The 57,671-nt window shown below is 35.6% G+C and carries 34 protein-coding genes (1 of these 34 running past the window's edge); 24 read left to right on the forward strand and 10 right to left on the reverse strand.

What is annotated here, in order from left to right; translation table 11 throughout:
* Positions 1 to 96 precede the first annotated feature (96 nt).
* The 7 genes from fucP to BUE10_RS18215 all read right to left on the reverse strand — a co-directional run bounded on the left by fucP (position 97) and on the right by BUE10_RS18215 (position 8,048).
* Positions 97 to 1,395 (reverse strand): L-fucose:H+ symporter permease, encoded by a 1,299-nt coding sequence (gene fucP, locus BUE10_RS18185; protein ID WP_073487409.1) that lies wholly within the window; start codon positions 1,393 to 1,395, stop codon positions 97 to 99.
* 158 nt (positions 1,396 to 1,553) lie between these two features.
* A complete protein-coding gene (locus BUE10_RS18190) occupies positions 1,554 to 1,994 on the reverse strand; it encodes a MaoC/PaaZ C-terminal domain-containing protein (RefSeq protein ID WP_073487411.1) in 441 nt (146 codons plus the stop codon).
* A gap of 198 nt (positions 1,995 to 2,192) precedes the next feature.
* On the reverse strand, positions 2,193 to 3,260 hold the full coding sequence (locus BUE10_RS18195) for a Gfo/Idh/MocA family oxidoreductase (protein ID WP_073487413.1): 1,068 nt from the start codon (positions 3,258 to 3,260) through the stop codon (positions 2,193 to 2,195).
* Positions 3,261 to 3,341: 81 nt separating this feature from the next.
* Positions 3,342 to 4,568, reverse strand: a complete 1,227-nt coding sequence (locus BUE10_RS18200; RefSeq protein WP_073487414.1) for an ABC transporter substrate-binding protein — start codon at positions 4,566 to 4,568, stop codon at positions 3,342 to 3,344.
* Positions 4,569 to 4,570: 2 nt separating this feature from the next.
* On the reverse strand, positions 4,571 to 5,707 hold the full coding sequence (locus BUE10_RS18205) for a CaiB/BaiF CoA transferase family protein (RefSeq protein WP_073487416.1): 1,137 nt from the start codon (positions 5,705 to 5,707) through the stop codon (positions 4,571 to 4,573).
* A 53-nt stretch (positions 5,708 to 5,760) separates the two neighbouring features.
* Positions 5,761 to 6,903 (reverse strand): CaiB/BaiF CoA transferase family protein, encoded by a 1,143-nt coding sequence (locus BUE10_RS18210; RefSeq protein WP_073487418.1) that lies wholly within the window; start codon positions 6,901 to 6,903, stop codon positions 5,761 to 5,763.
* Positions 6,900 to 8,048 carry an ABC transporter substrate-binding protein gene (locus BUE10_RS18215; RefSeq protein WP_073487420.1) on the reverse strand — a complete coding sequence of 383 codons (1,149 nt, stop codon included), beginning with the start codon at positions 8,046 to 8,048 and terminating at the stop codon, positions 6,900 to 6,902. Before BUE10_RS18215 ends, BUE10_RS18210 begins: the two co-directional genes overlap by 4 nt.
* Before the next feature lie 323 nt (positions 8,049 to 8,371).
* Between BUE10_RS18215 and BUE10_RS18220 the strand changes: the two genes are divergently transcribed.
* From BUE10_RS18220 to BUE10_RS18240, 5 genes are all read left to right on the forward strand, one after another.
* Positions 8,372 to 9,136 carry an SDR family NAD(P)-dependent oxidoreductase gene (locus BUE10_RS18220; protein WP_073487422.1) on the forward strand — a complete coding sequence of 255 codons (765 nt, stop codon included), beginning with the start codon at positions 8,372 to 8,374 and terminating at the stop codon, positions 9,134 to 9,136.
* A 171-nt stretch (positions 9,137 to 9,307) separates the two neighbouring features.
* Positions 9,308 to 10,162: a fumarylacetoacetate hydrolase family protein gene (locus tag BUE10_RS18225; RefSeq protein ID WP_073487423.1), complete on the forward strand. Its 855-nt coding sequence runs from the start codon at positions 9,308 to 9,310 to the stop codon at positions 10,160 to 10,162.
* 18 nt (positions 10,163 to 10,180) lie between these two features.
* Positions 10,181 to 11,194, forward strand: coding sequence for a zinc-binding alcohol dehydrogenase family protein (locus BUE10_RS18230; protein ID WP_073487425.1), 1,014 nt, complete (start codon positions 10,181 to 10,183; stop codon positions 11,192 to 11,194).
* An 80-nt stretch (positions 11,195 to 11,274) separates the two neighbouring features.
* Positions 11,275 to 12,072: an SDR family oxidoreductase gene (locus BUE10_RS18235; RefSeq protein ID WP_073487427.1), complete on the forward strand. Its 798-nt coding sequence runs from the start codon at positions 11,275 to 11,277 to the stop codon at positions 12,070 to 12,072.
* Between the two features lie 6 nt (positions 12,073 to 12,078).
* Positions 12,079 to 12,915, forward strand: a complete 837-nt coding sequence (locus tag BUE10_RS18240; RefSeq protein WP_073487429.1) for an amidohydrolase family protein — start codon at positions 12,079 to 12,081, stop codon at positions 12,913 to 12,915.
* Between the two features lie 312 nt (positions 12,916 to 13,227).
* On the opposite strand, the gene pelA is transcribed toward BUE10_RS18240, so the two are convergent.
* Both pelA and BUE10_RS18250 read right to left on the reverse strand, forming a co-directional pair.
* Positions 13,228 to 14,418 carry a pectate lyase gene (gene pelA / locus BUE10_RS18245; RefSeq protein WP_073487430.1) on the reverse strand — a complete coding sequence of 397 codons (1,191 nt, stop codon included), beginning with the start codon at positions 14,416 to 14,418 and terminating at the stop codon, positions 13,228 to 13,230.
* A gap of 14 nt (positions 14,419 to 14,432) precedes the next feature.
* Positions 14,433 to 16,112: a glycoside hydrolase family 28 protein gene (locus BUE10_RS18250; RefSeq protein WP_073487432.1), complete on the reverse strand. Its 1,680-nt coding sequence runs from the start codon at positions 16,110 to 16,112 to the stop codon at positions 14,433 to 14,435.
* Positions 16,113 to 16,534: 422 nt separating this feature from the next.
* Between BUE10_RS18250 and BUE10_RS18255 the strand changes: the two genes are divergently transcribed.
* The 3 genes from BUE10_RS18255 to BUE10_RS18265 all read left to right on the forward strand — a co-directional run bounded on the left by BUE10_RS18255 (position 16,535) and on the right by BUE10_RS18265 (position 21,866).
* A complete protein-coding gene (locus BUE10_RS18255; RefSeq protein WP_073487433.1) occupies positions 16,535 to 19,048 on the forward strand; it encodes a right-handed parallel beta-helix repeat-containing protein in 2,514 nt (837 codons plus the stop codon).
* Between the two features lie 176 nt (positions 19,049 to 19,224).
* Positions 19,225 to 20,289 carry a Gfo/Idh/MocA family protein gene (locus BUE10_RS18260; RefSeq protein ID WP_073487435.1) on the forward strand — a complete coding sequence of 355 codons (1,065 nt, stop codon included), beginning with the start codon at positions 19,225 to 19,227 and terminating at the stop codon, positions 20,287 to 20,289.
* The gene (locus BUE10_RS18265; protein WP_073487437.1) at positions 20,286 to 21,866 is read left to right on the forward strand and encodes a sodium:solute symporter; all 1,581 of its coding nucleotides are present in this window, start codon (positions 20,286 to 20,288) and stop codon (positions 21,864 to 21,866) included. Before BUE10_RS18260 ends, BUE10_RS18265 begins: the two co-directional genes overlap by 4 nt.
* A 335-nt stretch (positions 21,867 to 22,201) precedes the next feature.
* Here BUE10_RS18265 and BUE10_RS18270 read toward each other — a convergent pair whose 3' ends face one another.
* The gene (locus tag BUE10_RS18270; protein ID WP_073487439.1) at positions 22,202 to 23,413 is read right to left on the reverse strand and encodes an MFS transporter; all 1,212 of its coding nucleotides are present in this window, start codon (positions 23,411 to 23,413) and stop codon (positions 22,202 to 22,204) included.
* A 128-nt stretch (positions 23,414 to 23,541) separates the two neighbouring features.
* On the opposite strand from BUE10_RS18270, the gene BUE10_RS18275 reads away from it, so the two are divergent.
* The 16 genes from BUE10_RS18275 to BUE10_RS18350 all read left to right on the forward strand — a co-directional run.
* Entirely contained in the window at positions 23,542 to 24,333 is a 792-nt protein-coding gene (locus tag BUE10_RS18275; RefSeq protein WP_083598165.1) for an AraC family transcriptional regulator, read from the forward strand.
* A gap of 360 nt (positions 24,334 to 24,693) precedes the next feature.
* Positions 24,694 to 26,880 carry an alpha-L-rhamnosidase-related protein gene (locus BUE10_RS18280; RefSeq protein ID WP_073487443.1) on the forward strand — a complete coding sequence of 729 codons (2,187 nt, stop codon included), beginning with the start codon at positions 24,694 to 24,696 and terminating at the stop codon, positions 26,878 to 26,880.
* Positions 26,881 to 27,011: 131 nt separating this feature from the next.
* Positions 27,012 to 28,688, forward strand: coding sequence for a glycoside hydrolase family protein (locus BUE10_RS18285; RefSeq protein ID WP_073487445.1), 1,677 nt, complete (start codon positions 27,012 to 27,014; stop codon positions 28,686 to 28,688).
* 140 nt (positions 28,689 to 28,828) lie between these two features.
* A complete protein-coding gene (locus BUE10_RS18290; protein ID WP_073487447.1) occupies positions 28,829 to 29,950 on the forward strand; it encodes a glycoside hydrolase family protein in 1,122 nt (373 codons plus the stop codon).
* Positions 29,951 to 30,192: 242 nt separating this feature from the next.
* Positions 30,193 to 33,534, forward strand: a complete 3,342-nt coding sequence (locus BUE10_RS18295) for a glycoside hydrolase family 2 TIM barrel-domain containing protein (protein WP_234984764.1) — start codon at positions 30,193 to 30,195, stop codon at positions 33,532 to 33,534.
* A 281-nt stretch (positions 33,535 to 33,815) separates the two neighbouring features.
* Positions 33,816 to 37,268: a glycosyl hydrolase gene (locus BUE10_RS18300; protein ID WP_083598167.1), complete on the forward strand. Its 3,453-nt coding sequence runs from the start codon at positions 33,816 to 33,818 to the stop codon at positions 37,266 to 37,268.
* 294 nt (positions 37,269 to 37,562) lie between these two features.
* Positions 37,563 to 38,987 (forward strand): sialate O-acetylesterase, encoded by a 1,425-nt coding sequence (locus BUE10_RS18305; protein WP_073487448.1) that lies wholly within the window; start codon positions 37,563 to 37,565, stop codon positions 38,985 to 38,987.
* Between the two features lie 108 nt (positions 38,988 to 39,095).
* Positions 39,096 to 41,429: a DUF5703 domain-containing protein gene (locus BUE10_RS18310; RefSeq protein WP_073487450.1), complete on the forward strand. Its 2,334-nt coding sequence runs from the start codon at positions 39,096 to 39,098 to the stop codon at positions 41,427 to 41,429.
* Positions 41,430 to 41,445: 16 nt separating this feature from the next.
* Complete coding sequence (locus BUE10_RS18315) at positions 41,446 to 43,905, forward strand: pectate lyase family protein (protein ID WP_073487452.1); 2,460 nt, start codon at positions 41,446 to 41,448, stop codon at positions 43,903 to 43,905.
* Between the two features lie 176 nt (positions 43,906 to 44,081).
* Positions 44,082 to 46,097 carry an aceric acid hydrolase gene (locus tag BUE10_RS18320; protein WP_073487454.1) on the forward strand — a complete coding sequence of 672 codons (2,016 nt, stop codon included), beginning with the start codon at positions 44,082 to 44,084 and terminating at the stop codon, positions 46,095 to 46,097.
* A 288-nt stretch (positions 46,098 to 46,385) separates the two neighbouring features.
* Positions 46,386 to 47,372, forward strand: coding sequence for a pectinesterase family protein (locus BUE10_RS18325; RefSeq protein ID WP_073487456.1), 987 nt, complete (start codon positions 46,386 to 46,388; stop codon positions 47,370 to 47,372).
* 623 nt (positions 47,373 to 47,995) lie between these two features.
* On the forward strand, positions 47,996 to 51,364 hold the full coding sequence (locus BUE10_RS18330) for a SusC/RagA family TonB-linked outer membrane protein (RefSeq protein WP_073487458.1): 3,369 nt from the start codon (positions 47,996 to 47,998) through the stop codon (positions 51,362 to 51,364).
* Positions 51,365 to 51,381: 17 nt separating this feature from the next.
* Positions 51,382 to 53,349, forward strand: a complete 1,968-nt coding sequence (locus BUE10_RS18335) for a RagB/SusD family nutrient uptake outer membrane protein (protein ID WP_073487460.1) — start codon at positions 51,382 to 51,384, stop codon at positions 53,347 to 53,349.
* Between the two features lie 138 nt (positions 53,350 to 53,487).
* The gene (locus BUE10_RS18340) at positions 53,488 to 55,197 is read left to right on the forward strand and encodes a polysaccharide lyase (protein ID WP_073487966.1); all 1,710 of its coding nucleotides are present in this window, start codon (positions 53,488 to 53,490) and stop codon (positions 55,195 to 55,197) included.
* A 72-nt stretch (positions 55,198 to 55,269) separates the two neighbouring features.
* On the forward strand, positions 55,270 to 55,944 hold the full coding sequence (locus BUE10_RS18345; protein WP_073487462.1) for a DUF3826 domain-containing protein: 675 nt from the start codon (positions 55,270 to 55,272) through the stop codon (positions 55,942 to 55,944).
* A gap of 140 nt (positions 55,945 to 56,084) precedes the next feature.
* Positions 56,085 to 57,671 carry the 5' portion of a polysaccharide lyase gene (locus tag BUE10_RS18350; RefSeq protein ID WP_073487464.1) on the forward strand. Its footprint extends 120 nt past the window's final position, so only the first 1,587 of its 1,707 coding nucleotides appear in the window; the start codon lies at positions 56,085 to 56,087; the stop codon falls past the right edge of the window.

Raw genomic sequence — 57,671 nt, forward strand, 5'->3', positions numbered from 1 at the left:
AAATCTAAAATCTAAAATCTAAAATCTAAAATCTAAAATCTAAAATCTAAAATCTAAAATCTAAAATCTAAAATCTAAAATCTAAAATCTAAAATATTACTTCAAGGCTTTCACTTTGTGTCCATATATTCCAAAAGATAAAATGATAACAAAACAAAGTAGGGGAATAATATATCCAGACTGAATATCATCATGTTTAATGTCAATTAATGTACCCATTCCGTATGGAAGAATTGCTCCGCCTACAATTGACATTACAAGCCATGAAGAACCTGTTTCGGTATTTGATTTTAAACCAACTAATCCCAAAGAAAAAATAGTTGGAAACATAATCGACATAAAAAATCCGATACCGCCAAGTGCATAAATAACTACAATTCCCGTTCCGTAAATAGCTAATAAGCAAAGTATAATACTGGCACCACAGTAAATAGAAAGTAAAACATAATCTTTTACAAACTTCAGAAAGAAAGTTCCTATAAAACGTCCCGCCATAAACAAGAAACCGTAGACACCAAGATAATATCCTGCCGTTTTTTCGTCTAAATGTGCACCTTGTTGTGCAATTCTAATAAAGAAACTCGTAATACAAACCTGCGCGCCAACATAAAAGAACTGCGCTACAACTGCCCAGCTTAAATGACGGAATTTTAAAACAGAGAAAAATCCAGGTTTAATTTCAGCTTCGGTATGTTGTGGTTTCATTGATGGCAAATGCATAAAGTAGAATATAATCGCTACTAAAACCAATACACTTCCTAAAATGATATATGGCATTTTTACAGCCGCCGCTTCCCCTAATAAATAAGATGCCTTTTCAGTTTCAGGCATTGCGGCCATTTGTGCCGGAGTATGATTTTTTCCTGATAAAATAAATAACGAACCCACAATTGGAGCCACCATTGCCGCTAATCCGTTGAAAGAAGCTGCCAAATTTAATCTTTTAGAAGAAGATTCAGCAGGGCCTAAAATCGCAGCGTACGGATTAGCACTCGTTTCTAAAATCGTTAATCCGCATCCAATTACAAACAAAGCGAATAGAAATAATTCATAAGTTCTGGTATTTGCAGCAGGCACAAATAAAAATGCTCCCGCAGCGAAAACCAATAATCCGGTAATGATGCTGTTTTTGTAACCAAATCGTTTAATAAGCATTCCTGCTGGAATTGCCATTATAAAATACGCGAAAAACACTGAGGTATCAATCAATGTCGATTGGCGGTTGTTTAATTCACACGCCTTTTTTAAATGCGGAATTAAAATAGAATCCAGGTTGTGTGCCATTCCCCAAAGGAAAAATAAGCTGGTAATTAAAATAAATGGCAGAAGATAGTTTGTTTTTCCGCCTTCTGTCGGCACTTCGTGAAGATCGCCTGTTTGGTTTGTTACTTGCATTTGTTAGATAGTTTTTTTTAAGGTTCAAAGTGACAGAGTGACAAAGGTTCAAAGGTTTTTCTGTAGAGGCGCACTGCAGTGCGTCTATTCTAAAGGTACTGAGAGGAGAAAAAACCTCTGTCCCTTTGGCACTTTGAACCTTTGTACCTCAAAAAGGATTATTTCTTTTTGACTAAAAGAAGATGATCACATACCAAAACCACTTCACCTCTTTGGTTAATGATTTCGACATGTTCTGTTACGGTTCCCATTTCTGGATTTTTTGCTTCGCCTTTTTCGGAAATTGTGATTTCAGAATGGATTGTATCGCCAATATGAACCGGTTTTACAAATCGCATTTTGTCGTATCCTCTTGAAAAAGCTTCAGGGTTTATTTCTGATGCCGTCAAGCCGATACCGATTGCAAAAACCATAGTTCCATGCGCAATACGCTGTCCGAATGGCTGTGTTTTGCACCATTCTTCATCCATGTGATGCGGGAAAAAATCTCCCGTATGCCCCGCATGAACCACAAAATCGGTTTCTGTAATAGTTCTGCCTAATGTAACTCTTTTATCGTTAAGCTGATAGTCTTCGAAAAAGGTTGATTTGAAATACATAATGTTGTTTTTTATTTCACCATATAAGTGATGTAAGATAATTTAAGCAGTGCGTTGAATTTAAGAGCGTTATAGGTCATAAAAGCTATGCGCAAAATGATTTAAATGAACTTATATTTCTTATATGGTTTTAAATTATTTATTGTTTGTACACAAAGTGATTAAATGAACTTATATCACTTATATGGTTTGAAAATTTTATAGTTCACTGAGGGAAATACCTCCATTGTTATTACTGATGTAGCAGGCTTCAACGACTTTCATGGTGTCTAAAACGTCCTGAACGCTTGCCAGTAGTTTCGAATCTGAACCTTCTTTAAAGCGCATTAGATTCGACATTGTCCCGATGAAAGCTTCTGGAAACCAAGAACCTTCAAGGTTGATTTTTTTCCATTCATATTGACCTTTTTCGTCCTCAATTGCATATTCAAAAATGTCAGGAAGTCCGTCAGGGTAATTCATTAATAATCCCATTTTTGCTTTAATGGCGCCTTTTGTGCCTTCCCATTTTATGTAGCTTTCTTCGTGATTTGGGCCAAAATGATGATCGTGATTCGTATTGATCACCACATGTTTATCTTCGTCATAATCTAAAATAATAGTAGAACGGCTCGATGATAATTTTTTAAGCGGATGTTTGGCTGTTTTCGCCATCACACTTTTCGGATTTCCCATAAAAGACCGAATGCAATCGATATAGTGAACACTATGAAAAAGAATTTCTAATCGAGGATGTTCCTTAATCAGCGGAAACAATTCCCACGGTGTATTTACGGTTACTTTAAACTCAAAATCGTATAAATCGCCAAGCAGTCCTTCGTTAATTAAATATCTCGCAGCACTGACAAAAGGGGAGAATCGAAGCTGAAAATTGATAGCAGCAACAAGGTTTTTTCTTTCGCATACTGCTGCAATCTCTCTTGCCTGAGTCAAATCATTTCCCATTGGTTTCTGAATCAAAACTGCTGCTCCATTAGGCAATTGCTCTAATATTTCGATATATTGATCCGGTAAAACGGTAATATCGTAAACCGCATTTGACGGTGCATTTTTAACCGCATTGGCAACATTTTCAAAAACATGCTGAATCTCAAATTCTTTGGCTAGATCATGCGCTTTTGCAATCGTTCTGTTGGTAATGCCAAAAACTGTAAAACCAGCCATTCTATAAGCGGGTAAGTGCGCATCTTTTACAATCCCGCTTGCACCGATAATGATAATGGGCTGTTTGGTTTCGGGCAGTAAAGGTTTATATGGGATATTCATTTTGTTAACTATTTTAGTTCAGTTAGTGGTGCAAACTTTGTCAAAGTTTTAAACTTTGACAAAGTTGACTACAACACGTAATCAGTTCGTTAATTTTTCAATATTTTGCTGTGTTTGTTCTAAAAGAGTTTTCGACGAAATACCCGTTTCTATCGCTTTTAAAACCATTTTATCAATCAATTCTGCTACTTTTGGCCAAATTGGAGTTTGTGGTAAAGTCAAAGCATTTTCATGCAGCATTTCCAGTTTATGATAATACGGAATCGTTTTATTGATTTCGGTATCATTCCATGTTGATTTTCTGCATCCAATTCCACCTTCGGTTGTCAATAATTTATCGCTTTCTGCTGTTGTAGCAAATCGTAAAAAATCATAGGCGAGTGCTTTATTTTTACTTCCAATGCCAATGGTGTATAGCCAATACACATTTAATGAAGCCGTTTTGTGGTTTTCATTGTGCGGTAATTCGGTAATATCGACTTTGCCTTTTACTTTCGATTCTTCAATTATTTCACACATCGAAGCAAATCCAAACCAGTTAATTGCCATTGCAGCTTGTCCTTCGGCGAAAGCCATTCCTGCTTCAACGGAACCAAAATTTTTCGAACCCGGATGAACGGCATTTGTATCGTTAACGATTTTTTTATAATAATCTAAAGCTTCAATGGCTTGACTATGATTGATATTTATTTTGTTTTGAGGATTTAAAAGAGAGCCGCCGCGCGTCCATAACTGCAGGCAGAAATCGAAAACCATATTATGACCGTCAGGATAATTGGCAAAAACACAGCCATATAAATTGCTTTCAGGTCTATTAAAAAAAGCAGCAATTTGGGTGAATTGCTCCCAAGTTTTTGGAGGGAACAATTCGTAACCAAATTGTTTCTTAAAGTTTTCTTTTTCAGTTAAATCTTCAAATAAATCTTTTCTATAAATCAGACATTCCGGGCCGTCGTGAAACGGAAGTCCGTAAGTTCCGCCATTAATCTGCTGCAGGTTTAACAACGATTGATGCCAGCCTTCAGGATAATCCTGCGGCGGGTTTTGATTGATAAAAGAAGTTAAATCCAGAACCGCTCTTTCATTGGCAGCATCAAAAATCCAATCGGTATTTAAGTGCGCTATGTCCCATTTTCCGTTTTTTAAGCCTTTATTAACGATGGTTTCTTCATAAAGATCGTGCAGTTCCAGCGGAATCATTTCAACCTCGATCTGTATATTGTTTTTCAGACAAAAACCATCCCACAGCTTTTGCAGCGTACTTTCAAAAGGAGAAAATTTTCTAACAGCGATTCTAAATTTGTCCATACTTATGCTATAAATTCTTTTATAATTCGCTCGTTATCTTGTCCTAATTTTGGAGAACCTTTACCAGATGTAAAATATTCACCGTCAATTTTTATAGGACATCTTGTAGTTTTATACGAATAGCCGTCAAGCATTTCAACTTGCTGTGTAAACTCCAAAACTTTAAAACCGTCTTCTTTGAAAAGCTGTTCGTAGTTTAAAACTCCTGCACACCAAATATCAGCCGGTTCTAAAATATCCAGCCAAAACTGTGTTTCCTGCGTCAATAGGTGAGAAGCCAGAATATTTTTGATCTCATCCCTAAGCGTAAATTTATTCTCCGGAAATTGTAATAATTTATCACATTTTAGCAATGAAGCCAAAACCGGAATCGATCCCATTGCCAAAGCCAGATAACCGTTTTTAGTTTGATAAATTCCGTATGGCGCGCCTAAATAAGCGTGCGCATTATTAGTTTTAGTTCTCACTGGCAATTCTCCGCCATCATTAAAGAAAGTGGTGATCGTTTCAAACTGAAAATCAAAAGCCGATTCGAGCATGCTTACCTGAACCGTTCCGCCTATATTTTGTGCTGCTTTTCGATATAAAGCTGCTAAAATTCCCTGTGCTAAATGTGCGCCCGCAAGCATATCTACAATCGATAATCCCATTGGTACCGGGCCGTCTTCCTGATTACCGCTCAGCCAGGTTAAAGCCGTTAAAGATTGTAACAACAAATCCTGTCCGGGTAAATCTTTAAGTTCAGGATGATTTCCAAAACCAGAAATCGAACCATAAACCACCGTTGGATTAATCGCTTTTACATCATCATAACTTAAACCAATGCGTTCCATAACGTCCGGTCTGAAATTATGAATGACCACATCGGCTTTAGCCAATAATTTTTTTAATTTTTGAAGCTCTTCCGGTTGTTTAAAATCAATGGCAAACGATTCTTTATTTCTGTTTATGGTATGAAAAACAGACGATTCGCCGTTCATGATTAAGTCAGAAGTATATAAGGTTCTGCAAATATCACCAGTTCCCGGTTTTTCAATTTTTATAACGCGCGCGCCCAAATCGGCCAAGCGAAGACTCGCCGATGGACCCGAAAGAAACTGACTAAAATCTACAATTATATAATCTTCTAAAGGTTTCATTTTTTTGTTTATTTGTTGAATCGTTTATTTGTTTAATCGTTATTGAATACGATTCAGCGAATAAATTCTTCTTCTATTGCTAAATTATCTTCGCCCACTTTTGGAGCTGCTTTTGTACTGCTTAAAATTTTACCATCAAGCTGAATGGGGCTTCGGGTTGTAACTAAAGTTTCTCCGTCTGAATTTTTTACGGTTTGTTTTAAGTGTAATTCATGTACAAAAGGCTGTTGGTTTAATGTTTCATAATTGAGAACTTTTCCTGCCCAAATGCCTTGTTTTTGAAGTAATTCTAACCAATAATCTGCTTTTTGTTCGGCTAATTTATTGGCTAAAAGGACTCTGATTTCATCTCTTTTTTCAAACCAAAGAGGTTTGTCAGCATATTGATTTAAATCGACTCCAAGCGTATTTCCTATAAAAATTAAATCGCCCATTGCCAGCGAAATATAATCGTCTTGTGTTTTGTAAACTCCGTAAGGCGCACTTAAAAAAGCATGCGCGCTTCCTTTAATATCGCCTCGTTCCGGTTGTTGTCCGCCATCGTTTAAGAAAGAAGTAATGGCTTCAAACTGAACATCTAAAATAGATTCCAGTAAACTTACTTCTACCAAAACACCTTTTCCGGTTTTGGCTCTTTTCAATAATGCGACTAAAATTCCCTGTACGAAATGATTTCCGCACATTAAATCGGCGACAGCCAAACCAAACGGAACAGGTCCCTGACTTTTTCGTCCGCTCAGCCAGCTTAAACCCGAAAGTGACTGCAAAAGCAAATCCTGTCCCGGTTTTTTTGCCCAAGGGCCTTTATCGCCGTAACCTGTTATCGTTCCGTATATAATCTTCGGATTTATGGTAAGCGTTGTAAGATAATCTAACCCGATTTTTTCCATTACGCCCGGTCTGAAATTATGTGTCATAATATCAGCCTTTTCGATTAGTTTTTTAATTAAAACCAAATCATCTGGATTTTTTAAATCGGCTGTAAAAGATTCTTTGTTTCTGTTAATCGTATGAAACAAAAGACTGCTGTCGTCAACAAAAAGATCTTTAATACTTAATTGTCGGCAGGCTTCACCTTTTATAGGACGCTCGATTTTAATAACTCTCGCGCCTAAATCGGCTAATTTTAATCCGGCAGAAGGACCCGCCAAAAACTGGCAGAACTCTAATACAATTAATCCTTCTAATGGTTTCATGAATGTTGCAATTTTAAGGATTTAGCATAAAGTGCATTCAATGCATCTAAAACCAGTTCTTCGTCACCGCCATTTATTAAATAATCACGAACTACATCGCCGCCATGATCCTGAAAATACATATGTCCAGAATATCTTGGTCGTAGAAAAGCCCTTTCTAAAGCGGGTAAAGTATTTTTGAAATAATTGTTAGTTATAGAATTGATTCGGTCGTTTTTCCAGGCTTGTAAATGTCCCGGCTGGCCTCCGTTATCGGCAAAAATATTCTGCTGAACTTGTGATGAACCCGTAAATTCAGCATAACGAATTGCTTCCGGAATGTGTTTGCTGAAAGAAGAAACAGCCAATCCTGTTCCGCCCAAAGAGCTTATCATAGGCGCATTATTCAGTTTAACCAAATCATAAAAATGAAGCAGGTTTTTGCTGTATCCTGCTCTTGAATAATTAGAATATCCGTAAGCAAAAGGGCAGTAAGCAATTTCATCTGAATTTACCATTGCCTCGTAAACCTGAATTGGATTTCGGTTAAAGTTGGCCGGATCAATTAATTGCGCCAATTCGCGAAACATCTGCAAAGCTTTTTTTCCTGTTTCTATAGAAATTACTTTTTCTTCAGACTGAAAAGGAGCTTCGCTTAAACTACAGCAAAACATATAAAAACTCATTAAAACATCAACCGGAATTCCGGCAAATGCCACTAAACCTTTTTTGGCTAAAGCCAATAAATCGTCGTATGTCTGAGGAACTTCAAGTCCCTTTTTTTCTAGAATATCCAAACGTGCCGCAGCAACGGGAGTCGCAGCATCAATTGGCAAAGCCCATAATTTATTGCTGAAAACATAGCTTCCGTATGACTTTCCTACGGTATTTATTTCCTGATCTTTGATGTAATCGGCAGAGAGATAATCAGAGAGTGGGAGGATAGCATTAGTATGTGCTCCAAAACCTGTCCAAGGATGATCGATAACCAATAAATCAAATCGTTTTGCTAAATCTTCGATAGAAGCATCTGCAAATTCTTGTAAACTTCTTTTCTCCCAGGTAATTTCGATATCCGGATTTAACTCGGTAAAGCGTTGTGCCGTTGCAACCATTGGTAATAAACCTCTAGTATGATTCCACGTTATGCCTTTTAATACTGTCATTTTTCTTGGATTATGTATTTGGAAAATAATAAATGTAAAAAATACAATTACAAAATTAGGAATTAGATTGAATTGAGCAAGAAAATGTAACTTTTTACATTGATTTTTTTATCAAAAGTTTTGAACTAGACATATTTTTTTACAAAGCAAATAAAAATTGTTATAATTTTTTAAAGAATGATCATTTTATTATATTAGTAGAAAAATAAAATGCAAAATTATATTTAATCGATTACATTTGTAATTGTGTATTTTACATTTGTTAAATTAGGTACACTATTGGTTCCATTAATCAAGATTCTTAAATATTAAATTATAATAAAATGTTTTCATTACAAAGTAAAAAAGCAGTCATAACAGGAGGCGGAAGCGGAATAGGAAGAGCAATTGCGGTCTTGTTTGCCAAACAGGGAGCAGAAGTTCATATTATTGATTTATCTATTGAAAGTGCGCAGGATGCTGTTGACGAAATTAAAAACGCAGGAGGAAATGTGTTTTCGTATGCGTGTAATGTTTCCAGTCAAGCTGATGTTAAAGCGACTTTCGAAAAAATTGGAAATATCAATATCTTAATTAATAATGCCGGAATCGCGAATGTTGGAAAAGTTGACACGACTTCTGAAGCTGATTTTGATCGTGTAATGGATGTAAACGTAAAAGGAGTTTACAACTGCTTGTTTGCGGCGATTCCACAATTCCGACTTTCAAATGGCGGTGTAATTTTAAACATGGCATCAATTGCGGCATGGGTTGGAATCTCAGACCGATTTGCTTACTCAACAGCAAAAGGAGCTGTAATGGCGATGACTTTATCAGTAGCAAGAGATTATTTAAGTGAAAATATCAGATGTAATTCTATTTCTCCGGCAAGGGTTCACACGCCTTTTGTAGACGGATTCATCTCTAAAAACTACGCCGGAAAAGAAGAAGAAATGTTCGAAAAACTTTCTAAATCACAGCCAATAGGCCGTATGGGAAAACCAGACGAAATCGCCGCTCTGGCATTATACTTATGCAGCGAAGAAGCCGGATTCATTACCGGATGCGATTATCCAATCGACGGAGGATTTATTAAACTGAATAATTAATTTTGAGTTGTTAAGATAATAAGATGCTAAGTTTTTTATCAGCTTAGAATTTTACGACTCGTTAGACCTGACAGGTTTTTAAAACCTGTCAGGTCTAAAATAAAACCTTAGAACCTTAGCATCTCAGCACCTTAGAAACTTTTAAAAAAATAACCTAAAAATAAGAATACAATGAAATTAATACGTTTTGGAGAAATCGGAAAAGAAAAACCAGGAGTTTTAATTAATGAAAAAAGATATGATGTTTCTTCTATCGTTTCAGACTTTAACGAAAGCTTTTTTGAAGATAATGGTTTAGAAAAATTGCAAAAAGCATTAGAAAGCGACCCAACTTTACCAGAAGTTGATGCGAGTGTACGTTTGGGATCTCCGGTTGCGAGACCTTCAAAGATAATTTGTATTGGATTAAATTATGTGGATCACTGTAAAGAAACTGGTGCTCCAATTCCAACAGAACCAATTATCTTTTTTAAATCAACGACTTCTTTATGCGGTCCTGACGATGATGTAATTATCCCAAAAAATAGTGTAAAAACTGACTGGGAAGTGGAATTAGCATTTGTTGTAGGTAAAAAAGCAAGTTATGTTGATGAAGCAGAAGCTTTAGACTACGTTGCGGGTTATGCATTATTGAATGATTACAGCGAAAGAGAATTTCAAATTGAGCGTGGCGGACAATGGGCAAAAGGAAAAGGCTGCGATACATTTGCGCCTCTTGGACCATTTTTGGCTACGAAAGATGAAGTAAAAGATGTTGATAATTTATCGATGTGGCTGAGCGTAAATGGCAAAAAATACCAAGACAGCAACACGCTAAATCTGGTTTTCAAAATTCCTTATTTACTACATTATTTAAGTCAGTTTATGACTTTGCTTCCGGGCGATATCATTAGTACAGGAACGCCTCCGGGAGTTGGTTTGGGTATTAAACCAGATCCAATTTACTTAAAAGCAGGCGATGTTGTTGAACTTGGAATTGAAGGTTTAGGTACAAGCAAGCAGATCGCAGTTGCATATAAAAAGTAATCTAAAACAAAATCAAAGATGAAATTTATTGTATGCGAAAAGCCGCAGGAATTTAAATTAAAAGAAAAAGAAATTCCGGAACCAAAAGACGGTGAAGTTCTCTTAAAAATAAAAAGAATTGGAATCTGCGGAACTGATATTCATGCTTTTGGCGGAACGCAGCCGTATTTTGAATATCCCAGAATTTTGGGACACGAATTGGCTGCAGAATATGTAAAAGGAAATGCAGTAGGTTTTAAACCGGGCGATAAAGTAACTTTTATTCCGTATTTCAACTGCGGAACTTGTGTTGCGTGCCGAAACGGGTTGACAAACTGCTGTGTAAATATTAAAGTTTTTGGAGTTCATATTGATGGCGGAATGGCTGAATATGTTTCGATTCCGGAACAGTATTTACTTCACGGTCAGGGATTAGATTATGATGAACTGGCTTTGGTTGAACCTTTGGCAATTGCAGCGCACGGAGTACGAAGAGCTGCTGTTAAGGCAGCTGATACGGTTTTGGTAATGGGAGCAGGGCCAATTGGAATTGGACTGATTCAGTTTGCTAAAATTGCCGGAGCAAAAGTGATCGTAATGGATATCAACGATTATAGATTAAACTTCTGTAAAACCGAATTAAAAGCCGATGAAACTATCAATCCGTTAAACGATGATGTAGCAGCGAAACTGATTGAATTGACAAACGGTGATATGGCAAATGTGGTAATTGATGCTACAGGAAACCAAAAAGTGATGAACAGTGCTTTCAATTATATTTCGCATGGCGGAAGATTTGTTTTAGTCGGCCTTCAAAAAGGAGAATTGAGTTTCAGTCATCCTGATTTCCATAAAAGAGAATCTACTTTAATGAGCAGCAGAAACGCGACTATTGAAGACTTCGAATATGTAATGAAATGTTTGAAAGAAGGCAAAATTGATCCAAAAAAATACATTACGCACAGAACAAATTTCTCTGAAATGATTACTGATTTTGGACAATTAATTGACCCGAAAAATAATGTAATCAAGGCGTTAATTGAGATAGAATAACAAATATCCATAGTCTAGGAAACCCGACAGGTTTTTAAAACCTGTCAGGTTTAATTAGCTAACCTTAATAACCACAAAAAATGGATTTAAATTTAAAAAATAAGATTGTTGTCGTTTCCGGTTCGGCTGGAAAAGAAGGCAGTATTGGGGAAACAATTATTAATCGAATTGCAGATGAAGGTGCGATTCCGGTTTTAGTTGACAGAAATGCAAGAGGTTTCGCTTACGCGGAAGCTTTCCAAAAAAGAGGAATAGATTCTTTATTTGTGCAGACTGATGTAACTGATCCTGTTGAAATCGAAAATGCAGTCAAAACAATCGTAGCAAAATACGGAAGAATCGATGCTGTTATCAATAATGTTGGAGTTAATGACGGCGCAGGTTTAGATGCTTCTTACGAAGAATTTATGGATTCTTTAAAACTGAATGTAGTAAGTTACTTTTTGCTGGTTAAATACGCGCTTCCGCACTTAAAAGAATCAAAAGGAAATATCCTGAATATTGGTTCTAAAGTTGCTCTAACAGGGCAGGGAGGAACTTCTGGTTACGCTGCTGCAAAAGGCGGGGTTTTAGGACTTACAAGAGAATGGGCAGTAGATTTAATTCAATTCGGAATTCGTTCGAATGCCATTATTATTGCTGAAAGTTATACTCCTGCATACGAAGACTGGATTAAAACATTGGCAGATGGAGAAACCGTTTTAAAGAAAATTAATAAAAGCATTCCGTTTGAAGGCAGAATGACCAAAACAGAAGAAATTGCAGATACAGCACTTTTTATTATTTCGGACCGTTCATCACATACTACTGGACAATTTGTTTTTGTTGATGGCGGTTATGTGCATTTAGATCGTGCTTTAATCAACGATGTAAACTAATTCAGAATGAATAACCGAATTGATTCTCACCAGCATTTTTGGAAATTTGATCCTGTTAGAGACAGCTGGATTGATGAAAGTATGTCAAAAATTCAAAGAGATTTTCTGCCGGAAAATTTATTGCCATTGCTTACAGAAAACAAGTTTTCGGGTTGCGTAGCGGTTCAGGCAAGTCAGTCTGAAGACGAAACCAATTTCCTTGTAGATTTGGCTTCAAAAAATGATTTTATAAAAGGAATTGTAGGCTGGGTTGATCTTTGTACAGATAATATATCGGAACGGTTACGTCATTTTTCTTCGAATAAAACAATTAAAGGATTCCGTCATGTTGTACAAGGCGAAGCCGATGATTTTATGTTTAGAGAAGATTTCCGTAACGGAATTTCGGCTTTAAAAGAATTTGATTTTACGTATGATATTCTGATTTTTCATCGTCAATTACCGGCTGCGATAAGTTTGGTAAGAGACTTTCCAAACCAAAAGTTTGTAATTGATCATATTGCAAAACCTGATATTAAATCAGGAAACATTGATTCGTGGAAAAAAGGAATTGAAGAAATCGCAAAATACGACAATGTATGGTGCAAAATCTCAGGAATGGTCACAGAAGCCGATTGGAAAAACTGGAAATCAGAAGATTTAAAACCGTATTTAGATGTAATTTTTGAAAATTTCGCGACAGATAAAATATTGTATGGCTCAGATTGGCCAGTTCTAAATGTAGCTTCTGATTATAATGAGGTTGTAAAAACTTTAGAAGATTATATTTCGAAGTTTTCTATCAAAGATCAAAATAAGATTTGGTCTGAAAATGCGGTTTCGTTTTATAATTTGAATCAATAATTTTTAGCCACAGATTAAAAGGATTAAAAAAAATCTGTGAAAATCCTTTTAATCTGTGGCTAAATATTTTCTGTAAAATTTGTAAATTTTTGCTTGTAAACTTGTCAAACATAGCCCGTGGTTTCAACCACGGGGGCATAATATTGTCACGCTTCGTATTGTATTCCCGTGGTTGAAACCACTGAGGATAGGATAGAATTAAATTAGATGTCGTATGTCATTGCGAGGAACGAAGCAATCACATTTGCTATATCCAGCTTGTCGAATATTTTAGTGAGATTGCTTCGTTCCTCAATGACCAAGCGTTGTGTTTTATTGTTTCAAAACATCATTTCCAGAATCCCATTTCTTCTGCCAGGCTGGATATTTCTTCAAAACCTTTTCCGGTTTATCCGTATACCACGCATAACCGCTTCTGCGCTCTCGGCTTACTTCTGCTAAAGAATATAAAAACTGACTGTCTCTATCGCAGAATAAAGGTTTATGAGTTCCTAATTCGTAATATCTCGTCCAGATTGGCGGTGCTGTAGAATCGGTTACAATGCGCACATCGTTGGTGATTTTTTTGTATTTAGATTCCATTTCCGGAGCTTTAAAACTTTCAACTCTGGTATTGTATATTTTAGAATCCTGAAACCATTTTACAGCACTTTGCACCGAGTTGATTATCTTTTCATTCGGATTCTCGATTGCCATTAAAAACAGAACAACATCAACACTTTCTGCATTACAGATACTTGGCGGTTCAAACTTTCTTGCCCACGCTGGTAAAAGGGTAATTTCATCATGCTGCTGACACCAGGCCGTTAGTTTTCCGTCGTCTTTAATCTGCATTTTTAAAATACAGTCAATTCCTTTTTCGTAAGAAGCCGTTACTTTTTTTCTAGTTTTAGGATCAATAAATGCAAAATCAGCATCGTTGTTTACGATCTTTTTCAAAAGATTTATAATACCCATATAAGCACCGTCATTAAATGTAATATGTCGGCTGTAACCTTTTTCTAAAGGAAAATATTGAGGCCAGCCTCCGTTATTGTATTGCGCTTCCAAAATAAAATCAATTCCTTTTAACGCACCGTCTTTATATTTTGCCTCTTTAGTCAAAGTGTAAAACTGAGCCAGATAATTGACATGCGTGTAAGTTGTTTCATTGTCAAAAGTAGTATGCAGAATCGGTTTGGTTTTAATAATCGTATTAATTTGCTTTGGAGTCAGAATAGCTTTCATATCGTAATTCTTTGGCCATCCGCCATTATTACGCTGAAAATACAGGATATTATCAGCAATTTTAGCGTAATCCGTTTCTGCATATTGTGGCTGATTCGGAACCGGATTTACGATATTGGTCGCATCTTTAATGTGATACCAATGATTGGTTCCATCTGTAAAAGGTTTTGTACTGATTTCTGATTTTTCCTCTTTGTTAGTTTGTGCATTCGAATGTAGAAACGAAAAAGCACACAGACTTAAAACAACTGCTTTTGAGCTATTGATAAAATTCATTTTTGAAATTGGAATTAAAATTTCACAGCTCCTTTTGGAACATCATTTCCAAGCGTCGTTGTTTTAGAAAAATCTAGATTTTTAGAAGAAATCAATTCGATATTAGCGTTTCCTTCACCATTGATATTTACAGCTTTTGGAGAAGTAGAATTGAACTCAACATCTCTTAAAGACATATTTTTTGCATTGTAAATTTCGAATATAGTACTGTCTTTAATATCTAGTTTTGCATTGCTGATTTTGATTCCGTTGGCATCAATAATCGAAAATCCTTTTTCTGCCGTAACTGTTAAGTTTGAGATTTCGATATTTTCTAAATTCATTTCCGGAAGACCTTGTAAAAACACCGCTTGCTGTGCGCCTTTAATCGTAATGTTTTTGATGGAAATATTTTTAAATTGAGGCGTTTTTTCGTTTACCGGAATTGCTTTTGTGCTAACTGTATTTCCGCCTTCGGCCAGAGTTTCGGCGATCGATTTTCCTCCATAATATAAATCAAATGAAATTGCCTGAGACGGAATATCAGTCATAAAAATATCTGAGATATAAATATTTTCTACTATACCGCCGCGTCCGCGAGTACTTTTAAAACGCAATCCAACGTCAGTTCCCGTAAAAGTACAGTTTGATACATGCAGGTTTTTTACACCGCCAGACATTTCGCTTCCAACCGTTACACCGCCGTGTCCGTGATATACAATGTTGTTTCTTACTATAATATTTTCGCACGGAATACCTCTTTCACGTCCATCTTTATCTTTTCCTGATTTAATGCAGATGGCATCATCACCAACATCAAAACTTGAATTTTCGATCAAAACATTTTTACAAGATTCAACATCAAGTCCGTCGCCATTTTGAGAATACCAAGGATTACGAACCGTTACATTACGTACAATTAACTCATCAACCATTAATGGATGAATATTCCACGCAGGGGAATTTTGAAAAACAGGTCCGTCAAACAAAACTCTTTTGCTATTTTGAATGCTTACTAAAACTGGGCGAAGAAAATCGTGAATAGCTTCAAAATCTTCTTTAGTTTTTAAATCAGGACGAACGTTTTGATCAGCACCTTTTGAACCTTTTAAATATTGTTCAGACGGATACCAGCTGTCTTTTTTCTCATTTAAAACACCACCAGAAGCCACAAATTTCTTCCATTGTTCATCTGTCAATTTACTTTTTTTAACTTGTCTCCAGGCTTCACCAGAACCATCCCAAACGCCATTTCCGGTAAACGCTACGTTTTCTAAGTTTTTACCATAAATAGGAGAGATGCAGCGCCAGGTATTTAGGCCTTCAAAACTGGTTTCAATAATGGGATATAAACTTTTATCTGTAGAAAATTTAATCAAAGCTCCTTTTTGGGCATGTAATTCAATGTTGCTTTTTAGGATAATTGGCCCTGTAAGCCATATTCCCGGAGGAATTATAACTTTTCCGCCGCCTTTTTTAGAAACGGCTTCTATAGCATCGGCGAAAGCCTTAGTATTTAAAACATAACCACCATTAACAGCGCCAAAATCTTTTATGTTTACACTTCTTGCGGGGATTTTAGGCTCATTAATTTTTACCATTTTAAATTCAATGTTTTTGTAAACATTTAGTTTTTGAGCAAAACCTGTAGTAGATAAACTCGTTATCAAAATCATTATAACGGTGCAAACAAGGTTAATTAGGTTAGTTTTCATTCTTATTATATTGTGGTTATTATTTTCTTCGGAATGCTAAGTCAGTTTTTTATGTGTTAATTTATTATTCAATGAATAAAAATACTGTTTTTTAAATTTTAATTTAATAATGTAATCGATTACACAAATCTATTAAAAAAATATTATGAAACGCCAATTTTGATAAGTTTATCACAGATTTTTTGAGAATTTAACTTTTTTCGAATGTGAAACGAAAGAATATTTAAAAGTCAATTTTTCAAATTTAACCTGTAAAACTGAATGTTCTTCAAGATTACAGGAGGGTACAGGATGCATAGTTGTTTATGTTCGATTAAATTGTGCCGTATATTTAATTTAATTGTTAAAAATAATCAGAATGTAAAATATTTAGCATTTTAAATTTAGTTTCTGATAAGTTTAATGATGGAAAAAAGAAAATAATGCGTTTAATTCCTTTCAACAAATTACTGGTCGTTTTTTTAATGATATTCACTCTTTTTTCGGCAAATGCAGCTGAAATTTGGGTTTCACCATTAGGAAAAGATTCGAACTTCGGAACAAAATCAAATCCGCTGGCAACGGTTCAAATGGCAATCCGAAAAGCCAGAGAACTTCGTCGTTTAAAAGATCCATCGATAAAAGACGGAATTCACATCATTGTAATGAACGGAACGTATTATTTAAACGAACCTTTATTTGTGCGTCCAGAAGATTCTGGAACTGCAGAAAGTCCAACAACTATTGAAGCCGATGTAAATGCAAGACCAATTATAAGCGGCGGAATTGAAATAAAAAACTGGAAAAAAGTCGGCATTTTAAATGGCAAAAAAGGAACATTTTGGGGCGCCGATGCACCTCAAAAAGCAGGTTCCTTAATCAATTACAGACAATTGTGGGTAAACGGAAAAAAAGCCGTTAGAGCCAAAAATACCGCAGGAAATGCAATGGACAGAATTTTGTCCTGGGATCATGAATCGCAAACCTGTTGGATTCCGTTTAAAGACAAGTCGGTTAAGTTTGAGCCGGGAATGGAAATGTTTATCGTGCAATGGTGGTCGATTGCGAATCTTCGAATCAAAAATATTGAAGTACAAAAAGACAGCGCCAGACTTTCGTTTGAAGAACCAGAAAGCCGTATTCAAAGCGAGCATCCGTGGCCTGCACCGTGGATTTCTAAAAATAACGGAAATTCGGCTTATTTCTTAAACAATGCTTTTTCGCTTTTAAACGAGCCTGGAGAATGGTATTTGGACAAGAAAAATGCTAAAATTTATTATATTCCAAGAGCTGGAGAAGAAATTAATTCGGTAGTTGTAACTGCGCCCGTTTTAGAAAATCTGGTTGAAGTAAAAGGAACAATCGATTCTCCTGTAAGTCATTTTCGATTTAAAGGAATTTCATTTCAATACAGCAATTGGCTTCGTCCTTCACAGCAAGGTCATGTGCCGTTGCAGTCAGGTTTGTATTTGTTAGACGCTTATAAATTGAAAGTTCCAGGAACACCAAATCAGGCGAATTTAGAAAATCAGGCTTGGGTAGGAAGACCACGCTCGGCAGTTGAAGTAAATTATGCTAATAATATTCAGTTTGAATCTTGCCGTTTTGAGCATTTGGCTTCGACTGGTTTAGATTTAAATAAAGGAACAAATCACAATACCGTAAAAGGAAATTTATTTAAAGATATCGGTGGAAGTGCTATAAACGTTGGGATTTTCTCTGAAGAAGCTTTTGAAGCGCATTTGCCTTTAATCATAAAAGATGAAAGAGAAATGTGTTCGGATGAAGTAATTGCTGATAATTTAATCACCAATGTAACCAATGAAGATTGGGGAACTTTGGGAATTAGTGCAGGTTTTATTCGAAATATTACGATTGAACATAACGAAATTTCGGATGTATCGTATTCCGGAATGGCAATGGGCTGGGGTTGGACGCATACGCCAAACGTGATGCAGAACAATAAAATTCTAGGTAATAAAATTCATCATTATGCCAAACATTTACATGATGTTGCGGGAATTTACACGCTTTCTGCTCAGCCGGGTAGCCGAATTGAAGAAAATTATATCGACAAGGTTTACAACAGTCCGTATGCACACGATCCGTTTTTGTGGCTGTATTTGTATACCGATGAAGGAAGTGAAGGTTTTACGATTAAAAACAACTGGATTGCAGAAAAGAAAATCCTTAAAAACCATAACGGTCCAAAAGGAAATATTTGGGAACACAATGATCCGTATGTAAGCACTAAAATTAAAGATAATGCCGGAATTAGAGCACCTTACAAAGATTTAGAGAAAGAAGTTGTTATTGATGAAAAATGGGGATTGCAGGAAATGCCAAAACCGTACGCGATCGAATTGATAGGTTCTGATTTTGATATCGAAAAAATCAAATCGACTTTAACAGGTTTTAGAATTGTAGGTCAGGAATTGTACCAATGGAAAAATCATTTGGTGATTTACGGAAAAATGAATCAGCCGGAAAGAACAAAACGAAAATTGGCGGGTGCTTTCCCTTCTTTAGAAATTAAAATCTATGAAGATTTAGTTTACGATTTTCAAAATTTCGAAAGATGTAAAGATTCAAAACCAGCATCAGATTGGGAAAATGTGGTATTAACAGCAAATCTTCCTGCTGATGAAAAACTACAAAATGAATATGTGGAGTATCATAAAACCCAATTCGAAAAATGGCCAGAAGTAGCCAAGGGTTTCTGTAATGCCGATTTTCAGCAATTGCAGGTTTTCAAAAAAGACAGACAATTAATCTTAGTAATCAGTATTCCGAAAGGCGAAAACTTGGATAAACTAAATCCGAAAACAACAGAAAATAATCCACGTGTAGACGATTGGAACTCCTTAATGAAAAAATACCAAATGGGAATTGAAGGTGCAAAACCAGATGAAACCTGGATTTTCTTAAATAAAGTAGAAATAGAAGCAAAAAAATAATACGTTGCAATAAACCCGACAGGTTTTAAAAACCTGTCGGGTTTACGTTGAGAAATATTTAGCCACAGATTAAAAGGATTAAAAAGATTTTTTCTAATCTGTGAAAATCCTTTTAATCTGTGGCAAGAAAAAAAAACTAAAAATCTAAAATCAACAATCTAAAATAACCACAACCAATGTTAAAAATAGCCATTCTGGGACTTGGAGAAGGACGAAGCACAATGTCGGCCGCAATCGAAAGTTCAAAACTAGAACTTGTTAAAATATGCGACCGAAACGAAGAATTGTGTAAACAGCGAGCAAAAGAATTCGATTTTCATTCGTACACAACCAATTACGATGATTTGTTAAACGATGCGTCAATTGATATTATCGCGATTTATACACCCGATCATCTGCATGCACAACATGTAAAACAAGCTTTATTAAGTGGAAAACATGTTGTTTGTACAAAACCATTTATTGATGATCTTTCTGATGCAAAAGAATTGCTAGAATTAAGCAAATCAACTGGAAAGAAAGTTTTCATCGGGCAAAGTTCCCGTTTCTTTGAACCAGCCAAAAGACAAAGAGCCGATTATGAAGCAGGATTAATAGGTGATTTAATTACAATTGAAGCGCAATATCACGCCGATCACAGATGGTTTTTGAAGAAAGAATGGTCGCTTTTGCAATCGTTTAAATGGCTGTATGGAGGTTTGAGTCATCCTGTAGATTTCATCAGATGGTATTTACCGAATATTCAGGAAGTAATGGGTTACGGAATGATTAGCAGTAACGGACAAAATGCTGGATTAAAAAATGAAGATACGATGCATTTTATCTTCAAAGCAACCGATGGAAGAATTGCCCGTGTAAGCGGTGTTTACACTTCGCCAACTCAACCAGCGCAGCGCGACAGTGGCATGAGTACAATTTTAAGAGCAACAGAAGGAGCAAGTCAAGCCGATTATCATGAATTGCGTTATGCAATTACAGACAAAACTGGAGAAGAAAAAGTAATTACTTGGGGCGACAGCACGATAAAATATTATTTTCGTTTTGAAGGACAAAGTCATCACGGCGGGGAATATCAGAATTATTTAGAATATTTTGTAGACAGCATCGAGCAAGGTTTTGAAGCCTATCCAAACATGGAAGAAGGAATTGGAACTGTGGCTTTGTTACAAGCAATGGATAAATCTTTGCAAATTGGAATGCCGGTTAAAATTGCCGATATTCTTAATGAATACGGGCTATGAACAGTATTTACGATAAATTAACCACGCTCGATTTTGTAATTGTTGCCGGTTATTTAGTGGTATTATTAGTCATTGGATATGTGGTGAGTATGAAACAGAGAAAGAAAAACGAAACGCTTTTTCTGGCCGGAAACTCCTTAAACTGGTACAGCATTGGGTTTAATATGTGGGGAACCAATGTTGGACCTTCGTCATTATTGGCTTTTGCGAGTATTGGTTATGCTACAGGAATTGTAGCAGGAAATTTCGAATGGTATGCTTTTGTGTTTTTACTGCTTTTGGCAATGGTTTTTGCACCAAGATATATTGCGAGTAAAGTCAGCACGATGCCCGAATATATGGGAAAACGCTACGGCGACAGTACGCAGAATATTTTGGCTTGGTACGCTTTGGTAAAAATATTAGTAAGCTGGCTGTCTTTAGGATTATTCAGCGGAGGCGTTTTAGTACGTCAGATTTTGGGAATTCCGATGTGGCAGAGTGTTACGGTTTTAGTGATTTTCTCTGGAATATTTACATTTGCAGGAGGTTTAAAAGCGATTGCAAAAGTCAATGTTTTTCAAATGATTCTATTAATTGTCGTTTCGCTGACACTTTCCTTTTTAGGTTTGCAAAAACTAGGCGGAATAGATGTTCTAATTGCCAAAACACCTTCTAATTTTTGGAATTTAGTCCGTCCTTCAGATGATGCGCATTATCCTTGGCCAGCTATTTTATTAGGATATCCTGTTGCTGCAGTTGCTTTTTTCTGTACCGATCAATCGATGGTGCAGAGTGTTTTGGGAGCTAAAAATCTGGAACAGGGACAATTGGGTGTGAACTTTATTGGATGGTTAAAAGTTATGGCTTTGCCGTTGTTTATTCTTCCTGGAATTTTGTGTTATGCTTTATATCCAGAATTAGGAAGCAATTCTGATTTGGCTTATATGACAATGGTTACGAATCTTTTCCCAAGCGGAATGAACGGTTTGGTAATCTGTGTAATGATTGCCGTTTTGGTAGGAACAATTGGTTCTTCGTTAAATGCTTTGAGCACTGTTTTTACGAATGATATTTATGTAAAGAAAATCAACCCGACGGCTACGATTCAAGATCAAATTAAAATTGGTCGATTAACAATTGCTGCTGGATGTGTTTTTGCAATTCTAATTGCCGTTGCGATTGACAATATCAAAGGACAGAATTTATTCAATATTTTTCAAGCTGTTTTAGGTTTCTTGGCGCCTTCGTTATCTGTTGTTTTCCTTTTGAGTGTCTTCTGGAAACGCACTACCAAAAAAGCCGTAAATGCAACGCTTTCTTGGGGTTCTGCATTTAGTTTGTTTGTTGGAGTTATGTATTTATGGATTTTCCCTGCCGATAAATACCCAGCTTGGCCTCACTTTTTATTGATTTCGTTTTACATTTTTGCTGTGCTTTTAATTGCAGCCGTTATTATTTCTTTAACCGATAAAAGTCCTGAAGTTAATGTTTCAGATGAAAGGGATATTCCTAAAACTAGTAAAAAGGTCAAGCTTTTGTTTGGGGTGTTGGGGTTGATGATTTTGGTTTTGTATTTGGTTTTTAATGGGAATTAAATATATATCAAAAATTTCAAACATAACCCGTGGTTTCAACCACGGGAACGCAACGTATAACATTACGTTTGCCAAAATACGTTTCCCGTGGTTGAAACCACGGGCTATATTCTGAAAAAGATTATAAATAAAGCAAAGCTATTCTATAAGTTGCCTCCAGTTTTAACTGGAGGTATATTTAAAAAGAATAGAAAAAGGCTTTAGTCAAATTGTAGATATTTTGGCTAAAGCCTTTTGAGCTTCCTAATTAATTTGTCATCCAGCTAAAGCTGGATGCAATTAAAACTTTGTTTAAAAAAACTTTGTGTCTTAGCGACTTTGTGGCATGAAAAAAATTACTCAACCTTCTTTTTCTTTTCCAAATTAGGCAAGAACCCAGTAATAATACCAATTAAAGGCAGAAACGCACAAATCTTAAATACATATTCAATACTTGTAGCATCGGCAATTTTTCCTAAAATAGCAGAACCTAAACCACCCATTCCGAAAGCAAATCCGAAGAAAAGACCCGCAACAAGTCCAACTTTTCCAGGCATTAATTCAGTTGCATAAACCAAAATAGCAGAGAATGCCGAAGAAAGAATCAATCCGATGATTACAGATAAAGTTCCAACCCAAAATAAAGAAACGTAAGGCAACATTAAAGTAAACGGAGCAACGCCTAAAATAGAAACCCAGATTACATATTTTCTTCCGTATCGATCTCCAATTGGCCCACCAATCAAAGTTCCAGCTGCAACAGCGCCAGAGAACAAGAATAAATAGACTTGTGACTGCTGAATCGTAATGTGAAATTTATCTATCAGGAAGAAAGTATAATAACTCGTAATACTACTCATGTAGAAATACTTAGAGAAAATCAGAACCAATAAAATAATCAACGAAGCAATTACTCTGTTTTTAGACAAATGATGTGTTTCGATTTGATGAGAAGCTTTATTGGCATTTCTTTCAGATAAATGTGCTGTGTACCAAATCGCAATTTTATACAAAGCAAAAACGCCAACTAACGCAATAATACAAAACCAAGCGATATAAGATTGTCCGTGCGGAATAACAATAAAAGCAGCTAATAAAGGCCCAATTGCACTTCCGGCATTTCCTCCCAATTGAAAAATAGACTGCGCCAAACCTCTTTTTCCGCCCGAAGCCAAATGCGCCACACGTGAAGATTCTGGATGGAAAATTGAAGATCCAATCCCGATTAAACTTACTGATAATAATAAATAAACAAAGCTTGAAGCGATCGAAACAAGGAAAAGTCCAACCATTGTAAAACACATTCCAACAATCAGCGAATACGGTTTTGAATTTTTATCGGTATACATTCCCACAAACGGCTGTAAAATAGAAGCCACCATTTGATAGGTTAAAGTAATAATACCAATTTGGGTAAAACTAAGATTAAAATTTTCTTTAATTAATGGATAAACCGAAGGTATAACAGCCTGCAAAAGATCATTAATTAAATGAGAAAAACTTATGATGAATAAGATAGAATAAGTGGTTTTTTTAACTATGTCAGGATTTGCTTTAATAGTGTCCATGAGATATTTTTTGATTTTTAAATTAGGTTAAAAAACAACAGCTGTATTATTTTTTGCAAAGATTAAAAGAATACTAATGTCAGAATTGCTATATTTGGACAATGAATAACCAGATTCGGACATATCGAATGGCGCAAGAGCATGGATACAGACTTGATCCATCAATACCTGTTATTGGCTATACCGAAATGGTAACTAACGAAATGTGTATTTCGCACTCACATCCAAGAGGTCAGCTAATATACGCAACTCGTGGCGTGATGAATGTTGTGGTAGGCAATCATATTTGGGTTGTGAATCCGTTGCAGGGTTTGTGGCTTCCGGGTGGAGTAGAGCATCAGGTTACTTTTCAGAAAGACGTTAATTATTACAGCGTTTTTATCGATCCGTCGGCAATAGAAGGATTACCAATCAATAGTTTTTCCTTTGATATTCCGATGTTTTTAAAGCAGTTGGTTTTTAAAATTATTTCTTTTGGAATAGAAGGAAATCTCACTCCGTCTCAAAAAAGAATTAGTGACGTTTTTTTAGACGAATTAGCTTTAATCGAGCCAAGTGCAACATTTCTCCCAACAACCAATCACGATAGACTTCAAAAAGTAGTCGAACTTTTAATGAATGATGTTTCAAGCAAAAATACAATAGAGTATTACGCCGAACTTTCTTTTATGAGCACCAGAACTTTATCCCGCTTATTCATCAAAGAACTCGGAATGAATTTCAGCGATTGGCGTACGCGATTAAAATTATTGGAAGCGATAAAACGTTTAGGCGAAAAACAATCTATTAAAGAAATCGCGTTCAATTTAGGTTATGAAACTACAAGCGCTTTCATTTATATGTTTAAGAAACATTTAGGTAAAACGCCTTCTAATTATATTTTAGAAGATGAAAATGAAAACGATAAATTATCTGCTTAAATAACAAACCTAAAATTAGAACGCGGATAAAATGGATTCGCTATCGCGAAGACGCGGATTTACACAGATTTTAATTATATCAATGTAGCAAACTTTGTCAAAGTTCAAAACTTTGACAAAGCTATGGATGAGAAACAAAATAAAAAATCCGTTTTTATCCGCGTCTTTACGAAGTAAATCCGTTTCATCTGCGTATCATAAAAATTCTAACATCATTTTTTTTAATACTAAAAAAGTGATAACTCACAATTTTTCCCTTAAAAAATTATCAAAAAGTACTGTTTTTTATGAAATAGCAGGATAGTGCAGGTTGTCAAATGTAAAGATAACATTTATCTTTAGTCCCAAAATAGACTAACTATGCTAAACCGCTTTCCCATTTTTAAAATTTTACTTCTTTTTGTTGCCCTTTTTTCTTGTTCGTTGTTATCAGCACAAGAAAAACCAAAAGAAGCGACATGGATCTGGTATCCAGGTGATTTTGAAGTTTGGTTAAGCAATAAAATGCAAGTAAGACGAACAGAACGCGAAGCAGTATTTCCTCCGCTTTGGCAATATTACAGCCCTTACGCTTTGGTCACTTTTCAAACAGAAGTAGATATTCCAAAGCCAGACGAAGTGAAAATCTTCTCAGAAGGACCTTTTCAATTACTTTTAGATGGCGTTCAAATTTACGGACAGCCAAAATCAATTACAGTTCCTGCCGGAAAGCACAAAATTTCATTTAAAGTCTACAATCAAGAAGTGTTGCCCGCTATTTATATTTCTGGTAATTATCTTAAATCTGATGCTTCTTGGAAAGTAACCAACGAAGATAAACTTTGGATTGACGAAACGGGAAAAGCCCAACAATCTGGTACGCCTTGGGTTCCAGTTGGTTCTTGGAATTTTAATTCGCCAGAAAATAAACCTTCCGGATTTAAACTAACAACCAAACCTTTGAGTGCAAAGAAAACAGAGAAAATAGGAGCAGGTCAGTTGGTAGATTTCGGTAAAGAAACTTTCGGTTACATTAAAATTCATGGTTTAAAAGGAAAAGGCAAAGTTGCTCTTTATTATGGAGAATCTCGTGAAGAAGCGCTGGATTCAGCCAAATGCGAAACCTTAGATCATTTATCTTTTGATGGAAAACAGCCTGAAACCTACACACACGACGGCTCGAAAGCATTCCGTTATGTTCAGGTGCAAGCAGATGCAGGAGTAAAATATGATTCTATTTCGATGCTTTATGAATATTTGCCATTAGATTATCGTGGTGCATTCAAATCTTCTGATGAACAATTGAATAAAATTTGGGATGTGTCGGCTTATACGATGCATTTAACTTCTCGCGAATTTTTTATCGACGGAATTAAACGTGACCGCTGGGTTTGGTCTGGTGATGCTTATCAAAGTTATTTAATGAATTATTATTTGTTCTTTGATTCGGCTTCGGTAGAACGAACGCTTTTAGCCCTTCGAGGAAAAGATCCTGTTACAGCTCACGTAAATATCATCATGGATTATTCGCTGTATTGGTTTGTAGGTGTTTACGATTATTACTTACATACAGGCGATACGAAATTCATCAAAACTTTTTATCCAAGAATGAAATCACTGATGGATTTCTGTTTAGAAAGAAGAAATAAAAACGGATTTCTCGAACCATTAGAAGGTGACTGGGTTTTTATTGATTGGGCAGACGGACTCCCAAAAACGGGTGAGGTTAGTTTTGAGCAAATGCTTTTAGCGAGAAGTTTAGAAGCTATGGCAGTAAGTGCTGAAATTGCTGGTAAAAGTGAAGACCAAAAACAGTATCAAAAATTAGCTGTAGATTTAAAAACAAAGCTATTTGATGTGTTTTGGGATAAAAAAGAAAACGTCATGAAACACCAGCGCATCGATGGTAAAATGCAAAATATTGTAACCAGATACGCTAATATGGTCGGTATTTTTTTCAATTATTTTAATGAAGAACAAAAACAAAGTGTAAAAAATAAAGTCTTGCTCAATAAAGATGTTCTTCAAATCACAACACCATACATGCGCTTTTATGAGTTGGAAGCTTTGTGTGCGATGGGCGAACAAGATTACGTTTTAAAAGAAATGAAAGATTATTGGGGAGGAATGCTGAATGAAGGCGCAACATCTTTCTGGGAAGAATACAACCCGAACAAAAAAGGAACAGAACATTTAACGATGTATGGTCGTCCTTACGGAAAAAGTCTTTGCCACGCTTGGGGAGCAAGTCCGATTTACTTGTTAGGAAAATATTATTTAGGTGTAAAACCAACCGCTCCAGGTTATTCAGAATACGAAATCAAACCAAATCTTGGAGGTTTAAAATGGATGGAAGGAAAAGTGCCAACACCAAACGGAGAAGTTACCGTGTATTGCAGTACCAAAGAAATTAAAGTAAAAGCAGGCGAAGGACAAGGAAAATTGATTTTTGAAAGTGCCAGTAAACCCAAAACAAACTCTGGAACGATTACAGAATTAGCAAAAAATAAATACCAATTGATTGTAAAACCTAATATGGAGTATAAAGTGAGTTATAAAGCTCTATAAATTATTCATCCAGCATGTCATTGCGAGGAACGAAGCAACCTCACTAATGATTGCGCAAAGTTTGATATAGCAAATGTGATTGCTTCGTTCCTCGCAATGATGCAAAATCAGGAATAAAAAATAAAAAAACAATGTTTCCAAAAAACACAAAATACAACTTCAAATTTAAAGCAGCTTTCCTAATGCTGTTAACTGTCTGCATTCAAGTTTCAGCACAAAATACCACATGGAAACCAGCATCATTTGAAATTGTAAAATCAAATTATAAAACATTCAAAACGACACAATACGCACATGTATTTTCAGGAAGCAAACACAATATTGTTCGTTTAGCTCCAGAGTTGCAAGGTTTGACGGGAATTGAACTTCCTTTAGATAAATATAAAAACGGAACTAATGCTCCTTTGCAAGTAAAATTTAAAGAACCAGTTCAGGTTTTAATTGGTGTTTTTCAGGAAAATACTTCAGAATATCTTCAGTCAAATAACTTAGAAAACGCAAAATTGGTTTTTAAAAACGGATTGACTGTTACAGGATTACCTTCGATTAATGTTTACGCACTTTCATTCCCAAAAGGAACACAGACTATAAATCCGGGAAGTGGATTATTTGCACTATTAGGTGTTGTAAAAGATGGTCAAAAATTAAGTTATAGAAACGCAGAACTTCCGGACGGAAAACTCTGGAATCCAACTTTCGTCGTTGAAGGATTTTCAGATGAAAAACCACTTTTCGAAATTATCGGTGGAGAAAATAAACCTGTTATTGATGAAGGCATGTCAGGAACAGAAGGGATTCAGGGAGGTTTTGAAGGCGGACGAGTAGTAAAAGTCGGCGATACTTATCATATGTTTCCAACCGAAAGAGCAGGTGAAAAAGGCGTTGATTACTATTATGATCGTGTAAAAACCAAAATTGGACATTGGACAAGTAAAGATGCCATCCATTGGAAAAGAGAATCTACAATCTACCAAGCCAGCGGAACTTACGCCGTTACAGAAGACGATAACCCGATGAATGATCGTCGTGCAGCAATTTGGTCGTATATGCCTGTTTTTAGTGAAAAAGCAAACAAGTGGTACGGCTATTATTTGGCTTATACCGTAAGTAAAGAAATAGAACCAAATCATTCATTCGGAAGAATTTGGCGTTGCGAATCGACAGTAGAAGGAATCAACGGAATTGGCGGGCCTTATAAAGATATGGGAATCATTATGGAACCAGGATTAGATTCGCAGCCTTGGGAAGGTCGTCAGGGTGTTGCTTCGTTTTTCCCGTATCAGGTTGGCGATAAATATTTCGGCTTTTACAGTGGTGCTTATCCGTTTAATTCATGGGCAGATTATCCGAAGAAATCAGGAAAAGGCTGGTTTGTAGCTTTAGCCGAATCAAAAAGTTTAGAAGGCCCTTGGTTGAGGATGAACAAAGGTTTGGAACCAATTAAGACAATACATCCGCAGTTTGTAGAAAATCCAATTGTAAGTCAGTTGCAAAACGGAATGTACATCGCTATTTTCGACGGAGGTCCAGACGGCTGGGGACATCATTTACCAAACATGATTGCGTATTCATTATCAGCAGATGGTGTTAATTGGGCAGAAGCGCATTATTTACCAATAGAAACTAAAGTCGATAAATGGTGGGATATTATGAGAACTCCACTCTGCTTAATCCCAGAAGGAAATGATGTTTACACAATTGTCTATAATGCAATCGATTTGAAGAGAAGATTTCATCCAACAGGAATGGTAAAAGTAAAACTAAACAAAGATGTGATGGAATCACGTCTAGAAGAGTTGAAGAAATAGCCCGCAGATTTTACAGATTAAACAGATTTGCACTATTTTTTTTTTAATAAAATCAGTTCAATCTGCAAAATCTGCGAGAGAATAAAAATATAAAACCTGTGTAAATCAGTTTAACCTGTGTCATCAGCGTGCCATATAACATGAGAACAAAATACATTATTATTGCTTTTACAGCACTAGTCATAACCAGCTGTGCAACCAAATACAAGAAAAGAGAAATTACCGACAGCGTAATGCAGGAGATTTACGAAGAAATCAAAACGCCTTATAAATACGGCTTGGTTATGGTTCCGACTGACAACTTATACAAAATGGATTGTCCGAGTGTGTTTAGAAAAGACGGGAAATGGTACATGACGTATTTAATTTACGACGGAAGAGGATATGAAACTTGGCTTGCAGAAAGCGAAAATCTTTTAGACTGGAAATATCTAGGAAAAGTAATGTCTTTCTCAGAAAATGAAAAACATTGGGATGTAAATCAAAAAGCAGGATATATTTCGTTGCAAGATCCAACTTGGGGCGGAAGCTACGAATGGGAAAAATATGAGGACAAATATTGGATGAGTTATTTTGGCGGAGACAGCAAAGGTTACGAAGCAGGTGTTTTATCAATAGGAATGGCTTATACCAAAGAAGCGCCGACAAAACCACACGAATTTCAAAGATTAGAAAATCCGGTTTTGACACCAAAAGACAAAGATGCCAAATGGTGGGACAACAGTACTATGTACAAAAACAGTGTGATTCGTGATAAAGATAAAGTGACAGGACACAATTTTATCATGTATTACAATGCCCGTGGAGATAGTTTAAATCCAGCTAAAGGAGCAGAACGTATTGCTATGGCGGTATCGAACAATATGAAAGAATGGAAGCGTTATGGCAATAAACCTTTAATCAATCATCATAAAGGAATCTCAGGAGATGCCTATATTCAGCGTATTAATGATACTTGGGTGATGTTCTATTTTGGAGCTTTTTGGACAGGTTGGAATCAAGGTGCATTTAATCGTTTTGCCGTTTCGAATGATTTAGTAAACTGGACGGACTGGAAAGGCGACGATTTAGTTAAATCATCTGAACCTTACGATGATTTGTTTGCGCATAAATCATTTGTGGTAAAACATGACGGTGTTGTCTATCATTTTTATTGTGCCGTTAACAAAGCAGAGCAAAGAGGAATTGCAATTACAACATCTAAAGATCTAGGAAAAAGTAAGTTGAATTTTGTGGCACCGCCGGAGAAAGTTAAGAAATAAAACTAAGCGTAATAGATATAGTCCCTACGGGACATTTTTACTGGTGTGGCTTTTGGGTTACCGATATTTAATCTCTACGAGATATTCCAACAGAGTTTAATATTGTAATACACGTTAAATATTATGTGGAAATCAACAATATTAATCTCTATGAGATACTCCGATAGGAGTTAAATATCGGTAGAAAATGATTACCAAAAAACAAATTTTGTCCCGTAGGGACTACACAATTAGAAAACATAATGAACAATAATATAAAACCAATGTTTACATCAAAATCAAAATACAATAATCCATTTTTCAGATTACGATTTTTGACGTATGCATTTTACATTTTACTATTCACAACTTACGCGCAGGCACAATCCGTAACAGGAGAACCAGCAGGAATTCCAGAATTACATAAAAAATACCAGTTTGCTCCGTGGGAAGATCCAACGGTTACAAGCATCAACAGACAGCCATCAAGAGCAACAGCTTATTCATACGCAACTGTTGAAGATGCCTTAAAAGGTGACAGAACTAAAAGCCGAATTCAGATGCTAAACGGCGATTGGGATTTTAAATATGCCGTAAATCAGAAAGAAGCTTCAAAAGATTTTTACAAATCAAAAGTTTCAGCTTGGGATAAAATTGAAGTACCTGCTAATTGGGAAATGAAAGGGTACGATAATCCAATTTACAAAAGTGCCGTTTATCCTTTCAGACCAATAAATCCGCCTTATATTCCTAAAGATTATAACGGAGTTGGTTCTTATCAGCGTAGTTTTACCGTTCCAGAAAATTGGAAAGATATGACGGTGACTTTACATTTCGGAGCCGTAAGTTCAGGTTTTGAAGTTTGGCTTAATGGAGAATTTTTAGGTTATGGAGAAGACAGTTTTCTGCCATCAGAATTTGATATTACGCCTTATTTAAAAGCAGGAGAAAATGTAGTTTCAGTTCGTGTCATTCGATGGACCGATGGTTCTTATTTAGAAGATCAGGACCACTGGCGTATGAGCGGAATCCAGCGTGAAGTTTTCATTATGGCCGAGCCGAAACTGCGTATTCAGGATTTCTTTGTTCAAACCAAATTAGATAAACAATATACAGACGCAGTTTTTAAACTTCGCCCAAAAGTAGAGAATCTGACAGGAGAAAAAATCAAAGATTATACAATGAATGTTCAATTGTACGATGCTAATAATACGGCAATGTTCAAAGAACCGCTTCAAAGACCTGTGATTGATTTAATCAACGAAAGTTATCCTCGTCTGGATAATGTTCGTTTTGGATTCTTTCAGGAAACGATCAAAAATCCAAAAAAATGGAGTTCAGAAGAACCGAATTTATACACAATGGTAATTTCCATAAAAGATAAAAACGGCAATGTTACCGAAGCCAAAAGCTGTAAAGTTGGTTTCCGTTCGATTGAATTCTCCAAAGAAAACGGAAAAATGCTCATCAACGGAAAAGAAACCTATGTATATGGCGTAAACCGTCACGATCATCATCCAACAAGAGGAAAAGCGGTTACAAGAGAAGATATCAAACAAGATATTACCACTATTAAAAAGTTCAATTTCAATTTTATGCGTACAAGTCATTATCCAAACGATCCGTATTTCTACGAATTATGTGATCAATATGGAATCATGGTAATGGACGAAGCGAATCAGGAAACACACGGAATTGGCGGAAAACTAAGCAACGATCCAAAATGGACAAATGCTTATTTGGAGCGTATGACGAGAATGGTTGAAAGAGATAAAAACCATCCATCGGTTGTAATGTGGAGTTTGGGTAATGAAGGCGGAAAAGGGCCAAACCATTCCGCAATGTCGGGTTGGGTTCACGATTTCGACATTACACGTCCAGTTCATTACGAACCAGCACAGGGAAATGCCAAATTAGACGGTTATATTGATCCGCTTGATCCGGGATATCCAAAAACAATCGATCACGCTTATCGATTCGAAAATCCGCAGGATGATTCGTATGTCGATATGGTCAGCCGTTTTTATCCTGGCGTTTTCACTCCAAAATTTTTAGTTGATCAAAAGAAAGATACTCGTCCGATTATTTTCGTTGAATATTCTCATGCAATGGGGAATTCAGTTGGAAATTTAAAAGAATTATGGGATGAATTCCGTTCGCTTCCAAGAGTGATTGGAGGCTGTATCTGGGAATTTAAAGATCAGGGATTAGTAAAATTCGATTCCAGATCAGGTCAGAATTATTTTGCACATGGAGGAGATTTTGGTGAAAAATACCATGACGGAAACTTCAATACAAAAGGAATTGTAGATTCTAACGGAAAACCAAAAGGTTCGATTTTTGAGAATAAATGGGTCTATCAGCCAGCGGTTTCAACTTTAAACGGAAATCAGTTAGAAATTAAAAATCGTCAGGCCGTTAAATCATTAGAAGCTTATATTCCGGTTTTAAAAGTTTTGGAAAACGGAAACGTGATTAAAACTCAGATTTTAAAACCATTAAAAGTAGAAGCAGGACAATCTACAACTTTAAATATCAGTCCTTATCTTCCAAAAATGAAAGCTGATGCGGAATATATTTTAAATATAGAATTTCAGCTTTCAAAAGAGGAACTTTGGGCTTCAAAAGGTTATGCTGTCGCGGAAGATCAGTTTCTGTTAAAAAAGAAAGAAGCCGTTTCTCCAGAATCTAAAAAAGAAACTTTAAACGTTTCAGAATCAGGTTCCGATTTTAAGATCAAAGGAAAAACTTTTGATATTACAATTGGAAAAACAAACGGAGCTTTGAGTTCATATGTTTTTAACGGAGAAGAACAAGTGTTTGCACCGTTATTACCGAACTTCGTGAGACCGCTTACAGACAACGATAAACGCGGATGGAAATCGCAAAAATTGTTGAAACAATGGTATAAAGCAAAACCAAAATTGGTTAACATTAAAATTGACAAATCAGCTTTTGAAATTAAAATTACAAGTGATTATGAAGTTATAAGAGACAGCGCTAGCGTAAAAGTGATCTACAACATTTTACCAAACGGATTAATAAAAGTAGATTACAGTTTAAAAGCATCGAACAAATTGCCGAACATTCCAAAAATCGGAATGCAGATGGGAGTTCAAAGAAAATTCGACCAGATTTCATGGTATGGAAAAGGAGAACTGGAAAATTACAACGATAGAAGTTTTGGTTCTTTTGTTGGGAAATATTCACTTCCAATAAATGATTTTATTGAACATTATCCAAAACCGCAGGAAAACGGTAACAGATGTGACGTAAGATGGATGGCATTAAGCACTCTGCAAAAAAACAACGGATTTTTAGTAGTAAAGGATTCTAAAGTCTTAAGCATGAGCGCATGGCCTTATACACAGGAAAACCTAAGTTCTGCAGGTCATACCTATGATTTGAAAGATCCGGGATTCTTGACGGTAAATATTGATTTAATGCAAATGGGAGTGGGAGGAAACGACAGCTGGACATTGGTAGCACAGCCTTTAGAACAATATCAAATTAAATCTGGAGATTATCAATATAGTTTTTATTTGACGCCTTTCAACGGTTCAAAAAATGAATTAGAAAACAGTTTGAAGAAGTTTAAGTATTAGTAATTAAAAATTAAGAATTAAGAATTAAAAGATACAGTTTGTCATTTCGAGGAACAAGAAATCTTCGTAAGAAACTCGACAAAGATTAAGATTCAATATCAAACATAGCCCGAGGTTTCAACCTCGGGAAACGTATTGTGTAATCACGTTACGTCCTAATGGTTGAAACCAATGGCTATGTTTTGTAATGAGAAATAAAACGAATAAAATATACGTATGTATTAAACCCGACAGGTTTTTAAAACCTGTCGGGTTTACCAACGAAAATAATACCAACAAAAATGTTTCAAAAAAAACATATTTTTCTTTTTAAAAAGGACTTTCGACTTTCGACTTTAAAACTTTTGACTGTCTTGTTCTTACTTTTTGCAGGAATCCTTTCCGCACAGGAAATCCATAAAAAAGAAAATACCTTTTTTCAACCTACCAAAGAATCCTCAAAGCCTTGGACATATTGGTATTGGATGCAAAGCGCCTATTCTAAAGAAGGCATCACTGCCGATTTAGAAGCGATGAAAAGGGCAGGTATCGAAGGTGCGTATTTAATGACTATTAAAGGTCCAGCAAATCCGCCGTTGATTGACCCGCCGGTTTTGCAGTTAAGCAAAGAATTCTGGGATTTAGTGCATTGGGCTTTAACAGAAGCAGATCGGGTTGGAGTAAAAATTGGATTTCATCCTGCCGATGGTTTTGCCGTTGCCGGAGGCCCTTGGATAACGCCCGAAATGTCCATGCAAAAAGTCGTTTGGAAAGACACTATTGTAAGCGGAAACAACTTTAAAAATCTAAAATTAGCCGTTCCAAATCATTACAAAGACTATTATAAAGATATTGCAGCGTTTGCCATTCCGGTAAAAGAAAGTTTTATTACATCGGATCAAAAACGTCCAAAAATAACATCAACCAATCCAGAAGCTGATGCGACTATTTTAAGTTCATCAGATAAAGACGGATTATTTAGAATGCCGAAAAAAGGCTGGATTCAATACGAATTTGAGGAGCCATTTTTGTGTAAATCCATTCAAATTGAAACCAAAGGAAATAATTATCAGGCGCATCGTTTAATAATTGAAGTCAGTGATGATGGAAAAATTTTCAGAAGTTTAGGAAGATTAACAACGCCACGTCACGGCTGGCAGGATATTGATGCATTTTACACGCACAGCATTGTTCCCACAAAAGCCAAATATTTTAGATTTGTTTATGATCCCGAAGAAACAGAACCAGGAGCAGAAGATTTAGATCCAGCGAAATGGAATCAAGGTTTAAAAGTGTCAAAAATCTATTTGTCAAACGAATCTTTAATCGATAATTATCAAGGAAAATCGGGAGTTATTTGGCGATTGAGTCCGCAGACAACCGAAAAAGAAATTAATGCTGCAGATTGTGTCGATCTATCAAAAATGATCAATATTTCGAAGTTTGTTGATGCAAACGGTGTTTTAAATTGGAAAGCTTCCGCGAAAGCGAATTGGAGAATCATTCGTTTTGGACATACTTCAACAGGACACGAAAATGCAACGGCAGGAGCGGGAAGAGGTTTAGAAGTGGATAAATTTAATACCGAAGCTATTCGTTTTCAGCTGGATCATTGGTTTGGCGAAATGCTTAGAGTTGCCGGTCCTGAACTAGCTTCAAAAGTGGTTAGAATTCTTCATATGGACAGTTGGGAATGCGGAAGTCAAAACTGGTCGCCTGTTTTTAGAAACGAATTTAAAACCCGTAGAGGTTATGATATTGTAGATTATCTGCCGGTTATGGCGGGAATTCCTGTAAAAGATATTCAAACTTCGGAGAAAGTTTTATACGATGTTAGAAAAACAATTTCAGAATTAGTTGCTGAATACTTCTTTGGAACTCTGAGACAAATTGCTGACGATGCCAATGTAAAATTTAGTTCAGAAAATGTCGCACCAACCATGATGAGCGATGGACTTTTGCATTTTAAATATATTGATTATCCAAGTGGTGAATTTTGGCTGAAAAGCCCAACGCACGACAAACCAAACGATATGTTAGATGCTATTTCCGGCGGACATATTTACGGAAAAGATATTATTCAGGCAGAAGCTTTTACAGCTTTAAAAATGGATTGGGACGAACATCCAGGAAATTTAAAAGTAGTTGCCGATAGAAATTATGCTTTAGGAATTAACCGTTTTTTCTATCACGTTTTTGTACATAATCCGTGGCTGGACAGAAAACCCGGAATGACTTTAGACGGAATTGGAAGCTATTTTCAAAGAGACCAAACTTGGTGGGAACCCGGAAAAGCTTGGTTTGAATATTGCCAAAGAGTACAGTTTCAGTTACAGAAAGGAAAACCGGTTATTGATTTGGCCGTTTTTATTGGCGAAGATTTGCCTTCTCGTTCCATACTTCCGGATCGTCTAGTGCCTTTTATTCCGAATGTTTTTGGAAAGGAAAGAGTAGAAAGTGAAGCTATTCGTTTAAAAAATGAAGGACAGCCAAGCGCTAAAATGCCGAAAGAAGTGAGTTTTTCTAAAAAATCAACTGATTTATCGCAATGGATTAATGCGATGAATGGTTATCAATACGATTCGTTCAATTCAGATATTTTGATAAACCGTGCAAAAGTGGAGAATGGAAAAATCTCTTTTGAAGGCGGAATTGAATACGGAGCATTATTGTTTCCGGGAAGTCATAAAATGGCACCAAACAAGCTGCTTTCTTTGGCTTCCGCCGAAAAAATGTTGCAATTAGTAAAAGATGGTGCAACGATTTTTGTGGATGAAAAACCAAATTTAGAACCGGGTTTACAATCAAATGAAGATTTTAAAAAATGGCAGAATGTAATTGATGAAATTTGGAATAACTCCAATTCATCAACTTGGAAAATAGGGAAAGGAACGGTTATAAAATTACCTTATTTAGAAAATGATTTTGCTTCAATTGGAATTACGCAAGATGTTTATTTTCCAAATTTAAACAGAACTGATTCTGAAACAATTGCTTGGACACACCGCAAATCTGATACAGAAGATATTTATTTTATTTCCAATCAAAAAGAAGAAAAACGTTCTTTTGATGCTTCATTTAGAATAGCAGGAAAAATTCCGGTTTGGTACAATCCAGTAACCGATAAAACTTCGGCTTTAGCCAATTGGAAAATAGAAAACGGAAGAACAATTTTGACTATTAATTTAGATGCAAACGAATCTGGTTTTGTGATTTTTAAAGAGGAAACAAAAGAAGTTTTAGCTCAGGGAAAATCTTCTGAATTTGAAAAAGTTCAGACTTTAGATGAAAATTGGGAGTTACAATTTGATCCGGCATTTAAAGGTCTGAAAGAGATTGTAAAAACAAACAAACTTTTTGACTGGAGTACTTCGGATAATGACCAGATTAAGTATTATTCGGGAACAGTAGTTTATAAAAAAGAGTTTGACTGGAAAGGAAAAGACACCAATAAAATCTGGATTGATTTAGGAAAAATCTCAAATATTGCTGAAATAAAAATCAACGGAAAAGATTGCGGAACACTTTGGACATTCCCTTTCAAAACAGATATTTCTCAAGCGTTGAAAAAAGGAAAAAACATCATAGAAATCAACATTACAAATACGTGGGCAAACCGATTAATGGGCGACCAAAAATTACCAAAAGAAGAAAGATTAACATGGACGAATGCAACCTATAGATTAGAAGGGGAACCGTTGCTTAAAGCGGGATTATTGGGGCCGGTTGTAATTTTGAAAGAAAAGAAGAAATAATTTTTTTGCAACAGATTAAAAGGATTAAAAAGATTTTTTTAATCCGTGATAAAAGAAAAGAAAATCAATTGTCTCCAGCTTTAGCTGGAGGTTTCAAAAGATAACAAGATAAGGACTTTAGCCCAATAGTTAGTTTGGCTAAAGCCTGAGATGTTGAAAAATATAACCTCCAGCTAATGCTGGAGGCAATTGAAAAAAGAAAATAACTACATATTAAAAGGGGCGAATTGAGAAAAATTCGATAAAAAAATCCAAATAATCCTTTTAATCTGTGGCAAAAAAAAATATATAGAAATGAAAAAATCAATTATTGCATTATTAACGATTTTAGTAAGCTTTACAATTAATGCCAAAATCAAACTGCCAGCATTGTTTACAGACAACATGATGCTGCAGCAAAAATCAAATGCGCCAATTTGGGGCTGGGCGGAGAAGAACGCGAATGTTGCCATAAAAACCTCGTGGAATTCTAAAATCTACAAAGTAAAAGCAGACAATTCCGGTAAATGGAAAACAGAATTACAAACGCCATCATTTGGAGGGCCGTTTACGATTGAAGTTTCAGATGGAACTGAAAAAGTTCTCATTAAAAATGTTTTAATTGGGGAAGTCTGGCTTTGTTCCGGACAATCAAATATGGAAATGCCGTTAAAAGGATTTCAAGGTCAGCCCGTTAAAAATGGAAATGAAATCATTGTAAGATCAACCAATAAAAACATTCGTTTAATCACGATTCCACGCGCAACGGTTTTAGAACCTTTGCAGGATTTTGAAGGAAAATGGGAAGTAGCTTCTCCAAAATCAACTTCTAATTTTAGTGCGACGGCTTGGTATTTTGGTTCACTTTTACAGGAAGTTTTAGGTGTTCCCGTTGGTTTGATTCATGTTTCTTACGGTGGTTCAAGCATGGAAGCGTGGATGAATCAGGAAATGCTGAAAGATTTTGCAAGCGCTAAAATTCCGACTACAAAAGAAGAATTAGCAAAAGATCCAAATCGTGTTCCGACTACTTTATTTAATGGAATGCTTTCGCCTGTAATTGGTTACGGAATCAAAGGCTGTATTTGGTATCAGGGAGAATCTAATTACGAAAGAGCTTCGGAGTATACTGCTTTGATGAAAAAAATGGTTTCAAGTTGGAGAGCTTTGTGGAAACAAGGCGATTTTCCATTTTACTATGCTCAGATTGCGCCGTTTAATTATGCTTCTTTTCATCCAAAAGATTATTTAGAAAAATATAATTCGGCTTATATAAGAGAAGCGCAATTGAAAGCTTCAAGAGAGATTCCGAATTCAGGAATGGCCGTTTTAATGGATATTGGTGAAGAAAATAACATTCACCCAATGGACAAAGAAAAAGGAGGAAACCGTTTGGCTTTTCAGGCTTTGGCAAAAACCTACGGAATTGAAGGCTTCGAATTCGAAAGTCCTAAATACAAATCGATGGAAATAAAAGATGGTTCGGTTACGGTTTCTTTTGAGGATGCAGCTAACGGAATTACCTCTTATGATAAAGAAGTTACTGGTTTTGAAATAGCTGGAGAAGATAAAGTTTTCTATCCGGCAAAAACAGTTGTCAGAAGAAAATCGGTGGTTTTGACTTCAGATAAAGTGGCTAAACCAGTTGCTGTTCGTTATTTATGGAAAGATTTCGCTAAAGCGGAATTATTTAGCGCAGGAGGTTTACCAGTTTCTTCATTTAGAACAGATGAATGGTAATACACGGCCGCTCCTGCAAGGTTTCCAAAACCTTGTAGGTATCTAATTTGAAAGTCTATAACGTGATATAAATACCTACAAGGTTTTGGAAACCTTGCAGGAAAGAAAATGATGAAAAATAATATACTATTTATACTTCTCTTCACCACGCTTTGTATTAAAGCGCAGATTCCTGTGCTCGATAATTACAATCAAATCTGGACAGCACAAAGCAATAATTCATCAGAATCTATGCCTTTGGGAGGCGGTGATATTGGTATGAATGTCTGGGTAGAAAAAGGAGATTTGTATTTCTATTTTTCGCGAAGCGGAACTTTTGATGAACATAATACTTTATTAAAATTAGGAAGAATAAAAGTTACTTTAAGTCCGAATCCGTTTTCAGGAAAAGAAGGTTTTCATCAGGAATTAAATCTCAAAGACGGTTACATTTTAGTAGGGCAGAATGATACTAAAATCAAACTCTGGGTAGATGTTTTCAAACCGATTATTCATGTTGATTTAGAAAGTAAAACTTCGCTTAAAATGACGGCTTCTTATGAAAGCTGGCGTTATAAAGACCGTGATTCAAAAGGAAAAGCCAATAATGCCAATTCTTATAAATGGGCGCCGCAAGGAGATATTGTTATTTTTAAAGATTCTATTTCATTTGAAAATAACGGCATAAAATTCTATCACAGAAACAGAGAAAATACCGTTTTTGATGTTGCCGTTAAACAACAGAAAATGGAATCGGTAAAAGAGCAAATGCTGAACCCGATTGCCAATTTGACTTTCGGTGGATTTATGACTGGTGATAATCTAAAACCCGATGGAACATATTTAGGAAAATACCAATCGACAGATTTTAAAGGCTTTAATTTAACGAGCATAAAACCATCGAAAAAACATTCAGTAGAAATTTATTTAAATACCAGTCAATCTGATTTAAATACTTGGAATACTGGACTGCAACATCAGATTTCTTCCAATAAAAATACTTCAAAACAAGCAGAAAAAAACACTCAAAAATGGTGGAATGATTTCTGGAAACGGAGTTTTATTTTTACTCAAAAAAAACAATCGATTGAGAAAGATTCGGTTTACCAAATCGGGCAGAATTATCAGTTGTTTCGATATATGCTGGGATGCAATGCGTATGGAAAATATCCAACAAAATTCAACGGCGGACTTTTTACAGTTGATCCTGTTTTTACTAATGCAGCTTTAGATTTTACACCCGATTTCAGGAATTGGGGCGGAGGAACTATGACGGCTCAAAATCAAAGATTGATTTATTTTCCGATGGTAAAAAGCGGTGATTTTGATATGATGAAATCGCAGTTAGATTATTATTTGAGTTTACAGAAAAATGCTGAATTAAGAAGTAAAGTGTATTGGAACCATAACGGTGCATCGTTTACAGAACAATTAGAAAATTTCGGCTTGCCAAACCCTGCAGAATACGAATGGAAACGTCCCGAAGATTACGATCCGGGAATGGAATATAATGCGTGGCTGGAATATGAATGGGATACGGTTTTTGAATTCTGTCAAATGATGTTACAGCAGAAAGAATATGCGGGAGAAGACATTCAAAAATACAATTCGTTTATTATAAGCTGTCTTCGATTTTTTGATGAACATTATCAATATCTGGCGAAACAACGAGGAAGAAAAGCTTTGGATGGAAACGGAAAATTAATTTTATATCCGGGTTCGGGAGCTGAAACATATAAAATGGCTTATAACTCTAATAGTACGATTTCGGCTTTACAAGTTATTACAGATAATCTTTTAGAATTTTCTTCGGAACAATTATCAAAAGAAGAATTGGAATATGTAAAAGGAGTTCAAACGAGAATTCCGCCTTTAAACTTCGGGCAAATCGAAAATCATAAAGTATTAGTTCCGGCAAAATCTTGGGAAAGAGTTAATAATTCTGAAGTTCCGCAATTGTATCCTGTTTATCCGTGGGGAGTTTATGGCATTGGAAAACCTGATTTAGATACGGCTTTAAATACATGGAAATACGATCCCGATGCTTTAAAATTTAGAAGTCATATTGGGTGGAAACAAGATAATATTTTTTCGGCTCGCTTGGGTTTAACAAATGAAGCTTCGAAATACAATATATTAAAAATAGCCAATTCAGAAAGACGTTTTCCTGCGTTTTGGGGTCCGGGATTTGACTGGGTTCCAGATCATAATTGGGGAGGTTCAGGAATGATTGGCATGCAGGAAATGCTTTTGCAGGAAGCGAATGGGAAAATTTATCTTTTTCCGGCATGGCCAAAAGATTGGAATGTTCATTTCAAATTACATGCAAAACAAAATACAACGGTTGAAGCTGAGCTTTTTAATGGTGAATTAAAAGTCATAAAAGTAATTCCGGAAGAAAGGAAAAAAGATATTATAAATCTGTTAGGGATTTCAATAGAAGAAAAGAAAAAATTAAACTAACTATTACCAAAGAAAAATGATTAAGAAATTACTAAGTGCTGCAGTTTTGTCTATGCTTTTGGCGACAAACGGACAAGCACAATCAGTTCAAAATACTGATAAACAAATTGTAAAAGTAGACTTTGATTTTTTTCAAAGAAAATTAGAAGAAGTTCATGATGTAAATTATGATTCGTGGGTTGTCAGCGATCAAAAAGAAGCTGAAAAAACATTTAATAATGTAGCATTTAAACTAAAAGGAAACTTTACCTCAAAATGGTATAAAGTGGGTATGAACGCTCCGTTTTATAATAAATTAGGAAGCGATGGTTTGGTTACAGCTGAAAATTTAGAAATGAAAATCAGCGGATTGAAAGCAGGAAAGCATACACTTTTGACTTTTCATAACGCTTTTGATGTAATTACCGGAAAAACTTTTTCGCCAATCAAAATCTACGTAAACGGAAAACTTCAGGAAACGGTAAATGCGAGTCAGAGAGCCAATGCTAAAATTGATGCTTCGATGGCCTATATTACTTTTAATGCCGAAAAAGGCAAAGAGGTAATCGTTCGCTTTGAAATCGATCCGACTTCAAACCCAGATATCGTCAAACAGATTGTGATCAACGGTTTTGAAATTGATACGCCAAATTTGATGAATCAGGCCAGAACTCCGGAACCTAAAAATAGAGACGAACATGTTGAAGCTGCCAAAACTTTAACCTTAAAATGGGATGCTGTAAAAAATGTGGACTTCCATAAATTATATTTTGGTGAAGACAAAAATGCGGTAGAGAATGCAACAGAATCTTCAAAAGAATTTAAAGGAAAATTGACTGATAAATCTTTTTCAGTTTCTGATTTATACAGCGGTACAACGTATTACTGGAGAGTTGATGAAGTAGATAATAATGGTCAGGTAACTCTAGGAAATGTCTGGTCGTTTAAGCCAGCACAATTAGCGTTTCCGGGTGCTGAAGGTTACGGGCGTTATGCTGTGGGAGGACGCGGCGGAAAAGTAATTGAAGTTACCAATTTAAATGACGATGGACCGGGAAGTTTGCGTGATGCAGTAAATCAAGAAATTGGACCTAGAACAATTGTTTTTAATGTTTCGGGAAATATAAAACTGGCTTCGAGATTAGTGGCAAATCAGCCTTATATCACTATTGCGGGACAAACGGCTCCGGGCGAAGGAATTACGATTAGCAGAGCGCCAATGGGACTTACGGGGAATGACGGTGTTATACGATTTTTAAAAGTGAGAATTGGCGGCGGAACTACTTATGACGGAATGGGATTAACAGGCGCTGATTATAGTATTATCGATCATTGCTCGATCAGTTGGACAATTGATGAATCGTTTAGTTCACGTGGTGCGCATCATATTACATTACAGAGAACTTTAATTTCTGAAGCATTAAATGTTGCTGGACACGATAAATATGAAGTTGGAAAAATGCACGGTTTTGCTGCAACAATTGGCGGTGATATTGGTAGTTTTCATCACAATTTATTGGCACATAACCAAGGTCGTAACTGGAGTATTGGTGGTGGCTTAAATGGTGACGGTTATTACACAGGAAGATTGGATATCACAAACAATGTGGTTTACAACTGGGGACAAAGAACTACAGACGGTGGTGCAAACGAGGTAAATTTTGTAAACAATTATTACAAACCGGGAGCTTCGACTAAAATATTTGTGGCGCTAAATGCACAACATGAAGGAGTTGGAAAAGGAATGCAGCGTTATTATTTTAACGGTAATATAATGCCAGGTTATTTTGATGAGAAATCTCAGGAGAAAGGAAGAAAATCTACTATAACAAATAAGGAAATTGTGCAGTATGAAACATTTGTTGATAAGCCATTTTTTGTTTCTTATGTAGAAACACAATCAGCGAAAGCGGCTTATAAAAATGTACTTTCAGATGTAGGAGCAAATCAGCCGTTTTTTGATAAACATGATAACAGAGTTATTGATGAAACTTTAAAAGGGACTTTTACTTTTAAAGGAAGTAAAAGCGGTTTAGGCGGAATGATCGATAATGAACAAGACGCTGGCGGATGGCCGAATTTTGCGTCAGAAACTCGTCCTGCAGATTGGGATACAGATCACGACGGATTACCAAACTGGTGGGAAAAAACTTTTGGTTTAAACGAAAATTCAAAAGCTGGAGATTTTTCAGATGCGAATCAGGATGTTGATAAAGATGGATTTACCCAGCTTGATAATTATTTAGAATGGCTTGCTCAGCCTCATTATTTTGTGAATTCGGGAGAAAAGAAAGTTTTAAATGCAGTAGATTACTTCAAAGGTTATGAAAATAAGGCGGTATATACTTTCACTGATCTTAAAAATGGAAAATTTGTTTTAAAAGGAAAAGAAATTGAGTTTACAGCAGTTGAAAAAGGATTCGCTTCTTTCGTCCTAACGGTAAAAGATGCAGACGGAGATTCAATGAGCAGAACCATTAATTTCTTTGTAAAATAGAAAAAGAGTTTGCCACGAATTACACGAATTTCCACTAATTTTTTACGCAGTATAGTAAAAAAATAATTCGTGGAAATTCGTGTAATTCGTGGCAAAATAAAAATCCGTATAAATCCGCGTTTTGCCTCAGGCAATCCGTATCATCAGCGTTACAAAATCATCACAATAAGAAAAAAATGAAAAAGAAAATCATCATATCGACTTTACTTATTTCAAGTATTATTTCAGCACAGAATAAAGGTTTGGTTGCGAATTCAGAAAGTCCGTATTCAAAACTGCAAAGTGTAGGTTTGCAAGATGTAAAATGGACAAACGGTTTTTGGAAAGAACAATTTGATGTAGAAACCAAAAATACATTGCCGTATATGTGGGATTTGTATCATAATGAAACTTCGCATGCTTACAAAAACTTCGAAATTGCAGCAGGTTTAAGCAAAGGAACTTTCAAAGGACCTTCATTTCATGATGGTGATTTCTATAAGATTTTTGAAGGAATGGCAGCAACGTATGCCGTTACAAAAGATAAAAAACTGGATGCCGAAATGGATAAAGCTATTGCGCTTTTCGCGAAAGTACAGCGTAAAGACGGTTATATTCATACACCAGTTTTAATTGATGAACGCTGGGGAACTTTAGGCCCGGAAGAAGTAAAAAAACAATTAGGTTTTGAGAAATACAATATGGGACATTTAATGACTGCAGCCTGCATTCATTATCGTGCTACAGGAAAAACAAACTTTTTGGATATTGCAAAAGGAGTTGCTGATTTCTTATATGATTTCTATAAAAAAGCTTCACCAGAATTAGCCAGAAATGCGATTTGTCCGTCTCATTATATGGGAATTGTCGAAATGTACAGAACGACGAAGAATCCAAAATATCTGGAATTGGCCAATAATTTAATCGATATTCGCGGAACTACAAATGATGGAACCGATGACAATCAGGATCGAATTCCGTTTAGACAGCAGACAACTGCAATGGGTCACGCCGTAAGAGCAAATTACCTATACGCCGGAGTTGCCGATTTATATGCCGAAACGGGAGAAAAGAAATTACTAGACAATTTAGAATCTATTTGGGATGATGTAACGTATCGCAAAATGTACATTACTGGAGGCTGCGGTTCTTTGTACGATGGTGTTTCGCCAGATGGGACATCTTATAATCCTGCCGATGTGCAAAAAATTCATCAGGCTTACGGAAGACCTTTTCAATTGCCAAACGCAACGGCACATACCGAAACCTGCGCTAATATTGGAAACGTTTTATGGAACTGGAGAATGCTTCAAATTACGGGCGATGCGAAATATGCTGATATTGTAGAATTGGCATTATACAACAGTGTTCTTTCTGGAATGGATTTAGAGGGAGAAAAATTCCTGTATAACAATCCGCTGAATGTTTCTAACGATTTGCCATTTCATCAGCGTTGGGGAAATGAGCGTGAAGGCTATATTGCATTGTCAAACTGCTGTGCGCCAAACGTAACCAGAACAGTTGCCGAAATTGGAAATTATGCTTACAATATTTCGAAAGAAGGTTTGTATGTAAATTTATACGGAAGTAATCAATTGAAAACAAGGTTTTTAAATGGAGAAGAAATCGAAATCGAACAGCAGACTAATTATCCGTGGGATGGAAAAATAACCTTGAAAATCGTAAAAGCGCCAAAAGATTTACAGAACTTCTTTTTAAGAATTCCAAGCTGGAGTCAGAATGCTGAAGTTTCTGTTAATAATGCAAAGATTACTGATAAAATCGTTTCTGGAACTTATTTGAAATTAAATCAAAAATGGAAAAAAGGAGATGTGATTGAATTGAATCTTCCAATGCCGGTTGAATTGATGGAAGCTAATCCGCTTGTGGAAGAAGTTAAAAATCAGATTGCTGTAAAAAGAGGACCTTTGGTTTATTGTTTAGAATATGATCAGCTTCCGGCAAAAACAAGTGTAAATGATGTGGCTTTAAATGTGAATTCGAAATTTAAGATTAACAGTTTTACATTAAATAATCGAAACTTAGTCAGCATTGACGCAGAAGCGGTACTAAATTCTAATAATTCATGGAATAAAACTTTATACAAACCACTTTCTTCTAAAGATGCAGCTGTAGTATCAGTAAAATTGATTCCTTATTTTGCATGGGGAAATAAAGGAAAAGGGGAAATGACGGTTTGGATGGCACATTAAATTTTACACGCTGATGAAACGGATTTACTTTGTAAAGACGCGGATTAAAAACGGATTTTTAAATTTCTAAGATTATTAATCGTACAGTTTGTCATTCCGAACGAGGAATCGCACACGTAACTCGACAAAGATTAGCAATTAAGATTACTGAATTTATAATGCGATTTCTCGTTTTATTTTCGGTAGAGACGCACAGCAGTGCGTCTTACATGTTTTTAAGAATGTGTATACGTGACGTAGACGCACTGCTGTGCGTCTCTACAATCTAATAATCTTAAATAAAAAATCATGAAATATATTCTAGCTTTATTTTTACTAACAACATTATCTATATCAGCCCAAACACTTGATAATAAATTGATATTAACCGTTGCCCAAGACGGTTCAGGAGATTTTAAAACCATTCAGGAAGCGATAAACAATGTCAAAGACAATTCAGAAAAAAGAGTTGTAATAACTATAAAGCCAGGGAAATACATAGAAAAATTAGAGATTCCAGCTGCTAAAGCATTCATTACTTTAAAAGGAACAGATAGAGAGAAAGCCATTATCTCATTTGATGACTATTCGGGAAAACCGTTTCATGAAAATGATCCATCTGGAAAAAAGACTTTTGGAACTTCAACTTCATATTCTTTTTTGATTAAAGGAAATGATTGTACTGTTGAAAATCTTACTGTCGAAAATACAGCAGGAAGAGTAGGACAGGCAGTGGCGCTGCATATAAAAAGTGATCGGGTTATTGTCAAGAACTGTAATATCTTAGGAAATCAGGATACGCTATTTTTATCAGAAGAAAATACCCGAGTTTACTTTGAAAACTGTTTTATCAGCGGTACAACCGATTTTATTTTTGGTGCTGCGACAGCTTATTTTTACAAATGTACAATTGAAAGTTTAACGAATTCCTATATTACAGCAGCTTCAACTCCGCAAGGTCAGACGTATGGTTTTGTTTTTGTTGAATGTAAACTTACCGCAAAAGATAAATCGGTAGATAAAGTATTTTTAGGAAGACCTTGGAGACCTTATGCCCAAACTGTTTTTATCAATACAGATATAGGTTCACATATTATACCCGAAGGCTGGAACGCATGGATTGATACCAGATTTCCAGATAAAGATAAAACAGCTTATTACGCAGAATATGGAAGTAAAGGTTCAAGCGCAAAAGATTTGTCACAAAGAGTACCTTGGTCGCATCAATTGAAAAAATCTGATATTAAGAAATACAATCGGGATTTGGTTTTAAATGGATGGAATCCGAATAAATAATTATCAGGTTTAGGACTAGGTATTTTTAGATTTTGTACCAAAAAATGCATTTCTATTTTTTTTATTGGTCAGATTTTACGTTTAAAAAAAATATTTTTTTAGTAAAAAATTAAGGAATGTTTTGTAAAGCGAAAACGTTTTCAGGTTGTAAGATTTCTACTTTAAAAAATGGCTTTTCTCTAAAAAGAAGAGCCATTTTTTTGTTTTATATTGCTAAACTTAACCTATTAAAATACAGTGTTTCAGTACATGATTTTGCAGAAAAAACAGCATTTTTTTGTTTTTAATGCTAATTCTTCTGTATTTGTTTTAAAAGCATATCTTCTATTTTATTATACGCAATCTTATTGCTTAATTTTTCTATTTTGTCTATTTTTTCCTTCTTTTTTTTATTAATATTGTTTTTTTGAGTTAGTTTTTTTTAGATAATGCCAGTAAAGCAGGATAGAACAGGACGGTTCTAATTCGTCATCGTTATATTTTTGGTATGTAAAATAAATGTGTTTTTAACATTTAATTTAAAGTAAATTAAACTTTTTTTAAATTTTGATATCTTTAAGTGAAACACATTTAACATGACTAACTAACACTAAATAAAACCTAACCAAAAACAAAAAACATTTATGAAACAAGCACTTTTAAAGAGATGTAGTTTTCTTTTGTTTACACTGATGAGTGTGATGAGTTATGCTCAAAACTCAAATCTAGTTACAGTAACAGGAACTGTGACTGATCATGTGTCTGGTTTACTTCCAGGAGTAAACGTAACAGAGAAATCTACAAAGAATAATGTTACGACAGATTTTAATGGTCAATTTCAAATTAAAGTTAAGCCAAATGCAACTTTAGTTTTTTCTTTTATTGGAATGAGAAAACAAGAGGTAGCAATTGGAACACGTACAACTGTAAATGTTAAATTAACAGAAGATTCAAACGAATTACAAAACATTGTTGTAGTAGGATATGGTTCTCAGAAAAAAGAGAAACTAACCGGAGCTATTGCTACAATTAATGCATCAGATATTCAGGAGCTTCCAGTGTCAAATTTATCAGATGCCTTAAGAGGTTTAGTACCTGGTTTGAGCGTTATAGATGGAGGCGGCCGTCCTGGTGATGCAGGATCAATAGAAATTCGTCAAACTTATGGTTTCTCAAAAGATGGTAGTTCAAAAACACCATTAATTGTAATTGATGATATGATTCAGGTAGATCCTGTTACAGGTAGAGCCTCTTTGGAAGCATTTAATAGATTAGATCCTTCAGAGATAGAAAGTATGACTGTTTTGAAAGATGCTTCGGCTGCAATTTATGGTTCTCGTGCATCTCAGGGAGCAATTGTTATTAAAACTAAAAGAGGAAAAAGCGGTGTGCCTTCATTTTCATATTTCAGTCAGTTTGCTGTAAACGATGCAGTGAGTCACAGTAAAACAATGAGTGCATATGACTATGGTGTTTTTTCTAATAGATTTTTTACTGGAGGAAATAATATTGGGACTAATGGATCATACCTTTTTACTCCTGCAGAATTAGAAGAAATGAAAGGATTGGATTATGACTGGCTGGATGAAGCATGGAAGCCGGCAATTCAGCAAAAACATACCTTAAGTGTAAATGGTGGTACAGAAAAAGCAACTTATTTTGCAGGGATCAATTACTTTACACAAGGGGCGAATTTAGGAAAACAAGATTACAATAAATGGAATTTCCGTACTGGTATGACAGCAAAAATCTCAAGTTCTTTAGATTTTTCTGCAGCAGTTTCTGGAAATTCAGGCGATATTGAAAAATCATTTACTAAAGCTTCATCTGGTATTAATGACAGTAGTTATGCCTCTGCATCAGGTGGAGAACAGGCAGATTACGGATTTTTGCTTCATATGCCAAAATATATTCCGTGGGAAACTGTTGTAGATGGTAAGGAGTATTACATGTCACCATTTGCTCGCACAGATCGTACATTAGGTAGTGCAAATGCAAATAATACAATTGCCGGATATAATTATTTTGCTTCCATAAATAATGGTTCTAAACAAATTTCAAGTGACTTTTCTTATAATGTAAATATGTCGCTTAACTGGAAAGTTCCATTTATTAAAGGATTGTCTATTAAAGGAACTTATTCAAGAACACAAAATTCAGAAAGTACAGAGCAAGTTCAATTGCCATATGATTTGGCAAGAATAATGGGATATGAAAAACTAGACAGCCATTTAGCAAGTGCAGCATTGCCAACAACTACAAATAATGGAGTTGATAATTATTATGTAATTGAAACTAATACTCGTAGTTCAAGAGTATATTATGATAGTTTTAATTCTAAAGCTATGCAAGCCAACTTCTTTATAGATTACAATAGAACATTTGATAACCATGAAATAGGTGCTATGTTTTCTGTAGAACGTTCAGAAACAGAATTTAACAGCACACGTTTAGCATTTGAAAATACGGGTAAAGATTATGCAGGCTCTTACCAAACTGCAGGTACCTTAACTACTAATTCAACGGCATTAAAAGGAGAGCAAGGAACTTTGTCTTATTTAGGACGTGTTAATTATAGCTATAAATCACGATATATGCTTCAGTTCCTTTTTAGAAGTGATGCATCTACAAAATTTGCACCAGAAAACTATTGGGGATTCTTCCCTTCGCTTCAAGCAGGATGGATTGTTTCAAAAGAAGACTGGTTTACGGATAATATATCATGGATAGATTTTCTTAAGGTGCGTTATTCTATTGGAAAAACAGGAAATGATAACATTAATCCATGGAGATGGATGAAATTGTATGATGTAAATGCAGACAAAGGATTTCAGTTTGGATCAAACGGAGGAACGTTAGGAGGATCTGTAACACCTAGAGTAGAACCAAACAGAAATGTAGGATGGGATGCAACTGTAAAAAATAATCTGGGTATTGATTTGGCTGTATTAAAAAACAGATTGTCTTTAACAGCTGATTTTTATTATGATAAATCTAAAAACATGTTAACAGGTATGGCTGGTGTAGTTGGTGTACCAATTTCTGTAGGTGGTGGATTCGCCGAAGAAAATTACGCAGCGGTTGATTCTTGGGGAGCAGAGTTTAGTTTGACATGGAAAGACAAGATTAATAAAGATTTTAATTATAATGTTGGCGTAAACTTTGGTTTATCAGATAATGAAATTAAGAAATATCCTGAACCAGCTTTAATGCATCCATCAAATAACCTTACACAAGCCGGTCAGTCTACATTTTTTCCACAATGGGGATTCAGAACATGGAAAGGAACTTCAACAGGAGATGGTATATTGCGTACAGATGAAGATGTTACTAACTACTGGAATTATTTAACGGCAAATGCAGCAGCAATTGGTGGAGCACCAAATTACATGGGGATTTCTTCTGTAGCAAATATGAGACGAGGAATGCTTGCTTATGAAGATGCCGGAGGACAGTTTAATGATAAAGATGGTACTCAGGCTGGGCCTAACGGGCAAATTCAAAAAAATGAAGACTATGTAAAATTGGTTAACAAAAACAGAACTTACGGATTTACTACAAATTTAGGAGCAAGATATAAATCATTTTTCTTCAAAACACAAATTGCAACATCTTGGGGAGGTTATCGCGCTATCGATGTTGTAAAACAAGGAACAGGGTCTACTCATAATATGTGGGCACGTGAAACTTTCTGGAATGATATGTATGCAGATGATAATCCAAATGGAAGATATCCAAACTTAGCTAATCAGGATTATATTGCTGTCCCATCTGATTTCTGGCAGTTAGATACTTTCCGTTGTACAGTAAGAAACTTAACATTAGGATTTGACATGCCAAAAGAAATTCTAGATAAAGTTAAAATTGCAAAATGGTCAATTGGTGTAACAGGTAATAATCTTTGGGATTTATATAATCCTTATCCAGATCACTACCGCAATATGTACGATAGTTCTTCTGAGAATTATCCAACATTAAGAACATGGGCGGTTACTTTTAATATTACATTCTAATTTAATTAATACTAAAGATGAAACTAAAAATTAATAAATATATAACTTTAGCATTTGTTGCAGTGCTAAGTGCTTCTTGTAGTGATAGTTTTTTGGAAGAAAAGAAAAATTACGGAAGTGTAGATGACTCATTTTATGAAAGCCAGGAAAGAGCGAACTGGTACGTTAATAATGTTTACTTCGATTATTATTCTGCTTTTAAATCTCCGAATCAAAGTTTAGTTGGTTCTTTTACAGATGTCTATTCTAAAATGACAGAAGAAGTTGGAGGAATACAACCCCTTATTAACCCAACAATTACCTATGTAAACGCAGCAGATGGATCTGGTTATTACGGAGGAAAATTGGAAGACAAAATTAATAACGTTCCTTATAACAGAATTAGAGACTGTAACTCTTTTATTAGGGATATAGATGTAAAAGGAACTAATTTAGACAAAACATTTCGCGATCAGGCAAAAGGGCAGTTGTATTATTTACGTGCTGTTCAGTATTTTGATTTGATGAAAGTATATGGAGGTGTTCCAATTGTTACAGAAGTTCAGACTCCAAGTTCAGAAAATGAAGAAATTAAAGTACCTAGAGCGACAGTAACTCAGGTTGTAGAGCAAATCGTAAAAGATTTAGATATGGCGGCAAGTTTATTGCCCCCAAATTGGACAAGTGAATATGGACGTGTTACAAAAGGTGCAGCTTTAGCAGTAAAATCAAGAGTATTGTTAACATATGCAAGTCCATTATTTAATAAAAACTGGGATAATTCTAACGAACGTTGGGAAGCAGCATTAAAAGCTGGTTTAGAAGCTGAAACTGCATTAACAGCAGCTGGATATGGACTTTATGGAAACTCAGCCAAAGACTGGCAGAATATGTTTGCTCTTGGCGGTAATGCTTTCTGTTCTGAAGCGATTACAACACAGCTTTTAACAGTTACTAATAGTAATGTAGCTATGAACAACTCTTGGGAAAAAGCTATTCGTCCAATAAGCCAGGGTGGAACAGGTTCTCTTGAAGCTCCTAAAGAAATGATTGATTTATTTCCAATGGACAATGGTGCAAGACCAACAACTGCAAATGGTTATAATTCATTTCTATTCTTTATCAAACGTGACCCAAGATTTTACAGAACATTTGCTTTTTCAGGTGTTAAATGGGATTATAAAGAAAGTGCAAAACCAGTTGTTTGGGCTTATCGTTGGTTAGACGGTGCAAATAAATCTTACTATAGCGATTCAAACAATGAGACAAGTCCAGCTTTAGTTAGAAAAATGACAGATGTAACAGCTACTAATGCAAGTAGTTTTCAATATTCAGGAAATGATATTTTAGAATATCGTTATGCTGAATTGTTATTAAACATTGCAGAAAGTTATGCAGCATTAGGTCAAACAGGTAACGCAGTAGCTTATTTAGGAAGAATTAGAAAAAGAGTAGGTATTTCTTCTGCAAATAATTACGGAATAGGAACACTATCAGATAAATATGCAGCAATAGAAGCTGTATTATACGAAAGAAGAGTTGAGTTAGCTTACGAAGGAAAACGTTTTTGGGATATTCAGCGCTGGATGCTTTATGATAACGCTACAGTTTCGGGAACGACTAGTGGAAGTACTATTACTAAATTAGGTTTACAGCCAATAAATGGTACGCAAAGAACAGGGAACTATTTGCAGTATAAAAATCCAGCTACAAATGCAGATCCTTTAGCAGCGGCTCGTGCAAGTATTTCAGCAGATCCAGATTCAGCTAATTTCCAAACACAGTTAACTGCTTTAGCAGCATTCTATACGGATAACTTCATATTTGCAGCACCTCCAACTCCTATGGATAATGTTAATAATGCAGCGGTTAAAATTAAATTTAATCCAAATTATTACATTATGGGATTGCAAAACACTGTTTTATCTCAAAACCCATGGTTGAAACAAACAATTGGCTGGAAAGATGCTTCTGGTGGTGATGGAGATTACAATTATCAAGAATAAGATAAGCAAAATGAATTGCCCTAAATCATTAAGCATATCTAATAATAATAAACAAAATTAAACATGACAAATCTTCACCTGTATTCTACTTAGATGCAGGTGATTTGTTTAAACAGAATTACCAAAATCAAAATTAACATGAAAAATTCCGCATTATTTATCTTGACCCTGCTGTTTTTGGGAAATGCAAAATGTTTCGCCCAATACCCAAAATTAAGTGCAGAAGTTCAGGCGCAGGAAAAAGCTATTAAAGACGAAGCAAACAGACTTTCTGATGAAGCTTGGGCAAAAGCTTTAGTAGTTATTGAAGAAGAAGCAAAACACGGTAAACCATATATTCCATGGGCATCTCGTCCAAATGATTTACCTCAGGCAGAAATCCCTGCTTTCCCGGGTGCAGAAGGAGGCGGAATGTTTACCTTCGGAGGTCGCGGCGGAAAAGTTTACACGGTAACTAGCTTAGAAGACCGTGGGCCAGGAACGCTTCGTGATGCATGTGAACAAGGAGGAGCAAGAATAATAGTATTTAATGTTTCAGGAATTATCAGAATCAAAAGTCCGTTAATTATTCGTGCACCATACATTACAATTGCTGGACAAACAGCTCCAGGAGACGGAATTTGTGTTGCAGGAGAATCAGTTTGGATTGATACACACGATGTAATTATCAGACACATGCGTTTCCGCAGAGGAGAAACTTTCGTAGGACGTCGTGATGATGCAATTGGAGGAAATCCTATTGGAAACATTATGATCGATCACGTGTCAGCAACTTGGGGATTAGACGAAAATATGTCAATTTACAGACACATTTACAGTCCGGGTCCAGGTTATGCAGACGTAAAAGTAGGAACAGTAAATATTACAATCCAAAACAGTTTATTTGGAGAAGCATTAGATACTTACAACCATGCTTTCGGAAGTACTTTAGGTGGTGAAAACTGTTCCTTTATGAGAAACATGTGGGCTAATAATGCAGGAAGAAATCCTTCTATCGGTTGGAATGGAATTTTCAATTTTGTAAACAACGTAGTTTTTAACTGGTACAACAGATCTACAGACGGAGGTGATTATACAGCAAATTACAACATCATCAACAATTTTTACAAACCAGGTCCAGTTACTGATTTATCTCAGCCAATAAGCTATAGAATTTTAAAACCAGAATCAGGAAGAAGTAAATTACCATACATGGTTTTTGGTAGAGTTTATGCAAACGGAAACGTAGTAAACAACAATGAAAAAGTAACAAAAGACAACTGGGACGGCGGAATTCAACTTGAAAATAAAAAAGGAGAATTAATGTCTTATGATGAAGCAAAAGTCTATTTCGATAAAATGAAAGCAGACAAACCTTTCCCGATGCCTTGGTTCAATAAATTCATGACTGCAGAAGAATCATATGAATTTGTACTTAAAAATGTTGGAGCAGCATTACCAATTAGAGATAAAGTTGACGAAAGAATCGTAAGAACAGTTAAAACAGGAGTTCCTGAATATGCAAAAGGATTAGAGAAAAAAGAATTCTATCAATTCGAACACAGACGTTTACCGATGGATTCTTATAAAAAAGGAATCATTACAGATATTTCTCAAGTTGGAGGATATCCGGAATACAAAGGAAAACCTTATGTAGACACAGATAAAGACGGTATGCCGGATGCATGGGAGAAAAAATACGGATTAAATCCAAACGATGCATCAGATGCACAAGGAGATTTAAACGAAGACGGATATACAAATATTGAAGATTACATCAACGGTGTAAATCCGGCAATAAAAGTAAACTGGAAAGATCTTGCTAATAATAAAGAAACATTAGTTCGACCAATATTAGATTTAAAATAAGAAACATTTTAAAAACATTCTTGTTTCGCAATGAAATGAGAATGTTTTTAAATATTAAAATAGCACGAAAAGATGGCATTAAGAAAATTTAATATCAGTTTTTTAGCATTGGTTTTTTCATTTTCAGCATTAAATGCACAGCAGCATTTAGATCCTGAATATATCAAAGTAACCAATGAAAGAGCAGCAAAAATCGTTGCCAAATTAGATTTAAAAGATACTAAAAAAGAAACATCAGTTTCAAATATTGTAGCACAGCAATTTAGAGATTTAAGCGAAATTCAGGATGGAAGAGACGCTGAAATCAAAAAAATAAAAGACGATAGCAGTTTAGCAAAAGAAAAACAAAACGAGAAAATTGATAAACTGAAATCAAAAGCAGACGAATCAATTGAAAAACTGCATAAATCTTACCTTAAAAAATTAGGCAAAGAATTATCAGAAGACAAAATTACTGAAGTTAAAGACGGAATGACTTATGGCGTGCTTCCAATAACAGTTGCAGGCTATAACGACATGCTTCCAAATTTAACTGCAGAGCAAAAAGATTATATCTACAAAGCTTTAGTTGAAGCCAGAGAACATGCAATGGACGGTGGTTCATCTAAAGAAAAACACGGGTGGTTTGGTAAATACAAAGGAAGAATCAATAACTATTTATCAAAACAAGGTTACGATCTAAACAAGGAAAGTGCTGACTGGCACAAACGTCTTGAAGAAAGAGAGAAAACCAAAGCAGGTCAATAAGAAGTCCTTAGTGAAGAGTAAAGAGTGATTCGTTTTTTTATGACTAAAAAAATATTGCTAAACTCTAATCACTAAGAATTAAGTACTAATCACAAAAAGCTAATCACTAATTACTAAGAACTATTCACTAAGTACTAAAAATGCAGACTACCTTCCCAATAACCACATTAAAAAGAACCATGATGATCTTTTCATTTTGTTCTTTCTTTACTTCGGCATATGCACAATATCCAGAAATTCCGAAACCGCTTCAAGACAAAGCCGATGCAATTTTGGCCGATGAAGAAAAAAGGTTAGCCGAAATCTGGAAAAATAATTACAGTACAATACAGACAGAAGCTAAACAAGGAAAACCTTATTTACCTTGGGCATCTTACCCTAAAGATTTCGTTCAGGCAGATATTCCTGCTTTTCCGGGAGCTGAAGGCGGCGGAGCTTTTACACAAGGTGGCCGCGGCGGAAAAATATTTGTAGTAACCAGTTTAGAAGACAGCGGAAAAGGAACTTTTCGTGAAGCCTGCGAAGCCGTTGGAGCCAGAACAATAGTTTTTAATGTTTCTGGAATTATTCAGTTAAAAAAGAGAATAAGCATGCGTGCGCCGTACGTTACAATTGCAGGACAAACTGCTCCGGGCGACGGAATTTGCATTGCTGGTGAAACTCTGGAAATCGATACACACGACGTAATTATCAGACATATGCGTTTTCGTCGTGGAGCAACCGAAGTAGCCAGAAGAGATGACGCACTTGGAGGAAATCCAATAGGAAATATAATCGTAGATCACTGCTCAGTAAGCTGGGGATTAGACGAAAATATTTCATTATACAGACATCAGTTTCAGGCCAATGATAAATCGAAATTAGAAAAACTGCCAGCTTGTAATATTACCATTCAAAATACCATTTCTTCAGAAGGTTTAGATACTTACAATCATGCCTTTGGAAGTACAATTGGCGGATTAAACAGCACGTTTATGCGTAATTTATGGGCTGATAATATTTCAAGAAATGCCTCAATCGGAATGTACGGTGATTTTAATTTTGTAAACAATGTGATTTTCAATTGGTGGAATCGTTCTCTTGACGGAGGTGATTATCGTTCGATGTTTAACATCATCAATAATTATTTTAAACCGGGACCAATTACACCTTCAGATCAGCCAATACGATACAGAATTCTAAAACCAGAATCAGGATATATGAAACCAAAAACATACGGAAGAGCCTATGTTTCGGGTAATTTTATTGTTGGTTCTCCAGAAGTTACAGCCGATAACTGGAATGGCGGTGTACAATTAGAAGACCTTCCGGAAGCAGAAGTAAAATCATATTTAGAATTTATCAAACAGCCAAAAGCCTTTACAATGCCTCATATTACAATTATGAAAGCAGAAGAAGCCTATGAATTTGTTTTAAATAATGTTGGAGCAACAATCCCAAAAAGAGACATGGTTGACGAAAGAATTATCAAACAAGTTCGCACAGGAAAAATTGAAGTTAAAGACGGTTTAGAAAACGCAATAGGAAAAGATTTTATTAAAAGAAGATTACCTGCAGACTCCTATAAAAAAGGAATTATAACTCATCCTGACCAAGTAGGCGGTTATCCGGTTTACAAAGGAAAAGCTTATAAAGATTCTGATAATGACGGAATTCCAGACGCATGGGAAAAGAAAAACGGTTTAAACCCGAATGATGCTTCTGATGCCAACAAAGATGCAAACGGC

The organism is Flavobacterium sp. CF108, from assembly GCF_900129795.1.
In the GTDB taxonomy this organism is placed as follows: Bacteria; Bacteroidota; Bacteroidia; order Flavobacteriales; family Flavobacteriaceae; genus Flavobacterium.

What these genes read in the sequence shown, in the direction of transcription:
- BUE10_RS18235 (WP_073487427.1), top strand. Translation starts at nt 11,275, where the DNA reads ATGGATTTAAATTTAAAAAATAAGATTGTTGTCGTTTCCGGTTCGGCT.
- BUE10_RS18345 (WP_073487462.1), top strand. Translation starts at nt 55,270, where the DNA reads ATGGCATTAAGAAAATTTAATATCAGTTTTTTAGCATTGGTTTTTTCA.
- BUE10_RS18280 (WP_073487443.1), top strand. Translation starts at nt 24,694, where the DNA reads ATGCTAAACCGCTTTCCCATTTTTAAAATTTTACTTCTTTTTGTTGCC.
- pelA (WP_073487430.1), bottom strand. Translation starts at nt 14,418, where the DNA reads ATGAATTTTATCAATAGCTCAAAAGCAGTTGTTTTAAGTCTGTGTGCT.
- BUE10_RS18265 (WP_073487437.1), top strand. Translation starts at nt 20,286, where the DNA reads ATGAACAGTATTTACGATAAATTAACCACGCTCGATTTTGTAATTGTT.
- BUE10_RS18330 (WP_073487458.1), top strand. Translation starts at nt 47,996, where the DNA reads ATGAAACAAGCACTTTTAAAGAGATGTAGTTTTCTTTTGTTTACACTG.
- BUE10_RS18310 (WP_073487450.1), top strand. Translation starts at nt 39,096, where the DNA reads ATGATGAAAAATAATATACTATTTATACTTCTCTTCACCACGCTTTGT.
- BUE10_RS18285 (WP_073487445.1), top strand. Translation starts at nt 27,012, where the DNA reads ATGTTTCCAAAAAACACAAAATACAACTTCAAATTTAAAGCAGCTTTC.
- BUE10_RS18220 (WP_073487422.1), top strand. Translation starts at nt 8,372, where the DNA reads ATGTTTTCATTACAAAGTAAAAAAGCAGTCATAACAGGAGGCGGAAGC.
- BUE10_RS18225 (WP_073487423.1), top strand. Translation starts at nt 9,308, where the DNA reads ATGAAATTAATACGTTTTGGAGAAATCGGAAAAGAAAAACCAGGAGTT.
- BUE10_RS18270 (WP_073487439.1), bottom strand. Translation starts at nt 23,413, where the DNA reads ATGGACACTATTAAAGCAAATCCTGACATAGTTAAAAAAACCACTTAT.
- BUE10_RS18240 (WP_073487429.1), top strand. Translation starts at nt 12,079, where the DNA reads ATGAATAACCGAATTGATTCTCACCAGCATTTTTGGAAATTTGATCCT.
- BUE10_RS18200 (WP_073487414.1), bottom strand. Translation starts at nt 4,568, where the DNA reads ATGGACAAATTTAGAATCGCTGTTAGAAAATTTTCTCCTTTTGAAAGT.
- BUE10_RS18255 (WP_073487433.1), top strand. Translation starts at nt 16,535, where the DNA reads ATGCGTTTAATTCCTTTCAACAAATTACTGGTCGTTTTTTTAATGATA.
- BUE10_RS18260 (WP_073487435.1), top strand. Translation starts at nt 19,225, where the DNA reads ATGTTAAAAATAGCCATTCTGGGACTTGGAGAAGGACGAAGCACAATG.
- BUE10_RS18335 (WP_073487460.1), top strand. Translation starts at nt 51,382, where the DNA reads ATGAAACTAAAAATTAATAAATATATAACTTTAGCATTTGTTGCAGTG.
- BUE10_RS18305 (WP_073487448.1), top strand. Translation starts at nt 37,563, where the DNA reads ATGAAAAAATCAATTATTGCATTATTAACGATTTTAGTAAGCTTTACA.
- BUE10_RS18300 (WP_083598167.1), top strand. Translation starts at nt 33,816, where the DNA reads ATGTTTCAAAAAAAACATATTTTTCTTTTTAAAAAGGACTTTCGACTT.
- BUE10_RS18325 (WP_073487456.1), top strand. Translation starts at nt 46,386, where the DNA reads ATGAAATATATTCTAGCTTTATTTTTACTAACAACATTATCTATATCA.
- BUE10_RS18315 (WP_073487452.1), top strand. Translation starts at nt 41,446, where the DNA reads ATGATTAAGAAATTACTAAGTGCTGCAGTTTTGTCTATGCTTTTGGCG.
- BUE10_RS18290 (WP_073487447.1), top strand. Translation starts at nt 28,829, where the DNA reads ATGAGAACAAAATACATTATTATTGCTTTTACAGCACTAGTCATAACC.
- BUE10_RS18340 (WP_073487966.1), top strand. Translation starts at nt 53,488, where the DNA reads ATGAAAAATTCCGCATTATTTATCTTGACCCTGCTGTTTTTGGGAAAT.
- BUE10_RS18215 (WP_073487420.1), bottom strand. Translation starts at nt 8,048, where the DNA reads ATGACAGTATTAAAAGGCATAACGTGGAATCATACTAGAGGTTTATTA.
- fucP (WP_073487409.1), bottom strand. Translation starts at nt 1,395, where the DNA reads ATGCAAGTAACAAACCAAACAGGCGATCTTCACGAAGTGCCGACAGAA.
- BUE10_RS18250 (WP_073487432.1), bottom strand. Translation starts at nt 16,112, where the DNA reads ATGAAAACTAACCTAATTAACCTTGTTTGCACCGTTATAATGATTTTG.
- BUE10_RS18295 (WP_234984764.1), top strand. Translation starts at nt 30,193, where the DNA reads ATGAACAATAATATAAAACCAATGTTTACATCAAAATCAAAATACAAT.
- BUE10_RS18210 (WP_073487418.1), bottom strand. Translation starts at nt 6,903, where the DNA reads ATGAAACCATTAGAAGGATTAATTGTATTAGAGTTCTGCCAGTTTTTG.
- BUE10_RS18320 (WP_073487454.1), top strand. Translation starts at nt 44,082, where the DNA reads ATGAAAAAGAAAATCATCATATCGACTTTACTTATTTCAAGTATTATT.
- BUE10_RS18230 (WP_073487425.1), top strand. Translation starts at nt 10,181, where the DNA reads ATGAAATTTATTGTATGCGAAAAGCCGCAGGAATTTAAATTAAAAGAA.
- BUE10_RS18275 (WP_083598165.1), top strand. Translation starts at nt 23,542, where the DNA reads ATGGCGCAAGAGCATGGATACAGACTTGATCCATCAATACCTGTTATT.
- BUE10_RS18190 (WP_073487411.1), bottom strand. Translation starts at nt 1,994, where the DNA reads ATGTATTTCAAATCAACCTTTTTCGAAGACTATCAGCTTAACGATAAA.
- BUE10_RS18205 (WP_073487416.1), bottom strand. Translation starts at nt 5,707, where the DNA reads ATGAAACCTTTAGAAGATTATATAATTGTAGATTTTAGTCAGTTTCTT.
- BUE10_RS18195 (WP_073487413.1), bottom strand. Translation starts at nt 3,260, where the DNA reads ATGAATATCCCATATAAACCTTTACTGCCCGAAACCAAACAGCCCATT.